51 protein-coding genes (2 of these 51 only partly in view) are annotated in these 48,729 nt (G+C 64.5%); 5 read left to right on the top strand and 46 right to left on the bottom strand.

Annotated features, from left to right (window positions below; all coding sequences use genetic code 11):
• The 14 genes from AC0ZJQ_RS07030 to AC0ZJQ_RS06965 all read right to left on the bottom strand — a co-directional run.
• A protein-coding gene (locus AC0ZJQ_RS07030) for a benzoate/H(+) symporter BenE family transporter (protein ID WP_314019903.1) crosses the window boundary here: on the bottom strand, window positions 1-911 show its 5' portion. It extends 316 nt beyond the left edge of the window; the window shows 911 of its 1,227 coding nt (coding positions 1-911); its start codon is at window positions 909-911; its stop codon lies beyond the left edge, outside the window.
• 144 nt (window positions 912-1,055) lie between these two features.
• Window positions 1,056-1,994 (bottom strand): catechol 1,2-dioxygenase, encoded by a 939-nt coding sequence (gene catA / locus AC0ZJQ_RS07025; protein WP_476477583.1) that lies wholly within the window; start codon window positions 1,992-1,994, stop codon window positions 1,056-1,058.
• Between the two features lie 73 nt (window positions 1,995-2,067).
• Window positions 2,068-2,358 carry a muconolactone Delta-isomerase gene (catC, locus tag AC0ZJQ_RS07020; RefSeq protein ID WP_008567996.1) on the bottom strand — a complete coding sequence of 97 codons (291 nt, stop codon included), beginning with the start codon at window positions 2,356-2,358 and terminating at the stop codon, window positions 2,068-2,070.
• A gap of 15 nt (window positions 2,359-2,373) precedes the next feature.
• Window positions 2,374-3,495 (bottom strand): muconate cycloisomerase family protein, encoded by a 1,122-nt coding sequence (locus AC0ZJQ_RS07015; protein ID WP_476477582.1) that lies wholly within the window; start codon window positions 3,493-3,495, stop codon window positions 2,374-2,376.
• 28 nt (window positions 3,496-3,523) lie between these two features.
• On the bottom strand, window positions 3,524-4,867 hold the full coding sequence (locus AC0ZJQ_RS07010) for an MFS transporter (RefSeq protein WP_314019900.1): 1,344 nt from the start codon (window positions 4,865-4,867) through the stop codon (window positions 3,524-3,526).
• 61 nt (window positions 4,868-4,928) lie between these two features.
• Window positions 4,929-5,708 (bottom strand): 1,6-dihydroxycyclohexa-2,4-diene-1-carboxylate dehydrogenase, encoded by a 780-nt coding sequence (locus tag AC0ZJQ_RS07005; RefSeq protein ID WP_476477581.1) that lies wholly within the window; start codon window positions 5,706-5,708, stop codon window positions 4,929-4,931.
• A gap of 71 nt (window positions 5,709-5,779) precedes the next feature.
• Entirely contained in the window at window positions 5,780-6,790 is a 1,011-nt protein-coding gene (gene benC / locus AC0ZJQ_RS07000; RefSeq protein WP_102827263.1) for a benzoate 1,2-dioxygenase electron transfer component BenC, read from the bottom strand.
• Between the two features lie 10 nt (window positions 6,791-6,800).
• A complete protein-coding gene (gene benB / locus AC0ZJQ_RS06995) occupies window positions 6,801-7,289 on the bottom strand; it encodes a benzoate 1,2-dioxygenase small subunit (protein ID WP_008568001.1) in 489 nt (162 codons plus the stop codon).
• Window positions 7,289-8,650 (bottom strand): benzoate 1,2-dioxygenase large subunit, encoded by a 1,362-nt coding sequence (gene benA / locus AC0ZJQ_RS06990; RefSeq protein WP_314019899.1) that lies wholly within the window; start codon window positions 8,648-8,650, stop codon window positions 7,289-7,291. Before benA ends, benB begins: the two co-directional genes overlap by 1 nt.
• A gap of 228 nt (window positions 8,651-8,878) precedes the next feature.
• Window positions 8,879-9,832: an AraC family transcriptional regulator gene (locus AC0ZJQ_RS06985; RefSeq protein WP_301620149.1), complete on the bottom strand. Its 954-nt coding sequence runs from the start codon at window positions 9,830-9,832 to the stop codon at window positions 8,879-8,881.
• Window positions 9,833-10,085: 253 nt separating this feature from the next.
• Window positions 10,086-10,592, bottom strand: coding sequence for an acyloxyacyl hydrolase (locus tag AC0ZJQ_RS06980; RefSeq protein WP_052079002.1), 507 nt, complete (start codon window positions 10,590-10,592; stop codon window positions 10,086-10,088).
• A gap of 27 nt (window positions 10,593-10,619) precedes the next feature.
• Window positions 10,620-12,077, bottom strand: a complete 1,458-nt coding sequence (locus AC0ZJQ_RS06975) for an efflux transporter outer membrane subunit (RefSeq protein WP_476477580.1) — start codon at window positions 12,075-12,077, stop codon at window positions 10,620-10,622.
• Window positions 12,074-15,220 (bottom strand): efflux RND transporter permease subunit, encoded by a 3,147-nt coding sequence (locus AC0ZJQ_RS06970; protein WP_476477579.1) that lies wholly within the window; start codon window positions 15,218-15,220, stop codon window positions 12,074-12,076. The genes AC0ZJQ_RS06975 and AC0ZJQ_RS06970 overlap by 4 nt, the downstream gene beginning before the upstream one ends.
• Window positions 15,221-15,234: 14 nt before the next feature.
• Window positions 15,235-16,365, bottom strand: a complete 1,131-nt coding sequence (locus AC0ZJQ_RS06965; protein WP_165595174.1) for an efflux RND transporter periplasmic adaptor subunit — start codon at window positions 16,363-16,365, stop codon at window positions 15,235-15,237.
• 232 nt (window positions 16,366-16,597) lie between these two features.
• Here AC0ZJQ_RS06965 and AC0ZJQ_RS06960 point away from each other — a divergent pair, with 232 nt between their 5' ends.
• The gene (locus AC0ZJQ_RS06960) at window positions 16,598-17,380 is read left to right on the top strand and encodes an IclR family transcriptional regulator (RefSeq protein WP_476477578.1); all 783 of its coding nucleotides are present in this window, start codon (window positions 16,598-16,600) and stop codon (window positions 17,378-17,380) included.
• Here the strand turns inward: AC0ZJQ_RS06960 and AC0ZJQ_RS06955 are convergent.
• Window positions 17,371-18,270 (bottom strand): LysR substrate-binding domain-containing protein, encoded by a 900-nt coding sequence (locus AC0ZJQ_RS06955; protein ID WP_476477577.1) that lies wholly within the window; start codon window positions 18,268-18,270, stop codon window positions 17,371-17,373. The two genes, AC0ZJQ_RS06960 and AC0ZJQ_RS06955, sit on opposite strands and share 10 nt — an antisense overlap.
• Window positions 18,271-18,398: 128 nt before the next feature.
• On the opposite strand from AC0ZJQ_RS06955, the gene ydiJ reads away from it, so the two are divergent.
• Both ydiJ and AC0ZJQ_RS06945 read left to right on the top strand, forming a co-directional pair.
• Window positions 18,399-21,443, top strand: a complete 3,045-nt coding sequence (gene ydiJ / locus AC0ZJQ_RS06950; protein WP_476477576.1) for a D-2-hydroxyglutarate dehydrogenase YdiJ — start codon at window positions 18,399-18,401, stop codon at window positions 21,441-21,443.
• A gap of 424 nt (window positions 21,444-21,867) precedes the next feature.
• Window positions 21,868-22,509: a hypothetical protein gene (locus tag AC0ZJQ_RS06945; RefSeq protein ID WP_155552469.1), complete on the top strand. Its 642-nt coding sequence runs from the start codon at window positions 21,868-21,870 to the stop codon at window positions 22,507-22,509.
• Between the two features lie 22 nt (window positions 22,510-22,531).
• Here the strand turns inward: AC0ZJQ_RS06945 and umuC are convergent, their stop codons facing one another.
• Window positions 22,532-23,788: a translesion error-prone DNA polymerase V subunit UmuC gene (umuC, locus tag AC0ZJQ_RS06940; RefSeq protein WP_476477575.1), complete on the bottom strand. Its 1,257-nt coding sequence runs from the start codon at window positions 23,786-23,788 to the stop codon at window positions 22,532-22,534.
• Entirely contained in the window at window positions 23,776-24,201 is a 426-nt protein-coding gene (locus tag AC0ZJQ_RS06935) for a LexA family protein (protein ID WP_155552465.1), read from the bottom strand. The genes umuC and AC0ZJQ_RS06935 overlap by 13 nt, the downstream gene beginning before the upstream one ends.
• A gap of 100 nt (window positions 24,202-24,301) precedes the next feature.
• On the opposite strand from AC0ZJQ_RS06935, the gene AC0ZJQ_RS06930 reads away from it, so the two are divergent.
• On the top strand, window positions 24,302-24,991 hold the full coding sequence (locus AC0ZJQ_RS06930; RefSeq protein ID WP_476477574.1) for an SOS response-associated peptidase family protein: 690 nt from the start codon (window positions 24,302-24,304) through the stop codon (window positions 24,989-24,991).
• Between the two features lie 659 nt (window positions 24,992-25,650).
• Here the strand turns inward: AC0ZJQ_RS06930 and AC0ZJQ_RS06925 are convergent.
• From AC0ZJQ_RS06925 to AC0ZJQ_RS06915, 3 genes are read right to left on the bottom strand one after another with little or no spacing between them, the layout of a single operon-like run.
• A complete protein-coding gene (locus AC0ZJQ_RS06925; RefSeq protein WP_043296311.1) occupies window positions 25,651-25,920 on the bottom strand; it encodes a hypothetical protein in 270 nt (89 codons plus the stop codon).
• A 33-nt stretch (window positions 25,921-25,953) separates the two neighbouring features.
• Window positions 25,954-26,505, bottom strand: coding sequence for a lysis system i-spanin subunit Rz (locus AC0ZJQ_RS06920; RefSeq protein ID WP_476477573.1), 552 nt, complete (start codon window positions 26,503-26,505; stop codon window positions 25,954-25,956).
• Window positions 26,502-27,134, bottom strand: a complete 633-nt coding sequence (locus tag AC0ZJQ_RS06915; protein ID WP_476477572.1) for a glycoside hydrolase family 19 protein — start codon at window positions 27,132-27,134, stop codon at window positions 26,502-26,504. The genes AC0ZJQ_RS06920 and AC0ZJQ_RS06915 overlap by 4 nt, the downstream gene beginning before the upstream one ends.
• Window positions 27,135-27,279: 145 nt before the next feature.
• Between AC0ZJQ_RS06915 and AC0ZJQ_RS06910 the strand changes: the two genes are divergently transcribed.
• Complete coding sequence (locus AC0ZJQ_RS06910) at window positions 27,280-27,615, top strand: hypothetical protein (RefSeq protein WP_476477571.1); 336 nt, start codon at window positions 27,280-27,282, stop codon at window positions 27,613-27,615.
• 228 nt (window positions 27,616-27,843) lie between these two features.
• Here the strand turns inward: AC0ZJQ_RS06910 and AC0ZJQ_RS06905 are convergent, their stop codons facing one another.
• The 26 genes from AC0ZJQ_RS06905 to AC0ZJQ_RS06780 all read right to left on the bottom strand — a co-directional run.
• Window positions 27,844-28,170, bottom strand: a complete 327-nt coding sequence (locus tag AC0ZJQ_RS06905; protein ID WP_476477570.1) for a fibronectin type III domain-containing protein — start codon at window positions 28,168-28,170, stop codon at window positions 27,844-27,846.
• Complete coding sequence (locus AC0ZJQ_RS06900; protein WP_476477569.1) at window positions 28,167-29,582, bottom strand: hypothetical protein; 1,416 nt, start codon at window positions 29,580-29,582, stop codon at window positions 28,167-28,169. The genes AC0ZJQ_RS06905 and AC0ZJQ_RS06900 overlap by 4 nt, the downstream gene beginning before the upstream one ends.
• Window positions 29,582-30,100, bottom strand: a complete 519-nt coding sequence (locus tag AC0ZJQ_RS06895) for a hypothetical protein (protein WP_043296306.1) — start codon at window positions 30,098-30,100, stop codon at window positions 29,582-29,584. Before AC0ZJQ_RS06895 ends, AC0ZJQ_RS06900 begins: the two co-directional genes overlap by 1 nt.
• Before the next feature lie 2 nt (window positions 30,101-30,102).
• Window positions 30,103-30,594 carry a hypothetical protein gene (locus AC0ZJQ_RS06890; protein WP_476477568.1) on the bottom strand — a complete coding sequence of 164 codons (492 nt, stop codon included), beginning with the start codon at window positions 30,592-30,594 and terminating at the stop codon, window positions 30,103-30,105.
• Window positions 30,591-31,169 (bottom strand): hypothetical protein, encoded by a 579-nt coding sequence (locus tag AC0ZJQ_RS06885; RefSeq protein ID WP_476477567.1) that lies wholly within the window; start codon window positions 31,167-31,169, stop codon window positions 30,591-30,593. Before AC0ZJQ_RS06885 ends, AC0ZJQ_RS06890 begins: the two co-directional genes overlap by 4 nt.
• A gap of 22 nt (window positions 31,170-31,191) precedes the next feature.
• Entirely contained in the window at window positions 31,192-32,694 is a 1,503-nt protein-coding gene (locus AC0ZJQ_RS06880; protein WP_476477566.1) for a hypothetical protein, read from the bottom strand.
• Window positions 32,691-33,131, bottom strand: coding sequence for a hypothetical protein (locus AC0ZJQ_RS06875; protein ID WP_043296299.1), 441 nt, complete (start codon window positions 33,129-33,131; stop codon window positions 32,691-32,693). The genes AC0ZJQ_RS06880 and AC0ZJQ_RS06875 overlap by 4 nt, the downstream gene beginning before the upstream one ends.
• Window positions 33,132-33,134: 3 nt before the next feature.
• Entirely contained in the window at window positions 33,135-33,446 is a 312-nt protein-coding gene (locus tag AC0ZJQ_RS06870) for a hypothetical protein (protein ID WP_476477565.1), read from the bottom strand.
• 2 nt (window positions 33,447-33,448) lie between these two features.
• A complete protein-coding gene (locus AC0ZJQ_RS06865; protein WP_167135622.1) occupies window positions 33,449-33,817 on the bottom strand; it encodes a hypothetical protein in 369 nt (122 codons plus the stop codon).
• Window positions 33,817-35,529, bottom strand: a complete 1,713-nt coding sequence (locus AC0ZJQ_RS06860) for a hypothetical protein (RefSeq protein ID WP_476477564.1) — start codon at window positions 35,527-35,529, stop codon at window positions 33,817-33,819. The genes AC0ZJQ_RS06865 and AC0ZJQ_RS06860 overlap by 1 nt, the downstream gene beginning before the upstream one ends.
• Window positions 35,529-36,041 (bottom strand): hypothetical protein, encoded by a 513-nt coding sequence (locus AC0ZJQ_RS06855; RefSeq protein WP_476477563.1) that lies wholly within the window; start codon window positions 36,039-36,041, stop codon window positions 35,529-35,531. Before AC0ZJQ_RS06855 ends, AC0ZJQ_RS06860 begins: the two co-directional genes overlap by 1 nt.
• Before the next feature lie 42 nt (window positions 36,042-36,083).
• Window positions 36,084-38,858 carry a tape measure protein gene (locus AC0ZJQ_RS06850; RefSeq protein ID WP_476477562.1) on the bottom strand — a complete coding sequence of 925 codons (2,775 nt, stop codon included), beginning with the start codon at window positions 38,856-38,858 and terminating at the stop codon, window positions 36,084-36,086.
• 103 nt (window positions 38,859-38,961) lie between these two features.
• Window positions 38,962-39,261 (bottom strand): hypothetical protein, encoded by a 300-nt coding sequence (locus tag AC0ZJQ_RS06845; protein ID WP_476477561.1) that lies wholly within the window; start codon window positions 39,259-39,261, stop codon window positions 38,962-38,964.
• A gap of 55 nt (window positions 39,262-39,316) precedes the next feature.
• Window positions 39,317-39,847 (bottom strand): DUF4124 domain-containing protein, encoded by a 531-nt coding sequence (locus AC0ZJQ_RS06840; protein WP_476477560.1) that lies wholly within the window; start codon window positions 39,845-39,847, stop codon window positions 39,317-39,319.
• Window positions 39,848-39,932: 85 nt separating this feature from the next.
• Window positions 39,933-40,673: a phage tail tube protein gene (locus AC0ZJQ_RS06835; RefSeq protein ID WP_476477559.1), complete on the bottom strand. Its 741-nt coding sequence runs from the start codon at window positions 40,671-40,673 to the stop codon at window positions 39,933-39,935.
• Window positions 40,666-40,854, bottom strand: coding sequence for a DUF7210 family protein (locus tag AC0ZJQ_RS06830; RefSeq protein WP_476477558.1), 189 nt, complete (start codon window positions 40,852-40,854; stop codon window positions 40,666-40,668). Before AC0ZJQ_RS06830 ends, AC0ZJQ_RS06835 begins: the two co-directional genes overlap by 8 nt.
• Before the next feature lie 4 nt (window positions 40,855-40,858).
• On the bottom strand, window positions 40,859-41,323 hold the full coding sequence (locus AC0ZJQ_RS06825; RefSeq protein WP_476477557.1) for a hypothetical protein: 465 nt from the start codon (window positions 41,321-41,323) through the stop codon (window positions 40,859-40,861).
• Entirely contained in the window at window positions 41,320-41,889 is a 570-nt protein-coding gene (locus tag AC0ZJQ_RS06820) for a phage tail protein (protein WP_476477556.1), read from the bottom strand. Before AC0ZJQ_RS06820 ends, AC0ZJQ_RS06825 begins: the two co-directional genes overlap by 4 nt.
• A gap of 2 nt (window positions 41,890-41,891) precedes the next feature.
• Window positions 41,892-42,227 carry a head-tail joining protein gene (locus AC0ZJQ_RS06815; protein ID WP_476477555.1) on the bottom strand — a complete coding sequence of 112 codons (336 nt, stop codon included), beginning with the start codon at window positions 42,225-42,227 and terminating at the stop codon, window positions 41,892-41,894.
• Between the two features lie 2 nt (window positions 42,228-42,229).
• Window positions 42,230-42,436, bottom strand: coding sequence for a hypothetical protein (locus AC0ZJQ_RS06810; protein WP_476477554.1), 207 nt, complete (start codon window positions 42,434-42,436; stop codon window positions 42,230-42,232).
• 52 nt (window positions 42,437-42,488) lie between these two features.
• Window positions 42,489-43,514: a major capsid protein gene (locus AC0ZJQ_RS06805; protein WP_476477553.1), complete on the bottom strand. Its 1,026-nt coding sequence runs from the start codon at window positions 43,512-43,514 to the stop codon at window positions 42,489-42,491.
• A gap of 59 nt (window positions 43,515-43,573) precedes the next feature.
• Window positions 43,574-43,924, bottom strand: coding sequence for a head decoration protein (locus AC0ZJQ_RS06800; RefSeq protein ID WP_138299532.1), 351 nt, complete (start codon window positions 43,922-43,924; stop codon window positions 43,574-43,576).
• Complete coding sequence (locus AC0ZJQ_RS06795) at window positions 43,924-45,105, bottom strand: S49 family peptidase (RefSeq protein ID WP_476477552.1); 1,182 nt, start codon at window positions 45,103-45,105, stop codon at window positions 43,924-43,926. Before AC0ZJQ_RS06795 ends, AC0ZJQ_RS06800 begins: the two co-directional genes overlap by 1 nt.
• A gap of 146 nt (window positions 45,106-45,251) precedes the next feature.
• Window positions 45,252-46,832 carry a phage portal protein gene (locus AC0ZJQ_RS06790; RefSeq protein WP_043296271.1) on the bottom strand — a complete coding sequence of 527 codons (1,581 nt, stop codon included), beginning with the start codon at window positions 46,830-46,832 and terminating at the stop codon, window positions 45,252-45,254.
• Window positions 46,829-47,038: a gpW family head-tail joining protein gene (gene gpW, locus AC0ZJQ_RS06785; RefSeq protein ID WP_043296270.1), complete on the bottom strand. Its 210-nt coding sequence runs from the start codon at window positions 47,036-47,038 to the stop codon at window positions 46,829-46,831. Before gpW ends, AC0ZJQ_RS06790 begins: the two co-directional genes overlap by 4 nt.
• Window positions 47,038-48,729 carry the 3' portion of a terminase gpA endonuclease subunit gene (locus AC0ZJQ_RS06780; RefSeq protein ID WP_217496800.1) on the bottom strand. It continues 330 nt past the right edge of the window, so 1,692 of the gene's 2,022 nt are visible here — the last part of the coding sequence; the start codon falls outside the window, past its right edge; its stop codon occupies window positions 47,038-47,040. The genes gpW and AC0ZJQ_RS06780 overlap by 1 nt, the downstream gene beginning before the upstream one ends.

Below are 48,729 nucleotides of genomic sequence, written 5' to 3'. Positions count from 1 at the left end.
CCCAGCAACAGATAGAACACACCGCCGGAAACACCTGCGACATAACGCTTGCGCGGGTTTTCGTGCGACTCGCGGCCGGTGCAGATCGCGGCGGTAATCGCTGCCAGGTTCAGACCGTGGCAACCGAACGGCGCCAGCAACAGCGAGCCCAGCGCACTGCTGCTGATCAGCGGGCTGGCCGGCGTCGCGTAACCGTCATTGCGCAACACCGCCATACCCGGCATGAACTGTCCGGTGAGCGCCACCATCACCAGCGGAAAGGCAATATTGAGGATCACCTGCCAGCTGAACTCCGGCGCGATCCAGACCGGCGTCGCCAGTCCGATCACCAGCGCCTCACTGCGCAGCTCGCCTGAGGCGATCGCGATAGTCACACCGACCACCAGTACCGCAAGTACCGCATAGCGCGGCAGCGAGCGTTTGAACAACAGATAGGTGCCGAACATCGCCAGCACCAGCCAGGGCTGATCCTTGACTGCGACGAACAGGCCAGTGCCGAAGCGGAACAGGATCCCCGCGAGCATGCCCGCCGCGATGGCCGCGGGCAGACGGTCGATGATGCGGTCAAAGGCACCGGACAGGCCGACCAGCAGCACCACCCCATTGCTGACGATGTACGCCCCCACCGCCTGGTTGAGCGTGATGTCGGGCAGCATGGTCACCAGCAGCGCCGAGCCGGGCGCCGACCAGGCGATGACGATGGGGACCTTGTAGCGAATGCTGAGCGCAATGCCGAGCACACCGCTGCCGATGGAGATCGTCCAGACCCACGACGACAGCACGTCATGCGGCAGGTCCGCAGCCTTGGCCGCCTGGAAGATGATCACCAGCGGACCGGCATAGGAAATCACGGTCGCGATGAAGCCGGCGACCACGGCGGACAGCGAGAAGTCTTTGAGTAGCGCTTTCATATCGCCTCGCAAGACAGGCAGGCGATCCGTGGCATTGCCCGGATCACTCTTGTTATGGGTGAAGCGACCGCTGCGACCTGCATGTAGCTCCGTCAGCAGCAGGCACCGCGGCGGCCGGAAAATTCCCGGCCGCCAGGGCGTGGATCAGGCCTGCTGCAGCGCGCGCGGGCGCTGACTGCGCTGCTCGGCCTGCGGCGCAGGCGCCTTCTGCAGCTGAAAGTCGAAGTCGATTTCCGCGAAACGGCCCTGCACACCGCGGTTACGCGCAGCCTCGGCATCATCGATGAAACGGATGTCGCCGACCAGACCGTCGCGGGTGGCATAGGCGAAGTCATCCCACAGGTACTTGTCGCCCGCCAGGTTGATCTGCGTGGTCAGATGACTGTGACCCGGCGCGGAGATGAAGAAGTGAATATGCGCCGGTCGCTGGCCATGGCGACCGAGCATGTCGAGCACTTCCTGGGTCGGGCCATCGGGCGAGCAACCATAGCCGGACGGCACGATGCTGCGGGCGCGGTAGTAGCCGTTCTCGTCGGTGACGATGCGGCGACGCAGGTTGTACTCGGACTGACTCTTGTCGAAATAGGAATAGTTGCCCTTGGTGTTGGCGTGCCACAGATCGACCACCGCGCCGGCGACCGGCTGGCCGTCCGGGCCGGTGACGCGGCCCTGGAGGAACATCGGGGTAGCGACGCCATCCTCGCTGCCGTCGTCCATGCGCGTCACGCCCTGGGCAAGCGGCGCACCCGCGACGTACAGCGGGCCTTCGATGGTGCGCGGCGTGCCGCCGGTGAGGCCTTCCTGCTCGTCCTTGGCGTCCTGCAGCAGGTCGAGGTAATGCTCCAGCCCCAGACCGGCGATCAGCAGGCCGGCCTCATGACGACCACCGAGACGATTGAGGTAATCCACCGCCTTCCAGAACTCGTCCTGGGTGATTTCCAGGTCTTCGACGATCTTCGCGGTGTCGACTAGGATGCGGTTGATCACCGTCTTCATGCGGCTGCTGCCTTCGTCATTGTTGAAGCCGCTGGCTTCCTTGAAGAAGGTCTGCACGTGATCGGAGTGGGAGATTTTAACAGTCATGGCTCAGGCCTCATTTTGTAATTGTGGTGACACGGGTTAACTGACCGGGCATCGCCTGGTCCGGAAGAATCGATCAGCTGTCGTCCTCACGAATCGAGGACGGGTGACGGCACAGCGGGCTGACCTCGATTTCCATGTAGGGGAACAGCGGCAGCTGCATCAGCGTGTCGTGCAGTTCCTGCACGCTGGCGACATCGAACACGCTGTAGTTGGCGTACTGCCCGGCGATGCGCCACAGATGGCGCCACTTGCCTGCGCGCATCAGGCCCTGTGCCAGTTCCTTCTCGTCCGCTTTGAGCTTGGCGGCCTTGGCCGGATCCATGTCGACCGGCAGTTTTACGATCATCTTTACGTGGAACAGCATCTGTTCAGCCTCCGGTTACTTGCGAGCAAAGAACGCGAGGCGCTCTTCATCCAGGGTCAGGCCCAGGCCCGGCGTACGCGGCACTTCCAGCTGGAAGTCGCGGTAGACCGGCGCCTCGGTGACGATTTCTTCGGTGAGCAGCAGCGGGCCGAACAGCTCGGTGCCCCAGGTCAGCTTGTTGAGGGTGACAAAGGCATGCGCCGAGGCCAGCGTGCCGATGGCGCCTTCGAGCATGGTCCCGCCGTACAGCGCGATGCCCGCCGCCTCGGCGATCTGCGCGGTGCGCAGCACGGCACGCGGGCCACCGTTCTTGGCGATCTTCAGGGCGAAGATGCTCGCCGCGCCGTCGGCCGCCAGGCTGAAGGCGTCCTCGACGCTCTCGATCGACTCGTCGGCCATGATCGGCGCCGGGCTGCGCTGGTTCAGGCGTACCTGGCCACTGCGATTGATCCGCGAGATCGGCTGCTCGATCAGGTCGATGCCGTTGTCGCCGAGGATGCGGCAGGCGCGTAGCGCCACCGACTCATCCCACGCCTGGTTGACGTCGACGCGCACGCTGGCGCGGTCGCCGAGGGCCTGCTTGATGGCGATGACGTGCTTGAGGTCGGCGTTCACCTCGCCGGCGCCGATCTTCAGCTTGAAGAGGCGGTGGCGGCGGAGGTCGAGCATCTGCTCGGCTTCGGCGATGTCCTTGGCGGTGTCACCCGACGCCAGCGTCCAGGCCACTTCCAGACTGTCGCGTACCCGGCCGCCGAGCAGCTCGCTGACCGGCAGGCCGAGGCGCTTGCCCTGCGCGTCGAGCAGCGCGCTCTCGATGCCGGACTTGGCGAAGGTGTTGCCCTTGGCCGCCTTGTCCAGGCGCAGCATGGCGGCGTTGATATTCGCCGCATCCTGACCGACCAGCAGCGGGCCGAGATGGCTGTCGATGTTGGTCTTGATGCTTTCCGGGCTCTCGTTGCCGTAGGCCAGGCCGCCGATGGTGGTGGCCTCGCCGATGCCTTCGATGCCGTCGGCACAGCGCACGCGGATGATCACCAGCGTCTGCTTCTGCATCGTGTGCATCGCCAGCTTGTGCGGGCGGATGGTCGGCAGGTCGACGATGACCGTCTGGATGCTTTCGATCAGGGAATGGCTCATATCAGCTTCCGATTTCCAGTTTCAGTGATCAGGCCTTCGCCGCCGCCAGCATCGCCGGTGCCGTGGCACCGCTACGCTGGCTGGAGATGGCGAAGACGGTCATGGCCAGCGCGGCAATCGCACCCGGCACAGCGAAGGCCATGAAGTTGAGTTGCAGCGGCAGGTTGATGCCCAGCAGCGCACCGCCCAGCAGCGGGCCGACGATGGCGCCGTTGCGGCCGATGCCCGAGGCCCAGCCCAAACCGGTGGAGCGGATCGACAGGCCATAGAACTGCGCGGCGGCGGCGTAGAGCAGAATCTGCGTGCCGATGACGGTGGCGCCAGCGAGGAAGATCAGCGTGTAGAGCACCGGCATCGGCGACTTGAAGCCCAGCAGGCTGATCGACACTACCGACACGGCGAAGAACGCCACCACCACCTTGGCCAGGTTGAAGCGATCGCCCAGCCAGCCACCGAGGATCGCGCCAGCCATACCGCCGAAGTTCAGCGCCAGCAGGAACGACAGGCTGGAACCCAGGCTGTAGCCGGCGTTGGCCATCAGCTTCGGCAGCCAGGAGCCCAGCGCATACACCATCAGCAAGCAGCAGAAGAACGCCAGCCAGAGCGACACGGTGCGCACGCCGCGGCCGTGGCGGAACAGCTCCAGTACCGACGCGCTCTTGCCTTTCACCTCGACCAGCACCGGCTCATCGCTGGCGCCCAGTTGCTGGTTCGGATCGACCCGGTTGAGCAGATGGCGCGCCTGCTCGATGCGGCCCTGGCGCACCAGAAAGCCCACCGATTCAGGCAGCTTCCAGAGGATCAGCGGCAACAGCAGCAGCGGCACGGCGGCGGCGAAGAACATCGCTTCCCAGCCGAAGCGCGGCAGCATGTAGATGCCCAGGCCAGCGGAGAACATGCCGCCCAGCGAATAGCCGCTGAACATGATCGCCACCAGGGTGCTGCGCAGTTTCTTCGGCGCGTATTCGTTCATCAGCGCCACCACGTTGGGCATCAGTCCGCCGCAGCCGAGGCCGGCGAGAAAGCGGAAGATGCCGAATTCGGTGGGCGTGCTGGCGAAGCCGTTGAGCACCGTGGCGCCGCTGAACAGCACGAAGCAGATGGCGATGCCCTTCTTGCGCCCGATACGGTCGGCCAGGGTGCCGAACACCAGCGCGCCGAACATCATGCCGAACAGCGCATAGCTACCCAGCGCGCCGGCTTCCAGCGGCGTCAGCCCCCACTCCTTCATGATCACCGGCAGGACCACGCCATAGATGAACAGGTCGTAGCCGTCGAAGATCAGCAGCAGTGCGCACAGGCACATGACCAGCCAGTGGAAGCCGCTGAAACGGGCGTTATCGATGATCTCGTGAACATCTACTTTTCGCATGACAAGGCTCTCTATTGTTTTTGTTGTGAAAACTGCGTCGTGTGTCGTTCGCTGCGTGGGCTCAGCCCTGGTCGCCTCCGCCTACCGGCAGGGTCACGCCGGTGATGTAGGAGGCCTCATCCGAGGCCAGAAAGAGGATCGCCCCAGCCTGCTCGTCGATGGTTCCGTAACGCTTCATCAGCGTGGAATCGACGGTCTGGTCGACAATCTGCTGGTACCAGAACTTTTCCTGCTCACTCTGCTCGGCACTGTTGCGCGGGATGCGCCGTGGCGGTGCCTCGGTGCCGCCAGGGGCGGTGGCGTTGACGCGAATGCCGCGCTGCGCGTTCTCGAAAGCCAGGCACGCGGTCAGCGCGTTGACGCCGCCCTTGGCCGCGCCATACGGCACGCGGTTAACGCTGCGCGTGGCAATCGAGGAGACGTTGACGATGGCGCCGGCGCCCTGCTCCAGCATGTGCGGCAGCGCGGCGTGGCAGCACCACAGCGTCGGGAACAACGAGCGGCGCACTTCGGCCTCGATCTCGTGCTCCTGGTAATGCTCGAAGGGCTTGGCCCAGATGGTGCCGCCGACGTTGTTGACGAGGATGTCGAGACGGCCGAAGCGCTCTTTCGCGGCATCCATCACCCGATGGCAATCGGCGAACTGTTCGAGATCGGCGGTCATGGTCAGCACCTCGATGCCCTTCACGCCGAGTTCGTCGGCCAGCTCGTGGACCAGTTCGGAGCGGTCGACCAGCAGCAGCCGGCCGCCCTCTTCACCCATGCGCTCGGCCACGCGCCGGCCGATGCCCTGGGCGGCGCCGGTGATCACGGCGACCTTGTTGTGAAAACGTGCGTTCATCTATCCAACCTCTTGCATGCGAGGGTTGCAGTGGGTGTCGCTGCGCGGACACCCACCCTACGAGCGGCGGATCAGGCGCTGGCGGCGAACTTCTCGTAATAGAAGTTGGCCGGCTGCAGACCCTGTTCACGAATGAACTGGTTGACCGACTCGACCATCGGCGGCGGGCCGCACAGGTAGATGTCCACTTCGCCTTCGTTGAGGTGCTTGGGCTCGATGTGCTGGGTCACGTAGCCCTTCTGCGGGTACTGACTGTCGCTGCTCGCCACGCAGGCGCTGTAGGTGAAGTTGGGGATGCGCGCGGCAAAGTCGGCGAGCTTGTCCATCTCCACCAGATCGAAGTCGTTGGAGACGCCGTAGATCAGGTGCAGCGGATGCGCGCTGCCCTGCTCGGCGATCTTCTCCAGCATCGCGGTGAACGGCGCCAGACCCGTGCCGCCGGCGAGCAACAGCAGCGGCCGCTTGATCTCGCGCAGGTAAAAGCTGCCCAGCGGACCGGCCAGAGTCAGGCTGTCGCCGGCCTTGGCCATGCCGCTGAGGAAGCTGCTCATCAGCCCGCCCGGCACGTTGCGGATCAGGAAGCTGACTTCACCGCCCTTCTGCAGCGAGCTGAAGGAGTAGGCGCGGGTCTGATCGGTGCCCGGCACCTGCAGGTTGACGTACTGCCCGGGCAGGAAGGCCAGCTGGCTCAGCGACTCGCCCTTGACCGACAGCGCGATGGTGCTCTGCGACAGCTGGCGCACGTTGCTGATGGTCGCCTGGTAGCTGGCCTGCGCGGTCTTGCAGACCTGCGACGACGCCGGCACGCGGATCACGCAGTCGCTCTCGGCGCGCATCTGGCAAGTCAGCACGTAGCCCTGCGCAGCTTCGTCCTCGCTCAAAGCGTCCTCGATGTATTCCTCGCCGAGGTCATAGCTGCCCGCTTCGGCGAAGCACTTGCAGGCCCCGCAGGCGCCGTCGCGGCAGTCCAGCGGGATGTTGATGCCCTGGCGGTAGGCCGCGTCGGCAACGGTTTCGCCGAGATTGGCTTCGATGAAGCGGGTGACCCCGTCTTCGAAATTCAATGCGATCTGGTGAGTCATGGCCTTGCCCTCACAGGTGGTAAACGTCGATCAACTGGCGGATGTAGTCGTTCTTCAGCACGACCTTCTTGTGCTTGATCAGCGGGCTCTCGCCGCGGGTGTCGAGCGTGTAGAAGCTGGTGCCGTAGAAGTGGTCGACGGTCTTGTAGCGGAAGCTCATCGTGTGCCAGTTGAAGCGCAGCTTGCAGAAGCCCTCGCCCTGCTCGATCAGCTCCAGGTTGCTGATGTTGTGCGAGGTGCGGGTGTCCGGAATGGTGGCACTGGAGCGCTCGGTGCGGATGCGGAACACCCGGTCTTCCAGACCGCTGCGGTTGCCGTACCAGATCAGCGAGATTTCCTTCTGCGGATCTTCGGTGAGCTTGTCCTCGTCGTCCCAGGCCGGCATCCAGAAGGTCGCATCGGCGGCATACAGCTCCAGCCAGCTGTCCCAGTCCTTGTCGTCGAGGTAGCGCGCTTCGCGGTAGAGGAAGTCGCGCGCGGCTTCGTAGGAGATGGTCATTACGCGCCCTCCACGTGGATCAGCTGGTCCTGCTCGGCCTTCACCGCCTTGATCATCTGCTGCTGCCAGTAGTGATGCTGCAGCACGAACAGGCCTTCATCCTCGGTGCGGGCACCGCTCATCAGCGGCTGCAGGTCGATTTCCTTGGCGCCTTCGTCGGCACCGTCGATCCAGTGCTTGGCGCCGCGGGACATGTCGTTCCACTCCATGGCGCGTCCGGCGAAGCCCTGCTGGCAGGCGCGGAATTCCTCGAGGTCGTCCGGGGTCGCCATGCCGGAGACGTTGAAGAAGTCTTCGTACTGGCGGATGCGCCGCGCCCGCGCTTCGGCACTCTCGCCCTTGGGCGCGATGCAGTAGATGGTGACTTCGGTCTTGTCCACCGACAGCGGCTTGGCGATGCGCAGCTGCGAGCCGAACTGATCCATCAGGTACAGGTTCGGGTACAGGCAGAGGTTGCGCGAGTTCTCGATCATCCAGTCGGTCCGCGCCTGGCCGAACTCGGCGACCATCTCGTCGCGGCGCGCGTACAGCGGACGGTCTTCCGGGTTGTCCCAGCGGGTCCAGAGCAGCAGGTGGCCGTTCTCGAAGGAATAGAAACCACCGCCCTTCTTGCCCCAGCCGCCGGCGCTCATGGCGCGGATGTCGTCGCCGGCTTCCTTGAGCTTGCGCTGCTGCTGGGTGGCGGCGTAGTTCCAGTGCACGGCGGTGACGTGATAACCGTCGGCGCCGTTCTCGGCCTGCAGTTTCCAGTTGCCTTCATAGACATAGGTGGAGGAACCGCGCAGGACTTCGATGCCTTCCGGCGACTGGTCGACGACCATGTCGATGATCTTTTTCGACTCGCCGAGGAATTCTTCCAGCGGGGCGACGTCCTCGCGCAAGCTGCCGAACAGGAAGCCGCGGTAGGACTCGAAGCGCGCGACCTTCTTCAGATCATGCGAGCCGTCGCAGTCGAAGCTGTCGGGGTAACCGGCTTCCTTGGGGTCCTTCACCTTGAGCAGCTTGCCCGAGTTGTTGAAGGTCCAGCCATGGAACGGGCAGGTGTAGGTCGCCTTGTTGCCACTCTTGAAGCGGCACAGCATCGCGCCGCGATGGCTGCAGGCATTGATGAAGGCATTCAGCTCACCATCCTTGTTGCGCGCGATGAAGATCGGCTGGCGCCCCATCTGGGTGGTGTAGTAGTCGTTCTTCTCGGGGATCTGGCTCTCGTGGGCGAGGTAAATCCAGTTGCCCTCGAAGATGTGCTTCATCTCCAGCTCGAACAACCGCGGGTCGGTGAACATCTCGCGCTTGCAGCGAAAGATGCCCTTCTCTTTGTCTTCATCGAGCAGCGAATCAAGGTAATCGATTCCCAGGGACATGGCCGGGGCCTCCATTGTTATTGTTTCCACGTGATGAAGGCTAAGGCGCGGACGGCGGCATCAATATCCGTTTTCTGCACGACCTCTATCCGTTTTCTGCACAACGCAAGAGGACAGATTGCCGCACACGCGCGCACGGCGAATCGACACCCGGAATGGCGGTGAAGGTGGTCGAGAGCGGGAAGAAAAAGAGGCGCTGCCGTCGGAATGGCAGCGCCTCAAGGGGACTCAGTGATGGCGGCGCAGCGTGTCCGAAGGCAGCTCGCCGAAGGTGCTCTTGTAGCTTTCCGAGAAACGGCCCAGGTGCATGAAGCCGTAGTCCATGGCGATCTCGGTGATGTTGCGCACCTTGGCCGAGGGATCGCTCAGCCGCCCGTGGATCTGCTCCAGCTTGCGCTGGCGGATGTAGGACTTGGGCGTGGTGCCGACCTTGCGTTCGAACAGCAGATACAGCGAGCGCAGGCTCATGTTGGCCAGCTCGGCGAGTTGCTCGACGGAGATGTCCTTTTTCAGGTGCTCATCGATGTAGTCGCTGAGCCGGCCGAACGCCGGGCAGCTGTCGCCGAACGGATCGCGACGGATATTGTTGGCCAGTGTGCAGAGCAGCTTGCTGGCGATGATCCGGCTGTACTGCTCCTGAATCTGCGGGATGCTCTGTTCGGAGCCGGCCTCACGGCAGACCAGGCCGATCAGGCTGTCGAAGCCGCCGAGCTCGCCGAGTGCATGGCGGTTGCTGCTGAAGCGGATGCCCTCGGCCGGTGCGCGCCACTGGTTCTCGCTGCAGGCCTGCTCGAGGAACGACGCCGGCAGCTTGACGATGAGCTTCTCGCAATCGTCCGAATAGGTCAGGTCGACCGGATCGTCGGGATTGATCAGCAGCAGTTCGCCGGGCGTGAAGTAATGCTCCTGCCCACGACTGCGCCACAGGCAATGGCCGCGCTGCAGCAGCTGCAGGTGATAGATGGTTTCCAGCGCCGGCGAGCTGACGTGCACGCTGCCGCCGTAGCTGATCTGGCACAGGTCGAGCTTGCCGAAGGTGCAGTGATTGAGGCTCGCCTGCGGGTTGCCGGTGCGCGGCAGCCGAATGCAGTGCGCGCCAACGTACTGGTTGACGTACTCCGAAACGGCATGCGGATCGGCATGCGCGAAGATCCTGCTTCTTTCGTTCAGCAGTCGTTCCATCACAGGGCACTCGGTTTGTTTTTATAGTTCGCCTGCGGTGCGGTCTGGCCGTCACCGTTCTCGGATCGCGATCGCTGTCAACAGACACAACATTGATCGAAGTCAAGAATAGCGAGTGAGGCCAGCATAGGAGATTCGACCAACGGACAACACCCGTCTGTGCGGTTATCGCACGATTTCGGATGGACGTGCCGCGCGCCTCGGGACGAGCGAAGGCGGAGTGCGGGCCTGGCTGCCACCAGGCCCGGCCAGGTCAGAACGCCTGGCTGTAGAACAGCGAGTAAGACTCGATGCCGTCGTTCGGCTGCTTGAGGCCGGCGTTGGAGTAATGCATGGCACGCAGGCCGACCTTGCGCTCGCCCGGCAGCTTCAGACCGACGCCGAGGCGGTCCTCGAAGTTGAACGAGGAGCCCAGCTGCTGCTCGCCGACGTCGGTCTTGGAGAAGAACGCGACGCCGATGCCGGCCTCGACGTACGGGGTGTAGCGCCAGCCACTGAACTCATAGGTGAACACCGGGCTGAACGACAGCGAGTGCGCGCCGGAATAGTCGTCGCCACCTTCCCAGTAGGTGTAGGCCGCGTCCCAGTAGCCGCTCAGCTGGCCGGTTTCGCTCTGCCACCAGCTCTTGTCCCAAGCCTGCGCCAGGCTGGCGCGGAAGGTCATGTCGCCCTGCCCGGTGACGCCCAGAGCACCCGAGACTTCAGCGGCGGCCACGGGGCCGGCGGCCAGGCCCAGCGCAAGCGCGCCGCCCAGAATCATGCGATTGATCAAAACGAACTCCTTACTTCAGTTCATGGTGAGTGTTGCGGGGCCATCAGCCCCCGCGGCCGAACGCTCGGCCGTGTCCGTCTTCCAGCCGCCACCCAGGGCGCGATACAGCTGGACTTCGCGGTTCAGCTGCAACAGATGGTCGCTGAGCAGCTGGCGCTGCGACGCGAACAGCTCGCGCTGGGCGTCGAGCACGGTGAGGTAGGTATCCACACCCTCGTCGTAACGCTGGCGGGCCAGCTGGTAGTAGGCGCGGTTATTGTCGACCAGATCGCTCTGCGCCTGTACCTGTTCGTCGTAGGTGCCGCGCGCGGCGAGGCCGTCGGCGACCTCGCGGAAGGCGGTCTGGATAGCCTTTTCGTAAGCCGCGACGTGGATGTCCTTCTGGATCTCGGCGTAGTCGAGGTTGGCCTTCAGTCGCCCGGCGGTGAAGATCGGCAGGTTGATCCGCGGGACCAGACTCCAGGCCCCGGAACCGCCGTCGAACAGGCCGTCCAGTTCGCTGCTGGCGGTGCCAGCGCTGCCGGTCAGGCTGATGCTCGGGAAGAACGCCGCGCGCGCCGCGCCGATATTGGCGTTGGCGGCCAGCAGGCGGTGCTCCGCGGCGCGGATGTCCGGGCGACGCAGCAGTATATCGGCCGGCAGCCCGGCGGGGAAATCGGCCAGCGTATCCATCTGCAGCTTGCCGCCTGCCGGCAGATCGTTCGGAATCGCCGCGCCCAGCAGCAGGCGCAAGGCGTTGACATCCTCGGCGATGAGCCGGGTGTACAGTGCCTTCTGCGTGCGCGCCTGATCGACCAGCGTGCGCGCCTGGCGCACGTCCAGTTCCGAGGCAGTGCCGGCTTCGGCACTGGCTTCGATCAGCGACAGACTCTGGCGGTAGCTTTCCAGCGTGGCCTCGGTCAGCTCCAGCAGCGCCTGGTCGGTGCGCCAGGCGAAATAGGCGGTGGCGACGTCGCCGACCAGAGCGATGTGCACGCTGCGCTGCGCCTCTTCGCTGGCCAGGTACTGCTCCAGCGCCGCGCGGCTGAGGCTGCGGATGCGCCCGAAGGCGTCCAGCTCGTAGGAGACGCCCAGCGCTACGTCGTAGCGACTCTGGATACCCGCCTCGCCGGTCGGCGAGAGGTCGTCCGGCAGGCGCTGGCGACTACCACTGCCACCCGCGTCGACGCCGGGGAACAGCTCGGCACGCTGGATGCGGTGCAACGCGCGGTAGGCCTCGACGTTCAGCGCGGCCTGGCGCAGGTCGCGGTTGTTCTGCAGCGCCACGCCGATCAGCTCGCGCAGCGCGGCGTCGTGGAAGAACTCCTGCCAGCGCAGATCGGCCGCGCGGATGTCGCCCTCCTGCGCCTGATCGTAGGCCGCGCCCTGCGGCCAGTCGGCCTCGATCGGCGCCTGCGGTCGCTGGTACTGCGGGATCAGACTGCAGCCGCCCAGTGCCAGGACAACCGCGAGGGTCAAAGGCTTGAACTTCATGCGGTTTCTCCTTCGGCTTCGGCAACGGCGTGCGGCTTCTTGCGGCCCTCGAACAGCTTGACCACCACCACGTAGAACAGCGGCACGAAGAACACCGCGAGCACGGTGGCGGTAATCATCCCGCCGACCACCCCGGTCGCCACCGAATGTTGGCTGCCGGCGCCGGCGCCACTGGCCAGCGCCATCGGCAGCACGCCGAAGGTGAAGGCCAGCGAGGTCATGACAATGGGACGCAGGCGCAAACGTGCCGCGTGCACCGCCGCCTGGACCAGCGGCATGCCTTCCTTCTCGTAAAGGTCCTTGGCGAACTCGACGATGAGGATGGCGTTCTTCGCCGACAGGCCGACCGAGGTCATCAGGCCGATCTGGAAGTAGACGTCGGCGTTGAGCTCGCGCATCAGGGTGGCGAGCACCGCGCCGAGAATCCCCAGCGGCACCACCATCATCACCGACACCGGCACCGACCAGCTCTCGTAGAGCGCGGCCAGACAGAGGAACACGATCAGCACGGTCAGCGCATAGAGCATCGGCGCCTGGTCGCCAGTCTGGATTTCCTCGTAGGACAGCCCGGTGTAGCTCAGGCCGATACCCGGCGGCAGCTGCTGCATGATTTCGGCGATGGCCACCATGGCGTCGCCGGTGCTGTAGCCCGGCGCCGGCTCACCAAGGATTTCCACCGAGGAGATGCCGCCGTAGCGCTCCAGCTTGGGCGAACCGAAGGTCCACTCACCGGTGGCGAAGGCCGAGAACGGCACCATCTCGCCGAGGGCGTTGCGCACGTACCACTTGTCGAAGTCTTCCGGCGTGATGCGCGCGGTCTCCTCGCCCTGGATATACACGCGTTTGACCCGGCCGCGGTCGATGAAGTCGTTGACGTACATCGAGCCCCAGGCCGCCGACATGGTCTGGTTGATCGCGGCGATGCTGACCTGCAGCGCGCGGGCCTTCTCGTCGTCGATGTTGATCTGGAACTGCGGCTCGTCGTCCTTGCCGTTCGGGCGCACCGCGCGCAGCTTCGGATGCTCGCCGGCCAGTTGCAGGAACTGGTTACGGGCTTCCATCAATGCCGCATGACCGACGCCTGCGTTGTCTTGCAGATAGAGGTTGAACCCCATCGCGTTACCCATTTCCAGGATCGCCGGCGGCACGAAGGCCATCACAGTGGCGTCCTTGATCGTCGCGAAATGGGCGTTGGCCCGTTTGGCGATGCTGAACACGTCCTGGCCTTCCGCGGCGCGCTGGTCCCAGCCCTTGAGCATGACCAGGCCGAGGCCGGAGTTCTGCCCGCGACCGGCGAAGTTGAAGCCGTTGACGGTCAGCACGTGCTGAATCAGCTCGCCTTCCTCTTCCTTCAGATAGTCCTGCACCTGCTGAAGTACCGCACCGGTGCGCTCGGCGGAGGAGTTAACCGGCATGCGCACCTCCACCATCATCAGGCCCTGGTCCTCGTTGGGCAGGAAGGCCTTGGGAATCTGGGTGAACAGGTAGCCGGTGCCGGCGGTAATCAGCACGAACGCCAGCAGGTAGCGTCCGCGGTGCTTGAGCATGCCGCCGACGCCGCGCTCGAAACGAGTGGTGCCGCGCTCGAAGGTGCGGTTGAACCAGCCGAAGAAGCCCTTCTTCTCGTGGTGGGCATCGCCCTTGGGCGCCTTGAGGATGGTGGCGCACAGCGCCGGGGTGAAGATCAGCGCGACCAGCACCGAGAGGCCCATGCACAGCACGATGGTCACGGCGAACTGCTTGTAGATAATCCCCGCCGAGCCACCGAAGAAGGCCATCGGCACGAACACCGCCGACAGCACCAGGCCGATGCCGACCAGCGCACCCTGAATCTGCCCCATCGACTTGCGCGTGGCTTCCAGCGGCGACAGGCCCTCCTCGTGCATCAGGCGCTCGACGTTCTCCACCACCACGATGGCATCGTCCACCAGCAGACCAATGGCCAGCACCATCGCATACATGGTCAGCACGTTGATGCTCAGGCCGAAGTACGGCAGCAGCGCGAAGGCGCCGAGCAGCACGACCGGCACCGCGAGGGTTGGAATCAGCGTGGCGCGGAAGTTCTGCAGGAACAGGTACATCACCAGGAAGACCAGCACCACCGCCTCGATGATGGTGTGCACCACCGAGCTGATCGAGGCCTCCACCACCGGCGTGGTGTCGTAGGGATAGACCACCTCGACGCCTTCGGGCAGGTAGGCCTTCTGTTTCTCCATCGCGGCCTTCACTGCGGCTACGGTTTCCAGCAGGTTGCCGCCGGAGGCCAGGCGCAGCGCCAGGCCCGCCGAGGGTTCGCCGTTGCGCTTGCTGGAAATGGAGAAGTTGTCGGCACCCAGCTCGACGCGGGCGATGTCCTTGACCCGCACCTGCGAGCCGTCGGCCTTGACCTTGACCAGGATTTCCTCGAACTCCTCGGGCGTGGTCATGCGCGTTTTGCCCAGCACCGTAGCGTTGAGCTGCACGCCGCTGAGCGTCGGCAGACCGCCGAGCTGGCCGGAGGACACCTGCACGTTCTGTTCGCGGATGGCATTGGCGACGTCGCCAGGCGTCAGCTGGTAGCTGTTGAGCTTGGCCGGATCGAGCCAGATGCGCATGGCGTAGGGCGAGCCGAACAGCAGGTAGTCGCCGACACCGTCGATGCGCGAGATCGGGTCCTGCAGCTGCGAGGCGATCAGGTTGCCGAGGTCGAAGTTGCTCATCTTGCCGGTGGTATCGGCCAGACCGATGATCAGGAAGAAGTTCTTCTGGTACTTCACCACGCGCAGGCCCTGGCGCTGCACTTCTTCAGGCAGACGCGGGGTGGCCAGCTGCAGTTTGTTCTGCACCTGCACCTGGGCGATGTCCGGGTTGGTGCCCTGCTCGAAGGTCACGATGATGGTCATGCTGCCGTCGGAATTACTCTCCGCGGACATGTAGCGAAAACCGTCGAGGCCGCTGAGCTGCTGCTCGATGACCTGGACCACGGTATCCTGCACGGTCTGCGCGGAGGCGCCGGGGTAGCTGACCTGAATGGCCACGGCCGGGGCGGCGATGTTGGGGTACTGGCTGATCGGCATTTTCACCAGCGACAACGCGCCGGCGAGCATGGCGACGATCGCCAGCACCCAGGCGAAGATCGGCCGGTCAATGAAAAAACGGGACATGTACGGCTTGCTCCTCAGTTGGCGACGGCGTCGGTCTTCGGAGCGAACTCGGCGACCAGTCTGACGTTACTGGCCGGCACCGGCTTGACGGTGATGCCGCTGCGCACCCGCTGCGTGCCTTCGGTGACCACCCGTTCGCCATCGGCGACGCCCTTGCCGATCAGCCAGGCATTGCCGACGGTGCGCAACGTCTCGACTTCGCGCCGCTCGACGCTGTCGTCCGGCTTGACCACCCAGACGCTGGGCACGCCGCGCGCATCGCGGCTGACCGCCTGCTGCGGCACGAGGATGGCGTCTTGCTGGGTGCCTTCCTTGAGCAGCGCATGCACGAACATGCCCGGCAGCAGCTTGCGGTCCGGGTTGGGAAACTCGGCGCGCAACGTCACCGAACCGGTGGTCGGGTCGACGCTCACCTCGGAGAACTTCAGGGTGCCGGGCAACGGATAGGCGCTGCCGTCGTCGAGCGTCAGGCTGACCTCGGCCTGGTCGCTGCCGGTTTTCTGCAGACGCCCGGATTCCAGCGCGCGCTTGAGCCCGAGCAGCTTGGTGATCGGCTGGTTGACGTCGACATAGATGGGATCGAGCTGGGTCACGGTGGCCAGATGCTGGGCCTGGCCGTTGGTCACCAGCGCGCCTTCGGTCACGGTGGAGCGGCCGATGCGCCCGGAGATCGGCGCAAGCACCTTGGTGTACTGCACGTCGATGCGCGCCACCTGCACTTCCGCCTGGGCCTGCTTCCAGGCGGCCTGGGCGTCGTCGTACTGCTGGCGGCTGACGGCGTTGGTCTTGAGCAGGCGCTCGTAGCGCTGGGCCAGGTTCTCCGCCGTGGTCAGGTTGGCCTCGGCACGGGCCAGCCGTGCCTCGTAGGTGCGCGGGTCGATCTGGTACAGCTGCTGGCCTTTCTTCACTTCCGTACCTTCGGTGAACAGCCGCTGCTGCAGGATGCCGGAGACCTGCGGGCGGACCTCGGCGACCCGGTAGGCGCTGGTGCGTCCCGGCAGGTCGGTGGTCAGCGTCAGCGGCTGCGCCTGCACGGTGTAGACCCCGACCTCCGGTACCGGCGCGGCGGCCTGTTCCGCTGTCTTCTCGCCACAGCCGGCCAGCACAAGCAGCACCGCCAGCGGCGCCAGCCGAACTTCACGCAATGTTTTTCTTGGGTGTTTCACCTGTTCTTCTCCTTGAAGCGTCGCAAGACATGTATCGCATAGCGGGCAAGTGTACCATTCTGCGATTCAGCTTAATGAGAAAAACCGTGAACGAATTTGTCCGCGCCCGGTCAGCGATACGCAATGCGGGATGCCGCGCCTAGCCTCGGCGGCGCCACTGCTGGAGAATGCGGACGGTGTTCAGGGCGCAACGATGCAACGGGAGAAACCGATGACGCAGACAGACCAGGGCAGCGATGCCGCCAAGCAGGCCGGCATTCAGGTCATCGCCCGCGCGGCGGCGGTCATGCGCGCGCTCGGCAGCCATCCGCAGGGCCTGAGCCTGGCGGCCATCGCCCAGCTCGTCGATCTGCCGCGCTCGACCGTGCAGCGCATCATCGGCGCGCTGGAAGCGGAGCATCTGGCCGAGACCATCGGCCCGGGCGGCGGCTTCCGTCTCGGTCCGGCGCTCGGCCAGCTAATCAGCCAGACCCAGACCGACATCATTTCGCTGGTCAAACCGCAGATGCTCGCGCTGTCCGAGCAGCTGCAGGAGTCGGTGTGCGTGAGCACGCTGGTCGGCGACAAGTCCTATGTGGTCGATCGCGTGGTCGCCGAACGCGAGTTGCGCGTGGTCTTCCCGATCGGCATCAACGCCCCCGCCTACACCACGGCCAGCGGCAAGGCGCTGCTGGCCGCGCTGCCTGATGAAAGCCTCGCGCAACTGCTGCCGGACCCGCTGCCCAAGGTCACGCCGGCCACGCCGGAGCGCGCCGCACTTCTGGCGCAATTGACGCAGATTCGCGCCGGCACGCTGGCCGAAGAACACGACGAACTCATCGAAGGCATGAGCTCGTTCGCCGTGGTGCTGGATACCTACCTGGGGCGCTACGCCATCGCCGTCGTCGCCCCATCGGCGCGTGCGGCAACCCGCAGCACAGCCTTTCGGCAGGCACTGCTGGCCTGCAAGCAGACCGTCGAGCGGGCGATCGGCCGCGCGACCGATCAGGCCTGAGTGTCAGCCGAGCGCGGCAGCAGCCAGGCGCGGAACGCCTCCAGCGCCGGCAATACCGCATTGCGCGGCGGATAGACCAGGCAATAGGTGCGCTGGCTCGAAATAGGCGCGCCGATGGCGAGCAAATGCCCCTGCTGCAGTTCGTCTTCGACCAGCAGGCTCGGCACCAGCCCGACGCCGATGCCGGCGCGCACCGCCTGGATCAGGTGCGAGGTCAGCTCGAAATTCGGCCCGCCGTGCATCCGCTGCGGGTCCAGACCGTTCTCGGCGAACCACTGCGCCCACAGCGGCGGGTGGCTGGCCACCTGCAGCAGCGTCTGCTCGGCGATGGCATCCGCTGTTGCCGGCACGCCCGCGGCGAAGATCGTCGGACTGGCGACCACCACCATCGATTCCTCCAGCAACGGATGCACCACCAGGCCCGGCTGCTCGGGATTGCCGACGCAGATCGCCGCATCGATGTCTTCGGCGTCGAAATCCACCGGTTGGATACGCGAATGGATGTGCACCTGCACGCCGGGATTGGCGGCGTAGAAGGTGTTCAGCCGCGGCAGCAGCCACTTCGAGCCGAAGGTCGGCAGCAGCGCCAGACGCAGCGTGCCGACCCCGGAACCATAGGCCACCGCCTGCAGCGTCGCGTTGCGGATCTGCGCCAGCGCGCCGGCCAGCTCGCGCCGATACAGCCGGCCGACATCGGTCAGCACGATGTTGCGCCCCTCGCGGCGGAACAGGCTGACGCCCAGCAGCGCCTCGAGCGCCTGCACCTGGCGGCTCACCGCGCTCTGGGTCAGCGACAGTTCCTGTGCGGCGCGGGTATAGCTTTCATGCCGGGCCGCCGCCTCGAAGGCGAGCAACAGGGACATCGAGGGCGTCAGGCGGCGGTAATTCATTCATGAAACTCATGGATCGATGACGGAAAATACCTTTGTAGCACGGCGCCCCGAGGGCGAGAATTCGGCGATCCGAAAATAGGACGCCGACCTCGCGTCGCGCGCCAGATGAGCGAGAACCGTCGACCATGATTGCCCGCCTCCCCACCAGCGCGCCCGCTGCGCCCTATATCGCCTTCCTCGACGCGCTGCGCGCGGCCGGTTTTCGCGGCGAGATCGCCCAAGACCACGCCAGCCGCACCGTGCTGGCGACCGACAATTCCATCTACCAGCGCTTTCCGCAATCGGCGGTGTTTCCGCTGGATGCACGCGACGTCGAGACGCTGGCCCGGTTGGTTGCCGAACCTGCGCATCGCAGCGTGCGCCTGTCGCCGCGCGGCGGCGGCACGGGCACCAACGGCCAGTCGCTGACCGACGGCGTGGTCGTCGACCTGTCGCGGCACATGAACCGCATTCTGGAGATCAACGTCGCCGAGCGCTGGGTGCGCGTGCAGAGCGGCGTGGTCAAGGACCAGCTGAATGCCGCGCTCAAGCCGCACGGGCTGTTCTTCGCCCCCGAACTGTCGACCTCCAACCGCGCGACCATCGGCGGCATGATCAATACCGACGCCAGCGGCCAGGGCAGCTGCACCTACGGCAAAACCCGCGACCACGTGCTCGAACTGGACAGCGTACTGCTCGGCGGCGAACGTCTGCACACGGCCGCCCTGGACGATGCGGCGCTGGCCGGGCAACTGGCGCGGCAGGATCGCATCGGCGAGGTCTACCGCTGCGCCGAGGGTATTCAGCGCGAGAAAGCCGCGCTGATCGAAGCGCGCTTTCCCAAGCTGAACCGCTGCCTGACCGGCTACGACCTGGCGCACCTGCGCGAGGCGGACGGCCGCTTCAACCTCAACAGCGTGCTGTGCGGCGCCGAGGGCTCGCTGGGTTTCATCGTCGAGGCCAAGCTCAACGTGCTGCCGATTCCCAGGCATTCGGTGCTGGTGAACATCCGCTACGCGGGCTTCATGGATGCGCTGCGCGACGCGCGCAGCCTGCTCGCACTCAAACCGCTGTCGATCGAGACAGTGGATTCCAAGGTGCTCATGCTGGCCATGCAGGACATCGTCTGGCACGGCGTCGCCGACTATTTCCCGCAGGACGCGCAACAGCCAACGCTGGGCATCAACCTGGTGGAATTCTCCGGCGATGACCCGGCCGAGCTGGACGCGCGGGTCGCCGCCTTCGTCGAACACCTGCAGCGCGACACTCAGGTGCAGCGCCTGGGCCATACGCTGGCGGTGGGCCAGGCGGCGGTCGGACGCATCTACGCAATGCGCAAGCGGGCGGTCGGCCTGCTGGGCAACGTGGAAGGCGAAGTGCGCCCGCAGCCCTTCGTCGAGGACACCGCCGTGCCGCCGGAGAACCTCGCCGAGTTCATCGCCGAATTCCGCGCCCTGCTCGACTCCCACGGCCTGGCCTACGGCATGTTCGGCCACGTCGATGCCGGCGTGCTGCACGTACGTCCGGCGCTGGACATGAAGGACCCGGCACAGGCGGCGATGGTGCGGCCGATCTCCGATGCAGTGGCCGAACTCACCCAGCGTCACGGCGGCCTGCTCTGGGGCGAGCACGGCAAGGGCGTGCGTTCGGAATACGCGCCGGCCTTCTTCGGCGAACTCTATCCCTCGCTGCAGGCGCTCAAGCGTGCGTTCGACCCGTTCAACCAGCTCAACCCCGGCAAGATCGCCACGCCACTGGAAAGCCCCGAGGCACTGCTGAAGATCGACGAGGTGCCGTTGCGCGGCGAGCTGGACCGGCAGATCGACGAGCGCGTCTGGCAAAGCTACGGCACGGCCATGCACTGCAACGGCAACGGCGCCTGCTACAACTTCGACCCGGACGACGCCATGTGCCCGTCCTGGAAGGCCACCCGCGAGCGCGTGCACTCGCCCAAGGGGCGCGCCTCGTTGCTGCGCGAGTGGCTGCGCCTGCAGCAACAGGCCGGCGTCGACGTACTCGCCCCGGCAGCGCGCGGCCCGCTGAACTTCCTGCGCGCGCTGCCCGAACGCTGGCGCAATTCGCGCAGTGCCGAGGCGGACTTCTCCCACCAGGTCTACGACGCCATGGCGGGCTGCCTGGCGTGCAAGTCGTGTGCAGGCCAGTGCCCGGTGAAGGTCAACGTCCCCGAGTTCCGCTCGCGCTTCCTCGAGCTGTACCACCAGCGCTACCTGCGCCCGCTGCGCGACTACCTGATTGGCTCGCTGGAATTCAGCCTGCCGCTGTTCGCGCGCGTCCCGCGCCTCTATAACGCCATCATGGCGGCGCCCTGGGTAGACAGGTTGCTGGCCGGGCGCATCGGCATGGTCTACAGCCCGCTGCTCAGCGATTTCGACTTCGATGAGGCCTGCCGGCGCTGGGATGTCGCAACGGCAACGCCACAGACCCTGGCTGCGCTCGACCCGGTGCAGCGCGAACGCAGCGTGATCCTGGTGCAGGACGCCTTCACCCGCTATTTCGAGACGCCGCTGCTGGCGGCCTTCATCGAACTGGCCAGCCGGATGGGCTTCAAGGTGTTTCTCGCGCCCTACTCGGCCAACGGCAAGCCGCTGCACGTGCAAGGCTTTCTCGGCGCCTTCGCCCGCGCGGCCCGACGCAACGCCCAGCGTTTGCAGGAGCTGGCGACCTTCGACATTCCGCTGGTCGGCCTCGACCCGGCGATGACCCTGGTCTATCGCCAGGAGTACGCCAAGATCCCCGGCCTGCAGTGCCCCGAGGTGCTGCTGGCGCAGGAATGGCTGGCGCGCGCGCTGCCCGAGCGTGCGGCCGTGGCGGACGCGGCGCCGCTGGCGAGCTACCGGCTGCTGGCGCACTGCACCGAGAAGACCAACGCTGCACCGAGCACGGCGCTGTGGAACCAGGTGTTCGAACGCGCCGGTCTGACCCTGGCGCCCCAGGCCACCGGCTGCTGCGGCATGTCCGGCACCTATGGCCACGAGGCGCGCAATCTGGCGACCTCGAAAGCGATCTTCGAGCAATCCTGGGCGCCGGCGCTGGCCGCGGACAGCCAGGCCGAGCCGCTGGCGACCGGCTACTCCTGCCGCAGCCAGACCTCGCGCCTGCACACCAACAAGTTGCGCCATCCGATCCAGGCGCTGCTCGACCATTACCGGGCCAGCACTCCGGCCGGCTGACGCGCCCTCGCGCCTCATGACGAAATCCGGCCAACGCCGGTTTCTTCATGAGGCACGAACAGCCCGCCGCTGATGACCCAATGAAGTTACCTGCTGTCTGCGGCTGCACCGCGCCCCTTCAGGGCTCCTGCGGCATGCCGCATAATTCACCGGAACCTGAAGGCAAGACGCCCCACCGATCTTGCCGAGAGATGCCAATCAGGACTGCCACTCAACAACGCCCTGCCGGTGCAAACACCCAGGATGCGTTAAAGGATGCATGAAGTGATTTCCCCCTCAACACCCGAAGCTGCGGAACCTTCCGTGTCTCGCCGCTTCTCCGTCGCACCGATGATGGACTGTACCCGCAATTCTAATAAAGCCTTGTAAAACAATTACATAAGACACCATGAATTTTTTGCGTAGCATTTTTGGAGCACCACCCATGAGCGAACTTTTCAGCGCCTTTCTCGGGGCTTTGGTCGGAGGTTTTTTCACCCTTTATGCCGCCCGCCATTCGTACAGACTGGAGGCGGAGCAGAACAATTTCACAGAAGCCACGCTACTCCGCGACACCGCCAAGTTGGTCACAGCCGAAATCACTACTGCGTTTGAAATTTACATGGCGGAATATGGCTCTGAACTCTTGAAGCACCCAGCAGGCGCTCCCTATGTCAGCATCCTGCCTATCGGCGCAAATCCGTTCCCCGTTTATGACTCCGCGCCGGCATGCCTAAGCAGGCTTGACCCGGATCTTGCTGCTTCGTTTGTTCGCCTTTACCTGCGCGCCAAGGGATTGATTCGCATGATTGAGCTCAACAACAGAGACGCTGAACGCGCCAGGGACTACGGCGAGGAAAAGCTGAGGCACTATGCTCGTGCCATATCCAACCCACCAACCGAAGCGGCCACTCAGCGGATGCAAGCGCTTTTTGACACCGAGGTGCGTACCAATGCGGAGATATTGGGCATGGGTTCTACCGCAGACGGCATGCGCGGCGTAACAGCAGAAATACAACAGCTACTGGCCAGCGTTCAGTCCCGAGTAGCGGCACTACCTGAACCGACAGCAAAACGCGCCAACTGATAGCGGTCAGCCCATCCTCCATTCAACGCACGACCATTAGTTCGTCCCACCGCGTCGTATACCGCTGGCTCAGCTTCTCGCGCTTCATCGACCACTCCGCAGTAGCCGGGACACGCCCTAGCCGCACTGTCCCCCTTCCCTCGCGCGCGTTGATCTGATCTACCACCGCCATCAGTCGATCGGCACCAGGCCGTGGGGCTGCGGCAAACAGGTCGCCAGTGAATTCGCCCCGCTGCCGCAGATCCATCAGCAGCACCTCCGCCTTGCTGTAGGCGTAGCCCTGCTTGTAGATGGCCTCAAGCCCACGCACGGCCGCCGCCGCGAGCACGCGGGTGTCATCGGTCGGGTACGGCAGTGGGCAGCTGATGGCGTTGGCGTAGCGCGGTTGGTTGGGGTTGTGCATGCCGGTGCGAATGGCCACCTGCAGCGCGCCGGCCAGGCTTTGCTGGGAACGCAATTTCTCGGCGGCCTTGGTGACGTAGGCGACAACCGCTTCGCGTATCGGGGCGACATCACGCAGGCGGCTGCCGAACATCTTCGATGAGCAAATCATCTGCCGCGGCGGCACCGCCTCCTCCAGCTCGAGGCAGGAGATCCCGCGCAGCTCGCGGGCGGTTTTCTCCAGCACCACGCTGAACTGTCGGCGCAGCGATGCGGCGTCGTACTGCGCCAGGTCCCAAGCTGTTTCGATACCCAGCGGTCGCAGCCTAGCGGTCAGCCGACGACCAACGCCCCACACTTCGGCTACCTCGGTCATCTGCAACAGCTTGTCCCGTCGCTCAGGGTCGCGAAGGTCGATCACCCCGCCGGACTTGCGCCAGGTCTTGGCCGCCCAGTTGGCGAGCTTGGCCAAGGTTTTCGTCGGCCCAATCCCCACCCCTACTGGAATACCGGTCCAGCGCAGCACTCGCTCACGCGCCTCGTGCCCCAGCGGCACCAGGTCGCCCGTCATCCCTGTCAGGTCGGCAAATGCCTCGTCGATGCTGTACACCTCGATTCGCGGAAACATCCCCTCCAGTGTCGCCATCACCCGGGCGCTCATCTGCCCGTAAAGCTCGTAGTTGCTGGAGAAGCACACCACGCCCCACTCACGCATCTGGTCACGCCACTGGAAATACGGCGCCCCCATCGGTATGCCCAGGCGCTTGGCCTCGCGCGTACGCGCGATGACGCACCCGTCGTTATTGCTCAGCACCACCACCGGCACGCTGTCGAGCCAGGGCCGGTAGACACGCTCGCACGAGCAATAGAACGAGTTGCAATCGATCAGCGCGAACATAGCTGGTGCAGATTGTGAGTGGCCACGCCCCATACGTGCAGGGACTCAGTAACGCGGAGCGCGCGGTAATCCGGGTTTTCTGGCTGTAGCCACACGCCCTCCGGCGTCACCTGCAACCGTTTGACCGTCATCCCACCATCGACATAGGCGACAACAACGTGGCCAGAGCGCGCCTCCAGCGCCCGATTCACCACCAGCACATCGCCGTCGTATATGCCGGCGCCGATCATGCTGGGGCCTTCTACTCTTACCAGGTACACGTGTGGCGTACGCAGGTCGACCAGCTCATCGATGGAGAGCGTGACCTCCTCATAATCCGCTGCCGGCGAAGGGAAACCGGCCGGCACGCGGCTGTCGACGTACTGAAGGAATGTTGACGATGGGCCGAGCTGGCCCAGGATGGTGGCGCGCATAGTACTGCTCTGCGATTACTGTATATGTGTACAGTAAACCGCGAGCACACCATGCGGTCAATGTAGAGAGACAGCCATCCGATAGCAGGCTGGAGGGGATATGTGCGGTCGTTTCACGCAGTACCGAACAGCGGTCGAGTATCTGGATGCGCTGCGCTACGACAAACCCATCGAAGGAGGCGTCGACCCGGAGCCTATCAACCGCTACAACGTCGCGCCGCGGTCTCGCGTAATGATTTTCTACGAGACGGACACGGGCCTGCGCATGGCCCGCCTGCAGTGGGGCTATCAGCCGTTCTGGGCCGTGGGTAAGCGCCCACCAGCGATCAATGCGCGGGTGGAGACGGCAGCGACCAGCCGGTTTTTCCGGGACATCTGGGCGACCGGCCGAACGCTGGTCGCTGCTGATGGCTGGTATGAATGGGTCAAGGACCCATCGGACCCGAAGAAAAAGCAGCCCTACTACATCCGCCGCAAGGACGGCGAACCACTGTGGTTCGCCGCATTGGCGCAGATGGACCGCGCCGGCATGACCGATCGCGACGGTGACGGCTTCGTGATCATCACCGCCGACAGCGACCAGGGCATGGTTGATATCCACGACCGGCGGCCGGTCGTACTCGAGGCAGAACGAGCGCGCGAATGGATCGAGCCAGATCTATCACTGGCGCGCGCCGAGGAGATTGTGCGCGACCTGGCGCTGCCGGTTGAGGCGTTTGAGTGGTTTGCGGTCGACCGCGCCGTAGGGAATGTTCGCAACGAAGGGCCGGAGCTGATCAGGCCTCAATAACACTCCGCTTGTTTTTCATGTGGCTCAGCGCCACCATCACGCTACAGATCAAACGAGGGACGGATGCAATGGACAACCGTCGAGTATGTCAGTGCTGTGGGCAGAGCATGAACCCAGTAACTGTGCGCTCAAAGGGAATCTATGCGGGCTGGAAGTATGGTGGGTGGCTAGGTGGCGGAGCGATTATTAGCACCCATTGCCCGCATTGCCACGCCGAGAACTGGGACGACCGTAACCGCCCAGTACAGCGATCCCCGAAACAAAAGACGCTGCTGCTTCTCGGTATTTTTCTCGTTATTGCAACTGTATGGGGATGCCTTGATTTGGCGGTCGACCTGGTGACTGACGCGCGTGCAAGCTCGTTCGACACTGTCGCTCAGTGGTGCCTGATCGGCATTGGTTTTTTGATGTACCGGCGGCATCGGATGGTCAAACGAGGTGGCCCATATTAAACGGGCGGTAGACCGGAGCCTTTATGTCGACAGTTACTGGATTTTCGAAGACGACTCCGCCATCACCCGGTCATAGACCTCCTCACAGGTGAGTCTGGCGCTGCGGGCGCAGTCAGCCTGTGCTGCCATTGCCCGACCTGCTGACTCCATCTCGACAAGCACGTCGGCGAACATAGCGCGAACGTATCCCCGCACCGCCGCCGAGCGCTACCGATCTGTATCGAACGCCACCACGCCCTCTCCGAGCGGTATCCACTCAGCCTCAGGTGCGCCCGGTTTACAGATTGCGATCTGCGCTTTGGCGCCGACCTTCGGCTCAGCTGGGGAAATGGCGGCGTGGCGATAAGGCGTGTAGTCCGGGGGACTCATGTAGGAGCTGGCGGACCGATGAAACTCGAAGATGCCGTGCTTGCCGGAGCTGCCAATCTGGCGATCGAGCGTATAGGTCAGGCCCCCGTCCATCCGCAAAAGCAGCATAAGTTCCCCCAAGCAAAGCGCCTCATGATACGCCTATTGGCTGCCCTGCCCGGCGTTAACAGCCCGAACGGCCCTCGCCCACTGCTGCAGGTAGGCCAGCTTCTCCTGGTCGCTGATCATTCCGGCTCGGATATCCCAAACAGCTGATCCAGCTGCTGCACTGAGTTCGACGCTGGCTGCATCGCCCACGCGGCCGGCGCTGGTGGCGGCGGACACGACAGCGTCGGCTCGGGCAATCTTGACGTCGATTCGCAGCCGGCGGCGCTCATCATCAGCAGAGCTATACAGGCGCTCAAGGCGATCGTTTTCGGTGAGTGCATGGTTCAGTTTCTCGGTTGATTGTTGGTCGGCGTCGGCCAGGCGCCGCTCAAGGTCCTGCCGATCGGTCTGCTGCTGGCGGATCACCGCAGCATTCGCCTCGGCGACCTGACGCAGAAACACCTGGTGCTCGACATTCTTCTCGGCCAGCCGCTTGCCGTAGGCGTTGTCCTGCCACTGCCACGCGGCACCGAACGACAGGGAGCACAGCACGAGGACGGCCACACCTGCAGCGGCCAGCTTGTACTGCTTGAGCGTGGCGATCATGCGAACACCTCCTGCCCCGCCCGCCATAGCGCAAGGCGCTGCGGCTGGCCGTGCGTGCCGCCGTTGATGCGGCGGGTGATATCGGTGAAGCGGCCGGCGTCGGCGAGTTCGTTGAGGCCGTTGCTGGCCCAGTACCACGCGGCGGACAACGCGGCCCATTCGGGCTGCTCGAGCCGCTCGGGTTTCGTCAGCAGATCCGCGCCGATGGCATCGCCGCAGGCGCAGTAGTTGTCGCGCCCGGTGAGCTGGATCAGCCCTCGCCCGCGGTACCGCCAGCCATCGCCGCTCGCCGTCGGCCCATTGCCCAGGCGACCGGCATAGACGTGGTTGGCGATGGCCTCTGGCCGGCGCGCCAGCCGCTGCGCCAGTGCGTTCGGCTGCCCATCGGCCGCGCGGAATCGCGCTGGCCAGGTGGCGGCAAGGCCGGCGGCACTGTAGTTGAGGTTCTCCACCAGCCGGCGCAGGTGACCGGACTCATGCCCGACCTGCGCCAGAAACGCCGCACGCCGTACCGGGCTGTCGATGCGGTAACGGCTCATGGCCTGGTTGAGCGCAGAAACAAAAACGCCCGCGACGGGGCGGGCGTTGGGGAGGATGCGCAGCAGCTGCTGCTCAGTCAGTGGTCGCATGGTTTCTCCAGGCGAAAAAAAGCCCGCATAAGCGGGCCCGGGAAAACCACATCCACGCGGAAGGAGCAGCGCGAGTAGTGGCGTAATGATGTCACTAAAGCGTGAACTCTGTCACTATTGGCGGCTGACATTTAACGGAGTGGTTATGGGTCAGCTGTACAACGAGCGCCGCAAGTCCCTGACACTACGAAACCATGTCCAGGCGCTGCTGGATGACGGAGCGGCGATAGCGGCGCGCGAGCCCCTGCAGCTGACCTACAAGGGCAAGACGCTGTGTGTCCGGCACGGCATTCTGTTGTGCGAGCCGGCGCCCGAGGCGCTGACGGACGCGCTTGAAGCGCTCGCCAGCGGCCAACGGGAACGACGGGCACAAGCGCTCGATGTCTGTTTGCAACAGTTGGATGCCGCGCTGGCACCCTACCCATGTTTGCGCGATTTACGACCTTCCCGCGCTGAGGGGCGCGCCGCCGTAATCGGGTGAGCAACCCGCGGCCTCGATCATCTGTGGCAGCTCGCGGCTGATGCGGTCATAGGCATGGTTGGCTCCCATGTAGGCGCCGATCAGGGCGCACCCCAGGCAAGCCGCCACTGCGCTCACAATCCGTTTGGCAGATCGTTTCATCGCAATTCCTTTTGCGATCAGGTTGAGCGTCGATCATGCCGCATACGCAACGGGCATCGCGTGCGCCAGCGCACAGCTGCGCCGGTATCAGGACGGCGCCACGCTGACCACGTTCGACGCCGGCCCCTCGCCGGAGCTGTTGAACGCCGTGACGTAGAAGTCGTTGGTGTTGCCCGCAGACATACCGTAGACCTTTGCCGAGAGCGAGGTTGTCTCCGCCTTCAGCGAGTACGCCCCGCCATTCGCGCGCATGTACACCCGGTAGCCGGTAGGCGTGCCGCCAGATGATGGGGCCAGCCACGAAAGTTCGTAGTAGAGCGCCGGGTCGTAGCCGCTGGCGACGTAGGTGAGGCTGCGCGGCGCCGCTGGCGAGTCGACCTTCAGAGTAAACCCCGACAACACACCGGGCATCATGCTGCCACCGTTTGGCCGATCACGTCCCATACGTCCGTGGCGACCTTCTTGAGCGTCACGGTCATTCGGGCGGTCATGCTGAGCGTCCCGCCCGATGGGGCGTTGAGGGTAACGCCGCTGGCGGCGGCCAGCGTGACGGTGCCGAGCGCTCGGATGGTGATTTCTGTCCCGATCTCGAACGCCACCGAGGCGTTGGCCGGAACGGTCAGGGTGATGGCACTCGTCGTGCCGGGGCGCACGTAGTTCCAGGCGTCCGTCAGCGCCAGCGTTCGGGTTGTTGCCGTGCCGATGACGGTGGACTTGTCCTGTTTGGCGGCAGGGTTGAAGTTGCCATCGTGCCAGAACTCCTTCCAAGCGGAGTCCGCGTCACCTTTTGACCTGAAGAACGCGCGCCCCAGGCGCATCGCCAGCTGCTGTTCAATGGTGCCGGTGACGCCGATAGACAGCCCGCCGCAGATGGTCGAGCCAAGCGGTCCATCGGTCCCAGCCCGTAGGAAGCGGGAGCCCTTCAGTACCTCGAAGCCTTCGCTCGCGGAAGCGGTTAGCAGGTTCGCTGCCCCAACGGCCAGCACGGCGCCGGTGGTGGTATCGGTTGCGCTGGTTTGCACATTCGCGTTCGCCGCTGTGCCCAGCAGGTTGAGCCTGGCTTGAATCTTCCCCAACGCCGACAACACGGTATCAGCCGCCGTGACTGCCGTAGACACAGCGAGACTCAGCCCCGTCAGCACCGTGTTGCGCACGCGGTGTTCGCTGAAATACAGGTTCGTCGAGCCTTCGGCCAGGGCGTCGGTCGTGCCCGGCGAGGGGTTGATTTCGGCGTAGACGGAGCCGGTCCAGCGGTACTGGCGCGTCGGGTTCGCGGCCGTACCCTGGTTGATGGCGATGTAGATTTTCCCGCCCTCGCCCGTGGCAGGAAATTGCGCCGTGGTGGCGAACTCCAGCACGTCGTCGACGTAGCTCGGCAACTGGCTGGGCGGAATCCGCGCGAACTCATCCAGCGTCGGGATGCCGCCCGAAACGCCGCGCTCGCTGGTGTTGATCTTCCCGTCGAGCGCCGTCTGCAAACCAGTCACGGTGCTGATTGCCTGCGTGCCGGTATGGGTGGAACGGTCACGCAGCTGGGCGGCGGTGGCGTTTGCCGTTGCACCAGCGGCGATACCGTCCAACTTGGTCTTCATCGCACTGGCCGACCACCAGGCAGCGACGGCCTGGAACACACGCTGCGCGGTCCATGCGCGGCGGGTCGTTGCGGTGCCCTGCTCTGCCTCTGCCTGGGTGACGGTCGTCGCCGTCCACTCGCGAGCGTCGGTGAGCCGCGGGTCGGTGTCATGCACGACGCCGGCCAGCGTGTCGCCAGTTGGCAGCTGTTTGCGTTGCCCGTTTACGAGCACGAGAGGTCGGCGGGCTGTCATCAGAGGGTTACCGGGTCGCTGTCATCGGTGACCAGTTCGGTGGCGGACTTCGCCGTGCCGACGTACTGGCTGATTTTGTTGGCATTGAGGGCGTCGGTTTCATCGAGCGGGGTGGCGGTTACGCCGCCGGCCGTGTCGAGGTAGTAGCGCGCGCCTGGGGTTAGGCCGGTCAGCGCGGAGTTGACGCCATCCATCGGGTAGACGGTCGCGGTCGCCGCGCTGGCGAAGGCCTCGGTCACGAAGCCGTCGGCTCGGCGGCCATTGCTGTTGTCCGCCAGGCGCACGGAGAAGGTGCCGGCGTTGTCGTGGAAGTTGACGAACTTGCCGGCGCCGATCGCTTCGGAGGCAACCGCCGACACGGTGTCGGCGCCGATACCCAGCGGCATCAGCGACAGGTCGAGTTTGCCGTCCGGGCCGGTGGCGACGATTTTGCCGGCGTCGGCCACGCCAGCAGAGGCGACCAGCGCCTCGACGAGTTTGCGCACGCCATTGGCGAGGGTCATGTAGCGAGAGGCCATGTTCAGTTCTCCAGATCGATGGGGTCTTGCAGATTGAGGGTGATGCGGGTGGCGGAAGTGGCGGCGCCGAGCAGCACGCAGTAGCCATCTGCGGGCGGCGCTTGGGTCAGGCTGCCGTTGGCGCCGAGGTAGATGCGGCCTGGCAGCCAATTCCAGCTGTTGTCATCCAGTACACCGGAGCGCTGCACGTTGACGGCGCCACCAGCCGGCGCGGCGGTGAGCGAGAGGCCGAGCAGCAGGTCGATGTGGGTGTCGTCGCGGTAGTCGAGCGCGCGGACAAGGCCATCCAGCTCGTACACCGCACGCAGGGCGCTGAGGGTTTCGCCGGCCGTGCGTTGCAGGGCGCTGCCACCGGTTGGCCCGGGTGGGCCGGGCGGCCCTTGCTCGCCGACCGTGACGACGCTCGTCTCTTCATCCGGCTCCAGCGCCACGGCGTACTCGACGCCGGCCTCGATGACCAGCACCTCCGGGTCTCCGCAGATGACGATGCTCATCGGGTGACCTCCGGGCCGACCGTGACGGCGCCCTGCAGGTAGCGCTGCACGGTGCCGTCCGGGAATTGCACCTCGAGGTCGTACACGCCATCGGTCCATGTCAGCGCGGCGGTTTGCGCGGCGCTGAGCGTGCGGGTGATGGTGCCCAGGCCGGTGATGGCGAGCGCACCGTTCTCGGTGGTCAGCTCCAGCAGCACGGCGCCGCCGAGTTGAGCGCGGATCTGCATGCGTGCCGTGGCGCCGGTGAGGTCCACGGGCGGCTTGTAGATCAGCTGCCCGCCGCTGGGCGATAGGCCGAAGGCGGACAGTGCGTTGATTTCCAGCGTGGCGGGGTCGATCACCTTCACGCGGTGCGGCTTCTCAGTGCGTGGCGAGCGGTTGATGCCCTGCATGCCGCTCACACCCTCGACCCAGGCCAGCCAGTCGCCCGGTAGGCCGTGGTCGACGGTGAGGTGCAGTGGCGAGCCGCCGAGCGAGGCGATGGGCCGGTATTCGTAGCGCGGCTGCATCAGCCGCAGGCTGTCGCGCAGGGTCGAACCCTGCTCGATGCGCAGATCGTGTTTCGCTGGCTGCATGGTTGCTCCGGGCGTGGAGACGTCAGACGAATCCGAGCAATTGGATGGTCGGGTGGTCGACGGAACGCTTGGTATCAAGCGTCATGGGGTTGAATATCGCGGTGGCGGTGACGTTTCTGTTTGCGGATGCAAGCGCACCGACCGGGCCAGAAGGCGTCAGGACGGTGGTCATGAACCGCTCCGTGCTCGTGAGCACGGTCAGCGCGCGAGCCTTCTGGCAGTTGGTCGTCAGGCTGACAACCATGCTGCCGCCGAATGCCGGGCTGTCCGGCGCTCGCTGTTTCGTAGTGTCCTGCGGAGCAGAGGCGTTGATTGAAGTGATGCGGGCGAAGTCGTCAACGATTTGCCAGCTGGTTTCGACTGACTCTTTGGTCGAGCTACCTATGCCGGTCACGGCCTCGTAGTCGTAGTAGTCGATGCTGCCCGGCCAGATCGGTGTCCCGAACTCTTCATCGTTCTCCACCGATGCGGTTCGCTTCATATCGTCCCGCCCCGTCAGCACCACGGAGGCGGCGCCAGCGTAGAGGCGTAGGGAATATTCGCGCGCGCGGGTGTAGTCGATACGCCAGATTTCGTGGTTGTACGTGGTGTCTTCGGGCTGCCATTTCTCGGCGTGAGAGCCAGCCGGGTCCGATGACTGCGTGACCTGGTGCGAGTGATCGCAGCGCACCAGCTGAGCGCCGCTCGCGGTAAGCCACCCGCCGACCACCATGCCGGTTCGCTCGAAGCCCTCTGCCATCGACCCAACATGCGGGTACGGGTACAGGCCGGCACCGGTCGAATACTCGGGCGGAATCGGCGTCAGCTCCAGGCCACCCGTTGCTGAGCTGAGCCTTGCTGAGCTGCGGTCAGAGGTGCGGTTGTAGGTGTATGTGCCGAGGCAATCCGGCGTGTTTGCCACCGCGGTGTAGCTGAGCGTCAAACTGCCGTCCGACTCCTCGCCGATCTGAACGATGATGACGCCAGTAATGAACACGTACCCACTGGCAAAGCCGACCGTGGCCATCAGCCGTTTGCGTCCGTCGTTCGACCGGTCGATTTGGTCCATCCGAATCATGGGGCTGATATTCGAGCCGTCGACCGGATTGACCAGCAGTCCAACCCCCGCCAGCAACGCCGCGCGATCAAACGCGGCTGTGGCGACCTCTACTCCGCCCTCGGTCAGTAGGAGTTCATTCGGCCGATCCAGCCCCCACGACACGCGCAGCCGCCTCGTAACCTCGCCAACCCGGGTTTCCAGTGCGGTTACATCAAGCAGGCAACGCCCAAGCGATTCCGCGCCGGCGTCAAACAGGCACTGTGAGGGCGGTGGATCAGGATTCCCTATGTCCCACAGCGCGGGGTTTGCCGTGTACGGCTGGAATTCGTAGTAGTTGGGCGGCGTGGGCGGCAACGGTAGCGCCGGCCGCCCCTGGCTCGGCTGCAGCATCCGCACGCCGCCGGCGAGGTAGACCAGCCCATGCCACGGGTAGGGGTCGAAGGCCTCGATCCACAGTGGCGAAGCCCAGTTCGATTCGCAACTCATAGGATTGGAGGCGCCTGCAGGTAGTTGAAGACCACTTCGTTTCCGTTTGCATCGACCATCGTGATGGTCTCGACCCGGCGAACCCGCCAGTAGCCACGCCCGTCGATGCTTTCGATGTATTCAGGTGTCGCGGCGTAGGTTCGCTCCGTTTCCTGAAGCGGCCCGGCAATGCCGGCCGTTCCACCCGCCGCCGCTTGCGGCTTATACACCCCGCGCCCGCGTGAGGCCGGCAGCGACCCGACGGGTTCGATCGGGCGTAGCGTGCGGCGCTGCGCCGGTGGCTTGGTGAGGCGGTTGATATCGTCCGCGACGGCGCGGCCGGTGCGCTGCTCGATGATGGAGTTGCCGGTGGCGTTGCGCTGAGCCTCGCCGGTGGCGGCACGGCTGCGGCGCATGCCCTCGGCGATGGCGCGGCGCTGCTCCTGTAGGCTGGCCATGCCTTACACCCCTGCGAGGGCCAGTTCAAGCCACGCCCAGGTTTCGCCACCGGGGTTGTGCGTCACCCATACGCGGTACGGCCCGCCCGTGGTTGAGGTGCAGATGGCGCCGCGCTCCGGTACCGGCTCTGGCGGCGTGGTCGTGGTGGTCAGGTAGAGCATCGAGTTCGCCGCATCGGCCAGCTGCATCCAGTCGGAGGCGAGGCCGCTCAGCCCCATGATGTACTGGTTGCCGGCGTCGTCGGTGCAATGCGAACCGGGCGCGGCATCCATGCTGGGTACGCCGACCGAGGTGTAGGTGTGCTGCACTGCCATGATCAAATCTCCGTCGTGAGGTAGTTGCTGTCGGCGTCGACCAGGGGCTCGCCGTTGCCATCGGTAAGCGCCTCGGCCGGCACGGCGCCGCCCTCCAGGGCCTCAATACGCGCCAGCAAGTCGTTGAGCTGGCCGGCTGTGACGTCGCAGTAGATGACGCTGCCGCCCGGCCATGCCTGGTCCTGCGTGCCTTCCAGGGCGCGCGTGAGGGTGGCGCTGCCGGCGACCACATCGGCATCGACGATTTCCCAGCGGGTGCGCGCCGCGTCACTCAGCGTGAGGCGGAAAGAGCCATTCGGCAGAGCCAGCGCGGCGGTTGTGGCGCCCTGCGCCAGCTCGATCGGTTCGCGGTAATTGTTGATCCAGGCCATCACAGCTCCAGCAGATCGTTAGGGACGCCGACGCGGTACAGCACGGCGGCATCCAGTTGGCGTTCGTCGCGGTCGGCGGCCGGGATCTCGTCGGCAATCGAATCGATGCGCCGCGGGAATGTCTCGGTGCCTGACGTGGTCGAGGAGTAGTTGCCGGCAAAGCCGTCGAGCGTGTCGTCATAGGGTGGCGACGTGAGCCGGCCGCCGAGCTGCGTCGGCAGGATGTTGGCCGGCGCGCTGCCGGTACCGCCGCCGCCTCCCGCACCGGCGCCGAGCCGGCTCGGCAATGTCAGAGGGTCGCTCACGCCGCCGCCGCGCATGACGGCGATGCTGATGGCGGTGACAGGGTCACCACCGCCGAGGTCGAACGTGTCGACGATGCGCCGGCACTTTCCAATCGCATGGGCGCCCTGGTCGTTGAGTTCCAGCGTATGTGTCAGGTCGATGCCCAGCGCGAGGCTGGTCGGCACCTGCCAGGTAAGGGTGGCCTCGCGGTGCGCGGCGATGATCTCGGTCTTGCCCATGTGCAGCGCCACGTTGAGCGCAGCATCGCGCCGGGCGTCGTCTTCGAGATCGCTGCTGCCGCTGTTGCCCCCGAGGATGGGTTCGTCCGTCCATTCCTGCGCGCGGTCGTCATCGACGTCGACGGTGTAGGACGCACGCTGGACGATGCGCGATGCCTCGGCCTCCCCCGCTGCCGTGGCGAGGGTGAGCGTGTATTTCTCGGTGACCACCTGCACCCAGCGCCGCGCGCCGATCCAGCTGACGCCCAGCAGCAGGTCATCGAAGGTGTTGCTCCAGGGGCTGCCGTCTCCGCAGGGGTCGGCCATCGTCAGCGGCAGCGAGTAGTAATCCGGGCTCAGTAGCGTCTCGCCGTTGTCGGACGCAGCCTCCGCGATCATGTCCTTGGTCGGCAGCTCGTGGCTGTTGGTGCGCCACTGGCAGAAGCCGCTCAGGCCAGTGAGGCCTTGCGTTTCCGGCGACTGCCACTGGTAGTTCTTGTTGCGCTGCCAGAGACGGTTGTAGCGGTAGCTGAACTCGATTTCGACGCGGTTCGTGGTGCGATCCAGATCGCCCTGCTGCAGCTTGACCGTCTGGTACAGCGTGGTGCCGGGGCCGAATACGAACGCCGGCGCGCCGGCATACCAGCTGGTGACGCGCAGTTCGCCGGTGGGCGAGCAGTCCAGGCTGGCCGGGCGCGTGCTCAGCCGTTCAAGCGCATAATCCCAGTGGCTGCGCCCCTCGACCGGCTCGAACACATCCGCCGACCAGTAGCCGCCGATCAGCGCATCGATGGCGGTAACCGTCATACCCTCGACGCGCTGTTGCAGCTGGTCCGAGCATTCGCAGCTCAGCAGGCGGGTGACCGGGTTCCAGTTGGCAATGCTGACCTGGCCGGTGAAGCGCCGCGCCTCGGTTGTCACACCCTGGCTCGTGGTGATGTAGTCGACGGTGACGCTGCGTCCCTTCCAGTCCGTTGGCACCACGGGCGTGCCCGGCGCGATGAACAGGTCGAAGCCTGCGATGCCCGCGGCGCCCTCCTCCCGATCGACGGTCACGGCGCCGGTGAGCTGGGACGTGAGGTTCACACCGCCTATCAGCACCCGCAGCGCCCAGACGAACGATTGGCCGCGCACCACATATTCCGGCTCAGCCGCACCGCCCGGCAGGCTATTGAGCGGCCCGGCGTTGAGGGGCGATCCGTTGAGCATCAGGTTTCTTCCCAGGTGATGGACCAGCTGTGGCTGGCGGTGCCGGAGGACTGCGTTTCCTGTGGCGCCTCGGCGAATACCGAGAACACCGGCATGTAGCAGGCCTGGTACAGCGTCGCGCCGGCCACGGGCGGCACGGTGACCACGCCATCCGCGAACGAGCACGGCACCCGTACCCAGTCCCGTCCGCCCATCAGCGCCTGGGCCCAGGGTTCCACGTCAGGCCGCGGCGTACCGAGCAGCGTGAAGGTCGGCCCCGTGCCGACGTGGCTCAGCGTCTTGGTGCTGCGCAGCTCCAGCGGCTGGGAGAAGTCCAGGCCGGCCAAGCCGGGGGGCATCCAGCCGTTGCCGGAAATCGTCCCCGCCGACTTTCGCCAGTGCTGCACCTTCACGCCGGCGCCGTCGCTCATGCGCATTACGGTGCTACCGCCGATGGGTCCGATGCTTTCATCGGGCGCACCGGCATGCAGCACGATCGGCACACCGCCGAGCATGATTCGAGGTGTGGACATTGAAGGCTCCAGAAACAAGAAGCCCCGCAGGTGCGGGGCGGGTTAGCGGTGGGTGCGGCCGAATTTCCGGGCCGCCTCGCGCAGCTCATTCACGCTGCCGCGCTCGACGTAAACGGTTTGCGTCTGCCCCCCGAAGTTGAAGTCAACCTGGCCGAGGTGCGGAAACTGCGGGCCCGACGAAGCCTCCAGCAGCGCAGCGCTCGGCGCCGGCACGGTCGGGACAAAGCGCGGTATCGGTACGACTGGCCCACCGTTGGCATAGCCGCGCAGGCGCAGCTGATCCAGCGTTGCGCGAAAACCATTGCGGCGGATGCGCTCAAGGAAGGCCAACGCTCCCGGCTCGCGCACCACCTCCTGCGGCTGCACGTGCTCGCCGGCATGCACGACGCCGGCAGGCTGGTACTTGCCGCCCGGGCCGGTCCAGCCGCCGCCGGAAAAGCCCTCGGGATTGTCTTGGCCCGTGGCTGCACTCACCTGGCCCGCGACTACAGTCGCGGGGATGATCAGTTGTTTGGCCAGGTCCGCGGAAAGCGCCTGCATACGCTGACGGATTGCCGCTTCGTTGCTCTCATCCCAGCCGACCTCGATCTGCATTGCCTTCAGAGCTTCGCCCTGTGCGACGAGATCGTGGATGCTCGCTTTTATGGCCTCAACCTTAGCTTCGGCATCGCTGCTTTCGAGGCGAGCGGCCTCGGTTGCAATGCGACCCAGCTCCTTGGCCATGCCCTCGAAGCCATAGGTGCTCTGGCCGGCGCTCTTCAACTCCTTGAGGATTTCACCACTGCGCCGTGCCTGGCGGATCGCCTCCTCTGCGTCGCCCCGCGCCTTCGCCTCCCGGGCCGCAATCAGGGCGTCCTGGGCATCTGCGAACGTGACTTCTCCAGTTCCGCCGCCGCGCAGCTCTGCAGTGAGGTCGCGAAACTCGCGCTCAATGTCCAGCTCGCTCTGCCGAGCTTTTTTCAGATTCGACTGGGCTTTTTCAAGCTCGACATACTGGGCAGCGATGCTCTGCCGAAGGTCCGAGAGCATCTCGTCCCGTACAGTTTTTGCGCGAGATTTGGCCGTCTGATCGGCGGCCTCACGGAGCCGGTTACGCTCCTGCTCCCGCTGCAGAAACTCCTCCGCTGTCGTTCCATATTCCTGCGCATAGCTTTTCGCAGCTGCGAGGTCGTCAATGCGTATGCCTTGCAAGGCTGCCGCAGAGCGCTCCTCTTCAACGAGCCGCCGGATATTGCGATCGCGCTCCTCGTTGTCCTTCAGGCTCATCTGCAGCTCGTAACGCTCACGCGCGCTGAGCGCCTTGCCAGTCGCATCCTCCGCGGTCGCGATGCTTTGCTTGATGGCATCGGTCAGGCCGAGCCACCCGAACAACTGCCCCTGTGGAGTCCACGAGAACAACTCCATCATCGATTTCGCAGCGCCTTCCGCGACATTGCCGCCGGCGATTTCCTGAATGGCATCGGCCATGTTGGAAAGGGAGGCTGCGGCAGCATCGGAAAATCCCGCAACGCTATCGATGCTTGCAATCAGGGCGTCGAGCGCATCGCGCATTTTCGTAGCGCCATCGCCGACCGTGACCCGCATCCCATCGACCTTGCCACCCAATGCGTCGAGCTGGCCGATCAGCGCTGGGATGACGCGTTGAGCGGTCAGTTCACCCGCCTCGGCCATGCGGATCATTTCCTGGCGGGTCACGCCAAGGCCGGTAGCCAGAGCAGTCGCCAGCTCGGGCGCGTTCTGCAGCACAGCGTTGAACGCATCGCCACGCAACACGCCGGTCTGCATGGCCTTGTTGAAGTTGTCGATGACCGCCGCGGCACGCTCACCCTTCACGGCACTGGCGACCAGTCCGAGGCCCAGGGCCTCTGTCATGTCCAGTACTTGCTCGGTCGAAAAGCCAAGCTCGCGCAGCGGCAGCACGGAGCCGATGTACAGTTCGGCATTACTGGCCATCTGCGTGTAGGTGCGCGAGCTGATCTCACGCAGGCGAGTCAGCGCGTACGCGTGCTCTTCCGCGGTGGCTGATGCGTTGCGCAGCCGATCATCCATCTCACCGACGCGATCGGTCGCGGCAACATAGCCACCAACCGCTTGCTTGAGCGAATAGGCAACTGCCGTCCAGCCTGCAGCGCGAGCCGCGATCGCTGCAATGCCACCTCCAGCCCCCACACCTTCGCTAGATTCCTGTGCGCGGATATCGGCAATAGATGCCCGCGTCGCCTTGAGCTGGGTCTGATACTGCGCTTCGGCCGCCGCCCGCTCTGTGGCAGACAGAACGCCCGAGCGGGTGAGCCTGTCATAGTCGCTGCGCAGCGCCACCAGATTGGCCCGCAACTCACGCAGGCGCGTTACACCCAGGCGGTCCTGTGCACCAGACAGGGCAGTGTCGGCGCGCCCCGCCGATAACTGCCTCGACAATTCAAGCTGCAGGCGGTGCTGTTCACCGGCGAGGTTGCGGGTATCTACGCCCGCGGCGCGAAGCTCAGCTCGCTGCTCGCGGACCTTGGTTTTCTGCCGATCGAACTCCAGTGTGGCTCGCGCGAGCGTTCGCTCCGCAGCGCTGAGATCACGCTCGAGCGATTTCACCGGCTGGCCGGCCGCCGACATCGCTTTACGTAGCTCGTCCACCCGCCGCCGAGCGGCGAAGAACTCAGTCGATGCCCTTTTGGCGGACTCCTGCGTCTGCTGCAACAGCTCGATCCGCTTGAGCGGCGCGGCCACAGCCTTGGCAGTCTCAGCGAACTCCTTTCGGAACCCGGCAATCTCCTTGGTGGCCTGATCCACATGGGCAACCAGCCGCAGTTCAACTTCGCTCATGCCTTGGGTTCCTTCAAAGACTGGAGAAACAACGACCAGGGATAGTCAACGACCCGGTAATGCCCCAACCTGACTAGGGCACAGATACAGCCCTCGAGCGCTGTCAGGCCTCGACCCGGCTCCGCTCCAGCCGAGCCAGCATCCCGAAAAAATCCGGGTTCACCTTCTTGCACTCCTGCACCAGGACGCGAAGCGAGGACGGCTTAAGCTGCTCAACGTCGGCACTGGTCAGGTTGGTAAAAAGGGGCAAATCGCTTAGGCGAACATCCTCGAACAACGCGGCGTCGAGCAGGTCGCCGTCGAGCGGCTTCAGCAGCTTGCGGACATCAGCTACGCAAAGCTCGCGCACGACTATTTCGCGGCCGTCGATGACGACCACGCTGTGGTGGACCAGATCGGACATGGATACTCCAGGCAATAAAAAACCCGCCGAGGCGGGTTTATGTGTTGGTTGAGGCCTAGTTTTTATGGCCGGACTGGTAGGTTGACCGGACGCATCCACCAGCATCGTAGGTGACACTGGTGACATCGACGTATTTGTCGTTCCAGTAGGTGGTGGTCCCAGCGCCGCGTGAACTTCCATCGCGATTCGCCTTGCCGTACATGTTCTCAACGTCCTTACGTGACATGCCCGGGACTATCTCGCCGCGGACCTTCGCCGTGCGCAGATCCCGCTCAGACAGGCCGGTATCGCAACCGCGTTGTGGTGCACTACCACCCACCACCGTAGCGCCCTTGCGCGGCGCCTGTTCTGGAAGCTGTGCGGTATAGGATGGCGTAGCTGGGGTCGCCATCTGCACCGGTGCGCTCGAACCACTAGGTGCGGCGTTATGGGCGCGGACGACATCTTCAAGGCCAGTGTTGCGGGGGCAATTGGCGTTCTTCGTAAACGTGACCTTCCCGGCCTCGTCGACGCATTTGAAGATGGTGGCAGCGCTGGCCTGCGAGGAAAGCAAAAGCGTCGCCAAGATGAAGCCGAAATTACGCATCAGGTTCCCTCCTTTTCGGACATGAGAACCATATCACGCAGTCAGCACCCAAGCCCACCACGCGGCTGGGCTTGGGCCTTGGCGATTAATCCACGTCCTTGATGACCATGTACTGGCTGATGCCGGTGCCGATCTTGGTCGGGTCCTTCTCGACCTTGGCGGTGAATTCCATGCCCTGGAACTCGTCGCCGATGAAACTCAGCGTGGCCGGCGAGTGGTTGACGCGGAACACCTCGATCACCACAGGCTTGCCAGAGCGAGCTTCGTTGAGGCCGACGAACACCTGCCGGAAACGCTTGCCGGATTTGACCAGCGCCTGGATCGTGGCGTGCTTGGCGTAGCTGTAGTTGACCTTAACTGGAGTGGCGGTGGCGATGGCCCCGCCTTCAGTGATGACCGGGAAGCCGGCCGGGTCCAGCGTGTAGTCCTCGTCCAGCAGATAGGTGGTCAGGCCATCGGCGCTGGTCACTTCCACATCCGTGGCGCCCGGGTTGCCGAGCAGAATCAACGCGCCGGGGTACGCGGTATGGGTTTCGCCGGTCACGGTGCCGGCAGCGACATCGGTGGCGGCGCCGTACAGCGCGCGAGCCATGTTGGCCTTTTTGAAGTGCCGAGCGTTGTAGGTGACGTTGAGCGCGCTGATGCGTTGCACCGAGGCGTCGAGGCCGCCGCCTGGGGTGGTGTAGTCCTGCTCTTCAATTTCTTGAGGGGTTGCCTCGTAAGTCAGAGAGTTGCAGTTGCCGATGAAGATCAGGCCCTGGGGGTCATCCAGATCCTCGAGGTACTGTTTGCCTACCCCGAGAAACGCGCCGCGCAAATCAGCCATGACTCACCTCCTCATGAATACCTCCGACAATGCCGCGCTTCTCGAGCCAGGCTTTCTCATTGGCAGTGACGTTGATCGTTGCGCCGGCCTTGTGCTGCTCGCCGCGGTGGGTGTGCGCTTTGTTCAGGACGACCTGAACCTCGGCGGCCTGTGGGACAGGCACCGTTGTTTTGCTACTCATGGAGTCAGTCTCCGTTGATGATGACGTGCAGTTGCACAGGGAATACGAGGGTGCCGGCGGCGAGGCCGTTACCCGGCGGGAACGGCCTCGATGCACCGAGGGTGACCTTGTAGGGGCCGGGCCGACCCCAGGGGTTGGGCATGTTCGGCGATGCCTGCAGGGCCACCGCTAGATCGAGGTAGAGCGCATCCAGCAGCCTCAGGTAATCATCGGGTGATGCACCATCGACAACCCCGACGATGCGGCGGCCGAGCGTTGCCTGCAGAGCGCCGGGCCCTTGCTCGGGCGCCGGATATTCGCCAGGCTGTACTGCGATAAAGGGGAACGCCACATCCGTGGCGATTAACAAGTCTTCGAGCCAGCCTTCCTTCACCCGATAACCTGCATCCGTCAGATAGCCGTTGCCTGGCGTAATGCGCTGTAACCGAGCGACCAATGCCTGATGCGCCTGTTCGAGAGGGTTGCTCATAGGTCCGCCCTGTTGAGTTGACGCTCGGTCTCAATATCGAGGTCCCGCTCAGCCTGCTCAGCCAGTTCGCCCAGCAGTGTGCCGAGCACCTGGGACGGCGATGGGCCGTGCAGTACTTCCAATGGCAGGCGAGGCTTGCTGATACGTTCGGCGATCAGCCCTCCCGCCGGCCCGATAGGCGCAATGAATGCGCCTTCGTTCAACTCGGTATGACCCTTGCCAACATTAACGCGCACGCCAGCTTTAACTCGCTTGCCGTTCTGGCCGCGCTTCCAGAGCTGGCGATGTGGAAACTGGCTCAGGGTTACACCGCGCTTGCGCGCAAAGATGATCACGCGCAACTCATCGACCGAGGCGGGGATGAAGTTCACTTCCTGCTGGATGTAGCTCGGCTTGAGGTTGATTTCATCGCGTATAGCGCGCCAGCTGCGGGTGTTGGTACGCCGACCCACGGTGTTGAGGGCCAGCTGGATCGCGCGCCGCAGCTTGGGTGGCATTTGATCCAGGCGACCGGCAAAACGGCTTGAACCCTTGAATTCCACCCTTACTGAATCGTATCCCGCCACCCTCACCTCCCCGGCAGTAGCGCCCAGCGCTCGACCAGCGCGTCGGAACCAAGCGGCTCTTCCAGAATGAATACGCCCTCGCTCAGCGTCAGGCGCCCGCCCCGTTTGGGGCATCGCACCTGGCTCAGGCGGATTTCAGCCAGGTATTGCACAACGCGGAACGTGCCGTCGGCGCCAGCGACCTCTACGTTGCGCCCGAGGATGACCTCCAGCGGCACCGGGCGGGCAAAGCCATCCGGCGCCGTGTAGGTTGGCCCGCAGTCGTTGCGATCTTCGCCGAACACGCGAAACAGGGTGTCGTCAGCGCGCTGCATGATTCGGTCGAACTGGGACGCCATGATCAGTCGCCAGCCTCGCCGTCACCGCCCTCTTCAGCCGCGCCATTGGCGCCCGGCACTTCTTCGATTGCGCCGCGCTCAAGCAGCTCCTTCACCAACCCAGCGGGGACGTCCTGCGGGGCGGGGCCGCTCTTGATCACCACGATCTTGCCGCCCTTCTTCTCAACGCCACGGATAGTGGTTTTGACGATGTACTGTTTGTCAGCCATTGCTCTGCTCTCCGGCGCGGCAGGCGGTGCCATACCGCGCGCTCAGGGGCCGTCAGGCCACGGTAATGAAGGTGAATTCGTCCGCGTCGAACAGTGCCGGAACAGGCGCGGCCTGGGTCTGGATCCACTCAACACTGGGGTTGTCGGTGAACCAGTTGGACGGATAACGAGTAGCCTCGGCGATGCCGTTGGCATTGGCCTTGGCGTCCTGAATGCCGCTGTAAGCCATCACGTTGTCGGCGCTCGCCGGTGCGATGAGCAGCCCGTATTCGGGCATGAAGTTGACCTTGTTGCCCTCATCATCGGTGTACTTCCCGGTGTAGACGATGATTTCGTATTCGCCGTAGAAGCCCTTGCGCATGACTTCCTTCTCCAGCTGGGGGCCAAGCTCCAGTTGTGAGGTGCTGCCGCGCCGGGTTTCCAGCTTGTCCTTCACTGCCTTGAAGCGGCTGAACAGGCGCCAGGTGCCCTTGCCCATCATGAGGACGCCGGCGGGACCAGTGGTCTCGGCAGCCCAGTCCTCGATGTCCTCGGACGGGTCGTAGGTTGCTGCGTCGACGGTGTCCCACTTGAGGGCGCCAGCCAGGATGACCTGGTTATCGGCACTGCGACCGTAATCGACCTCTACCGGGGGATGATCTGGCCCCTGCATGGTTACCTTGCCGTACAAAACGGCTTGCACAGCCATCCACTCCTCACGCGCGACGATGTTCTCCTCGTGCTCAACCAGCAGATCGGCGATGACTGCGTCGTGGCGCTGCGCAGCATCCATCTCACCATTCAGGGCCTCGCCCAAGCGGCGCTTGATGAGCCGCGTCGGACGCACCACGTCGGTTTCTTTGATGTATGCAGGCTTGAGCGTAGTGAGGAAACCGCCGCGTTCACGACGGGGGCGGCCAGAGACCAGCGGGGAGACGAAAGGCGCCAGGCGACGGTCTTTCTTGATTTTGTCGAAGGCGACTTCTTCCGTTGGGAAGGTTGCCACAGTGGGGAAGAACATCTGCAGGAACAGCGGGGTGAACTTGGGAAGGATTTCCTTCACGCCCAGCAGGGTGGTTGTATCGTAGCCAGCGGCCATTGTTCAGTCCTCGAAATAAAAAAGGCCGCGGTAGCGGCCCTTGGGAAGTGTTTTGGCGATCAGACCGGCAGTTGCAGGCTGATCGGCGTGCCAGCAAAAGCGGCGAGCTTCTGCGCAGCAGTCGCACCAGACGGCCAGACAAGCTGCTCAGGATTGAAGGTGCCGGACTTGATCACCTGTGCCTGCTTATCCGCCGCACTGGCATCGACGGCATAGGCTGTGATGAAGATGGCGACTTCGGAGCCGTCTGTTGCGGCAGGATCCCAGGCGACGAGTTTGCCGGTAGCGGCGACCTGGCCGAGCGGAGTTTTCTCGGCGAGATTCTGGCCGGAAGCGACGGTGCCGAGGGTGGTCTGGTAGGAGTCGGAACCGGTGACCCAGTTGTCGACGGGCTGTTGGACGGTAGACATCAGGCTTTCACTCCCGTGGCGGCGTTCCAGGCACTGGCGATCGCCTGAGCCTTGTTGGGTTTGTCGTTACCGCTGGCGGCAGCAGTGACGTTCGGCTGCTCTTCTGCCGCCATTAGCTTGTCCAGCGCGGTACTAGCATCGAGGTTTGCCGCCTGTTCCTTCGGGGCAGCAGCGAGCAATGCGCCGGCCTGCTCAACAGCCAGGTCTGTATTGAAGGCTAGGTGTTCGGCCATTTTTCCGCGGCCAGCGGCCTCGGCATGCTGGAGGATGCCCTGCACGCGAGTGCGCTCGGCACTGGCAGCAGCAGCGTTATCGACTGTGGCCGGCGCCGCGGCGGCCGCCTGGGCAGGCGGGGCGGCTTCGGCAGTCGGCGTTGGGTTGGTACCGGTCATGCGATTGACTCCTAGGGTTGTGACCCTGCCCTGGCTGGACAGGTATTCGGAAAACTCGGCGGCTGCCTCATGCCCATTAACCAGGCCATCGGCGAAGCCGACCTCAATTGCCGCCTGACCACGAAATACCGCGGCTTCGGTGGCCAATACCGCTTCGCTGGTCATGCCTAGGTTGCGGGCAACCAGCTCGGCGAACTGTTGGCGTAGCGCGTCGGTGTCGAACTGGAAGCGGCTGAGGACTTCCTTCGGCAAATCCTCGTAGGGGTTGCCATCGACTTTGTGCGCACCGGAGTGGATGAGGGTGACCTTGATGCCCTCCTGCTCCAGATAGTCTTCATAGCTGGCGTGGGCCATCACGACCCCGACCGAGCCGACGTAGCCGGTTTGCGTGATCAGGCGCCGGTCTGCCGCACTGGCTAGCGCCATGCCCGCCGAGCAGGCCGAGTCGCATGCCAGAGACCAGATCGGCTTGCTGGCCTGTTGCGACATCTGGCGGAGCCGGTCGGCGGTATCAAAACAGCCAGACACTTCGCCGCCTGGCGTATGCATGTCCATCAGCACGCCCTTGACGTCCGGCTCGGCGAACATCATCGCGGCGCGATTGATGATGCCGTCGTAGCCGGTCATACCGCTGTACGGTTTGAGGTAGCCGGACTTGTGCGCCAGGGTCCCCTTCACGTCCAGCAGGGCGATGCCGTCGACTACCTGGAAGATGACTTCTTCCTCGCCCCAAGCGTTTGTGCGCGTCTTGTTGTAGGTACGGGCATCGACTCGCAGCTTCTGGCCCATGTCGATGGCGCCCTGCTCGTCCTTTAGCTCGGCGATGTTGAGCCGGCTGCCCAGCGCGCTGAAAAACACACGCGCATAAGCCGGCTCCAGCAACAAGGGCGTGTTCAGCACCCGGCTGGCAATTTGCGGATAGTTCATGAGGTCCCCTACTCGGTTGGCTCGGCCTGTTCCGGGGCCAGGGCCTGGGCTTGCATCCAGCTCGGCGGCGGCAGGCCGGCCTCGCGGCGCTCGTTCATTTCGCGCACCTGCTGCGCGAAGGTTTCCTGGTAGTCCTCACCCAGCAGGGCCAGCTCTTTTTCGTAAGTGCTGAGGCCAGACTCGATACGCAGGACCGCCTCCTTCACTTCCTTGAGTCCGTCAATGGCTAGCCGCCCGGAGCCGATCCATTCGGTGTTGCACCAGGCCGATTTCGCCTCGTAAAAGCCGCGGGTGGCCCGACTCGGCAAGACGAGTTCTCGGCGTTGCAACGCCTCCTCGAACGCAACCACGAACAGCATGCTGGCGAAACGCGAGGCGATGACCTTGCGGCGCCCCATGTAGTAGCGCCAGCCCTCCATCATGCTGGCCCGGGCGCTGCTGTAGGTGCTCTGCCGGTAGTCACGAGCAAACGGTTCGTACGGGACGTTCAGCCCTGCCGACATCCAGCGCAGGATGCTGGATTCCAAGTCGGTGAAGCCGTTGTCGACGTTGCCGCTGGTTTGCAGGTTGAGCTTTTCACCCGGCCACAGGTGCGGGATTTTCACGCCATTGAGCGAGAGCTTGGAACCGTTGTGGAAGCTGTTCACCGCCATCAGGTAGTTGACGATGTTGTTCGTACCACCCTCGCCGGCGCCGATGATTTCCAGGGCCGCGTCGGTACCGAGTTCGCTCTCGATGGTAGCGGCGTACATCGCGTTGACGATGGCATTCTGCAGCTTGGTGTGCTGCAGCTTCGGCAGCATGTGCGACTGTTCGAGCACGGCCAGGAACTGGTTGGCGCCACGACTTTGTCCATCTTCGGTGGGCTCGAAGACGTGGATAAACTTGGGCCGGCCGAAGCGGGTTTCGCGCTCTATGCGCCTCCACTCATTGCTCATCCCGTTGCCGAGGCCGAGCCCGCCCGTACCGCTCTGGCGCACCCAGGCCGCGATCATCGCGCCGCCCCGGTCAAATTCGAGCCCATGACGCAACGTCGCCGTGTCGGCTCGGCCACCGGGGTTGCTTACGCGCTTGGGGCTCACCATCTTGATTGCGGTATGCATCGAGGTGCCCGCGCGCTCCAGCCACTCTACCGCTGCCATTACCTCGCCCAACCGCGTGTGTGTGGCCACGGCCTCGCGAACCATCATGGTGGCGGTGCGTTTGCGCTCTACGTCCAGCCAGCAGCCGATCGGGTCCTCTGCATATTCGGTCCACCAGGCCTCGACGTCCTGGGCGAAGGATCGGGCGTCGACGTCGCTGATGCCAAGACGCCGCCAACGCGGCTTGTAACTCAGCCGGAACAGGTGCCCGACGATGTTATCGACATGCAGCTGTACGCCGTTCGCCGCGAAGGCGTTGTTTCTGGTGACATCCTCTGCGCGGGCGTTGCCGAGGTCGAGCTGCGGTAGGAGCGCGGCGTCGAGCGTTTTCAGCGATGGCTTCCAGCGCTCGAGCTGACCACCGAAACCACCTCCGGCGCCCTGCCAGCTACTCATTTGCGACCTGGCCGGCAAGCCGTTGGGGTGCAGGATCTGGATGGCTGTCATGCGATTACTCCTGCGGGGCCGCGCCGATGTGGACGGCCGAGACCAAGCTGACCCTCGAGCTGGGCGATGTAGCGCTCCAGGTCTCCACGATTGGCCTGCGCGAACTCCACCCGCTTACCGTCGCGCTGTAGGCTCACCATGCTTTCGCCAATGATCAGCCGGTGCAGCGCGTTGCGAGCCTCATTCAGTTGTTGTTGGGTCGACATCAGTCGTCTCCGTTCATCATGCGGCCGAGGTCTGCCAGCGATGGGCCCTGTTTCGCAGGTGCTTCCGGAACATCTGGCAGGCTATCGGCCGAAGTGACCGGCACGACGTCGCTGTCAGCGAGCAGATCGGGTTGCATAAGCCCAGCCTCGATCGCATCCCAGTCGGTCGGCGTTTTCAGGTGCAACCGCAGATAGCGAGCCAGGTGAATCTGGTACGTCTCGCAGTCCCACGCTTCTACCGCGGCGCCGGCCTTCTGTTGCCAGACCTTCTTGCCAGCATGGCGGCGACTCGGCGCCTTCACCTCGCCACACATCTGGGTGAAGTAGTCGGCGCGCACTTCCGCGTAGGTATGCATGCGCCCAGGTCCGTGACCGGTGAGCTTGAGCCGTTCTGCCAGCAGATCCTTCGCCTTGTTGGTGCCGACCATGTAGACCTGCAGCCCGTACTTCGCAGCCTTAGTGGCCTTGGTATTGAGGTCGATCTTGCGCGGTGCCGTGAGAATTTCCGCATCCAGCGTGGTGGCACCCTTGATTGCCAGCAGCTTGGACAGGCGCTGTTTGCGCGTACGGACGTAGTGATACACCGCATCGTTGGTCTGGCCGTCCGAAGCATCGATGCTCGCCGCGCTGATGCGCAGCCGATAGCCCTTGGCATGTTCGTAGACGCCGAACACCAGGCGATCCAGTTCGTTCCAGACGGGGTCGTTCTTGTCAGAGGTGCCCGTCTGCGCGGAGATCTCGGTCCAGAGGATCAGCCAGGACTCTTCACCGCGGCCCCAGGCACGAAGGATGACCGCGATACGGTCGTGCTGAACGTCGACGGTCAGCGTGAGGATCAAGCCGCCAGCCGGCACCCGCAGTTCGCCGTATTCCTCGACTCGCTCTGCCAGTTTCTCCGCATCTGGCAGATCAGATTTGTACTCGTAGGGGCGCCCCTGCTTCTGGTTGACGAACTTGATGATCTGCTTGAGATCGCCGCTTTCGGCCAGTTTTTCCGCCGCCAGCTTTTCGCGTACCAGGCCGGACAGCGTTGTGCCTGGTAGGCAAGCGTACAGCTCGCTCAGCTCCTCGAAGCCTGCTTTCCCGTAGAAGGGACGCGTGGGCACCCAGCCACGAAGCGGGTCGCCGCGCTCAACCGCTGCGAAGACGGTATTTCGAATATTTTCCTTCCGCTGATAGTCGTCCCATGTACTGCCGCAATGCGGACAGGCGTAGACGGCGGTATCTGGCAGTGCCCGGCCGTAGATTTCATGCGGCTGGGCGTCATCGTCAGCTTCGAGCCAGCTTATGTACTGGAAGTCCAGCACGTGTGATTCGCCGCATTCGTGGCAGGTGATCGGTAGCACTCGGCGGTCGCTCTGCTCGATGCGCTGCTCGGTCTTGGAAAATCCCTTGAGAGACGGCGTTCCGCCGACAACGAACTTTGCGCCGGGGTAGCGTTTTACGCGCTCCTCGAGCAGGCCGATGGCATCCCCTTGTTTTTTCACATCGTCGCTGGTGTCGTCAGGCTCTTCGACGATGGCCAAGCCAACCGAAGAGGTCGACTTGACGTTCCCCGGCGAGTTGGAGGCCACCAACTTGAGAAAGCCACCGGTGTATGACTTGTGGTTCCAGCGGTTGCCTTGCTTCTTGGCCGTGGTGACGTCCATGAGCCTGCCGATCTGCGGGTTCGCTAGAACCGCGGGCACGAG

Source organism: Stutzerimonas sp. 21-1 (genome assembly GCF_056336065.1).
Note: the sequence above shows the minus strand (reverse complement) of the source record. Positions and strands in the feature narration are given on the sequence as shown.

Bases quoted from the DNA above. Each gene is read 5' to 3' on its own strand.
- catA (WP_476477583.1), bottom strand. From the start codon at position 1,994: ATGACTGTTAAAATCTCCCACTCCGATCACGTGCAGACCTTCTTCAAG.
- catC (WP_008567996.1), bottom strand. From the start codon at position 2,358: ATGCTGTTCCACGTAAAGATGATCGTAAAACTGCCGGTCGACATGGAT.
- AC0ZJQ_RS07015 (WP_476477582.1), bottom strand. From the start codon at position 3,495: ATGAGCCATTCCCTGATCGAAAGCATCCAGACGGTCATCGTCGACCTG.
- AC0ZJQ_RS07010 (WP_314019900.1), bottom strand. From the start codon at position 4,867: ATGCGAAAAGTAGATGTTCACGAGATCATCGATAACGCCCGTTTCAGC.
- AC0ZJQ_RS07005 (WP_476477581.1), bottom strand. From the start codon at position 5,708: ATGAACGCACGTTTTCACAACAAGGTCGCCGTGATCACCGGCGCCGCC.
- benC (WP_102827263.1), bottom strand. From the start codon at position 6,790: ATGACTCACCAGATCGCATTGAATTTCGAAGACGGGGTCACCCGCTTC.
- benB (WP_008568001.1), bottom strand. From the start codon at position 7,289: ATGACCATCTCCTACGAAGCCGCGCGCGACTTCCTCTACCGCGAAGCG.
- benA (WP_314019899.1), bottom strand. From the start codon at position 8,650: ATGTCCCTGGGAATCGATTACCTTGATTCGCTGCTCGATGAAGACAAA.
- AC0ZJQ_RS06985 (WP_301620149.1), bottom strand. From the start codon at position 9,832: ATGGAACGACTGCTGAACGAAAGAAGCAGGATCTTCGCGCATGCCGAT.
- AC0ZJQ_RS06980 (WP_052079002.1), bottom strand. From the start codon at position 10,592: ATGATTCTGGGCGGCGCGCTTGCGCTGGGCCTGGCCGCCGGCCCCGTG.
- AC0ZJQ_RS06975 (WP_476477580.1), bottom strand. From the start codon at position 12,077: ATGAAGTTCAAGCCTTTGACCCTCGCGGTTGTCCTGGCACTGGGCGGC.
- AC0ZJQ_RS06970 (WP_476477579.1), bottom strand. From the start codon at position 15,220: ATGTCCCGTTTTTTCATTGACCGGCCGATCTTCGCCTGGGTGCTGGCG.
- AC0ZJQ_RS06960 (WP_476477578.1), top strand. From the start codon at position 16,598: ATGACGCAGACAGACCAGGGCAGCGATGCCGCCAAGCAGGCCGGCATT.
- AC0ZJQ_RS06955 (WP_476477577.1), bottom strand. From the start codon at position 18,270: ATGAATTACCGCCGCCTGACGCCCTCGATGTCCCTGTTGCTCGCCTTC.
- ydiJ (WP_476477576.1), top strand. From the start codon at position 18,399: ATGATTGCCCGCCTCCCCACCAGCGCGCCCGCTGCGCCCTATATCGCC.
- AC0ZJQ_RS06945 (WP_155552469.1), top strand. From the start codon at position 21,868: ATGAGCGAACTTTTCAGCGCCTTTCTCGGGGCTTTGGTCGGAGGTTTT.
- umuC (WP_476477575.1), bottom strand. From the start codon at position 23,788: ATGTTCGCGCTGATCGATTGCAACTCGTTCTATTGCTCGTGCGAGCGT.
- AC0ZJQ_RS06935 (WP_155552465.1), bottom strand. From the start codon at position 24,201: ATGCGCGCCACCATCCTGGGCCAGCTCGGCCCATCGTCAACATTCCTT.
- AC0ZJQ_RS06930 (WP_476477574.1), top strand. From the start codon at position 24,302: ATGTGCGGTCGTTTCACGCAGTACCGAACAGCGGTCGAGTATCTGGAT.
- AC0ZJQ_RS06925 (WP_043296311.1), bottom strand. From the start codon at position 25,920: ATGCTGCTTTTGCGGATGGACGGGGGCCTGACCTATACGCTCGATCGC.
- AC0ZJQ_RS06920 (WP_476477573.1), bottom strand. From the start codon at position 26,505: ATGATCGCCACGCTCAAGCAGTACAAGCTGGCCGCTGCAGGTGTGGCC.
- AC0ZJQ_RS06915 (WP_476477572.1), bottom strand. From the start codon at position 27,134: ATGCGACCACTGACTGAGCAGCAGCTGCTGCGCATCCTCCCCAACGCC.
- AC0ZJQ_RS06910 (WP_476477571.1), top strand. From the start codon at position 27,280: ATGGGTCAGCTGTACAACGAGCGCCGCAAGTCCCTGACACTACGAAAC.
- AC0ZJQ_RS06905 (WP_476477570.1), bottom strand. From the start codon at position 28,170: ATGATGCCCGGTGTGTTGTCGGGGTTTACTCTGAAGGTCGACTCGCCA.
- AC0ZJQ_RS06900 (WP_476477569.1), bottom strand. From the start codon at position 29,582: ATGACAGCCCGCCGACCTCTCGTGCTCGTAAACGGGCAACGCAAACAG.
- AC0ZJQ_RS06895 (WP_043296306.1), bottom strand. From the start codon at position 30,100: ATGGCCTCTCGCTACATGACCCTCGCCAATGGCGTGCGCAAACTCGTC.
- AC0ZJQ_RS06890 (WP_476477568.1), bottom strand. From the start codon at position 30,594: ATGAGCATCGTCATCTGCGGAGACCCGGAGGTGCTGGTCATCGAGGCC.
- AC0ZJQ_RS06885 (WP_476477567.1), bottom strand. From the start codon at position 31,169: ATGCAGCCAGCGAAACACGATCTGCGCATCGAGCAGGGTTCGACCCTG.
- AC0ZJQ_RS06880 (WP_476477566.1), bottom strand. From the start codon at position 32,694: ATGAGTTGCGAATCGAACTGGGCTTCGCCACTGTGGATCGAGGCCTTC.
- AC0ZJQ_RS06875 (WP_043296299.1), bottom strand. From the start codon at position 33,131: ATGGCCAGCCTACAGGAGCAGCGCCGCGCCATCGCCGAGGGCATGCGC.
- AC0ZJQ_RS06870 (WP_476477565.1), bottom strand. From the start codon at position 33,446: ATGGCAGTGCAGCACACCTACACCTCGGTCGGCGTACCCAGCATGGAT.
- AC0ZJQ_RS06865 (WP_167135622.1), bottom strand. From the start codon at position 33,817: ATGGCCTGGATCAACAATTACCGCGAACCGATCGAGCTGGCGCAGGGC.
- AC0ZJQ_RS06860 (WP_476477564.1), bottom strand. From the start codon at position 35,529: ATGCTCAACGGATCGCCCCTCAACGCCGGGCCGCTCAATAGCCTGCCG.
- AC0ZJQ_RS06855 (WP_476477563.1), bottom strand. From the start codon at position 36,041: ATGTCCACACCTCGAATCATGCTCGGCGGTGTGCCGATCGTGCTGCAT.
- AC0ZJQ_RS06850 (WP_476477562.1), bottom strand. From the start codon at position 38,858: ATGAGCGAAGTTGAACTGCGGCTGGTTGCCCATGTGGATCAGGCCACC.
- AC0ZJQ_RS06845 (WP_476477561.1), bottom strand. From the start codon at position 39,261: ATGTCCGATCTGGTCCACCACAGCGTGGTCGTCATCGACGGCCGCGAA.
- AC0ZJQ_RS06840 (WP_476477560.1), bottom strand. From the start codon at position 39,847: ATGCGTAATTTCGGCTTCATCTTGGCGACGCTTTTGCTTTCCTCGCAG.
- AC0ZJQ_RS06835 (WP_476477559.1), bottom strand. From the start codon at position 40,673: ATGGCTGATTTGCGCGGCGCGTTTCTCGGGGTAGGCAAACAGTACCTC.
- AC0ZJQ_RS06830 (WP_476477558.1), bottom strand. From the start codon at position 40,854: ATGAGTAGCAAAACAACGGTGCCTGTCCCACAGGCCGCCGAGGTTCAG.
- AC0ZJQ_RS06825 (WP_476477557.1), bottom strand. From the start codon at position 41,323: ATGAGCAACCCTCTCGAACAGGCGCATCAGGCATTGGTCGCTCGGTTA.
- AC0ZJQ_RS06815 (WP_476477555.1), bottom strand. From the start codon at position 42,227: ATGGCGTCCCAGTTCGACCGAATCATGCAGCGCGCTGACGACACCCTG.
- AC0ZJQ_RS06810 (WP_476477554.1), bottom strand. From the start codon at position 42,436: ATGGCTGACAAACAGTACATCGTCAAAACCACTATCCGTGGCGTTGAG.
- AC0ZJQ_RS06805 (WP_476477553.1), bottom strand. From the start codon at position 43,514: ATGGCCGCTGGCTACGATACAACCACCCTGCTGGGCGTGAAGGAAATC.
- AC0ZJQ_RS06800 (WP_138299532.1), bottom strand. From the start codon at position 43,924: ATGTCTACCGTCCAACAGCCCGTCGACAACTGGGTCACCGGTTCCGAC.
- AC0ZJQ_RS06795 (WP_476477552.1), bottom strand. From the start codon at position 45,105: ATGGGCCAGAAGCTGCGAGTCGATGCCCGTACCTACAACAAGACGCGC.
- AC0ZJQ_RS06790 (WP_043296271.1), bottom strand. From the start codon at position 46,832: ATGACAGCCATCCAGATCCTGCACCCCAACGGCTTGCCGGCCAGGTCG.
- gpW (WP_043296270.1), bottom strand. From the start codon at position 47,038: ATGTCGACCCAACAACAACTGAATGAGGCTCGCAACGCGCTGCACCGG.